This is a genomic window from Actinocorallia aurea, from assembly GCF_054783995.1.
The window spans coordinates 113,387-171,057 of record NZ_BAAGPQ010000024.1; the positions used below are offsets into that span (position 1 = coordinate 113,387).

Consider the following 57,671-nt stretch of genomic DNA (forward strand, 5'->3'; position numbering starts at 1 on the left):
TCGCCGGGAAGGCGGGCGGGGACGAGCCGCCGGAGCTGCGCGGGAGCACGGTCGCCGAGGCCGTCGCGAAGGTCACCGGGCTCGGGCTCGGGGTCTCCTACGCCGCGGGGTGGCTCGCCGACGACGGCACCGGCACGATCGACATCCCTGCCCGCCCGTGGAAGCCGTCCGACACGGCGCGGGTCAGCGGTGCCTACCTCTCGGCGGACGACCGGGTGACGCTCATCGTGGAGGAACCGCTGGACTAGGTACGCGAGGCGCGGGAGGGGCGGCGGGGGCCGCCCCTCCGGTGCGGCGCATCGGCGGCCGCCCTCCGCCGAGCGCCCTCACGCGGGTGCATCCGGCGGCGGAGGCGGGCAAAGATCACGACGTGGTCTGGCGGGCGGCGATCAGCCTGGTGAGGGCCGGGAGGGCCGCGGCGATCGCGGTCCGGTCCTCGGCGGGGGCGTCCGCGATCATCCCGGCGAGCAGGGCGACGCGTTCGGCGCGGCGGCCCTGGGACAGGGCGCGCCCTGTCTCGGTCACCTCGACCAGGACGCCGCGCCCGTCTTCGGCGCTGGCCGTGCGCCGGACGTACCCGTCGCGCTCCAGCCTGCCCACGAGCTGGGTCATGCCGGGCTGGGAGACGCCCTGGGCGCGGGCCAGCTCGGTCAGCCGCTGCGGGCCGATCCGGACGAGGCGGTACAGCACCGAGGACGCCGAGGAGCTCAGCCCGTCGGCGGTCTCGACCTGGCGCAGGAACGGAAGCAGCACTTCGACGAACCCGAACAGCTCGTCTGCCGGCTCCACCTCAAGGACCCCCTTGCGTACGAGTGCGTCCGCTGCACGAGTTGCGTTCGCGCGATCAGCGCAGGTCGGGCAGCTCTTGGGTGGCGAACCACATGAGCTCGTGGCCTTCGGCGCCGTCCACGGTGAACTGGGCGTCGAGGTCGCCCTGGTCGGCGGCGCCCAGGGCGACGGCGGCGGCCTGGACGTCGAGGGCGGCCCCGGGGTCGTCGACATGACCGGAGACGATCTTCTTCATGGGGACGACGTCGCGGAGACGGACCTCGGCGCGGTCGCTCTCCCCGAGGTTCTCGTAGCCGCCCTCGTAGGCGATGGAGCCGTCGGGGACCTCGGCGGCGAGCACGACGCGGCGGCTCGGCGCCGCGAGGTCGCCGGCGAGCATCCGCAGGCTGGCCCGGGCGGCGGCGAGCATCGCGGCGTACTCCAGCTCCTCGGTGTCGCCGTCGGCGTACCACTCGCGCAGCGCGGGCGTCACCGCGTAGGCGCGGTGGACGGTGATCTCCCCGTCGGCCAGGGCCCGGGCGAGTTCCGGCAGGGTGGACGGAAGGTAGACGCGCATCCCCACAGTGTCGCACCTGTTCGTTCGCGGTGCCTTCGGCGGCGCAGGGATCGTGGTCTTCGGACCCGATCAGTTCGGCGGCGCCGCGGTGCGTGGCACGGGGTCCGCGGCCTGCGCGGAGGTCGGCCGGGCCGTGCGGGCCAGGGCGAGGAGGTCGCGGGCGGGGCCCGCGGGCGGCGGCCCGGGACGCCAGACGGCTCGCAGGCGGCGGGTGAGCGAGACGTCGGCGAGGGGGACCTCGACGAGGCGGCGGATGGCGAGTTCCTCGGTGAGGGCGAGTTCGCTGAGGACGCAGGGGCCAGCCCCGCCCGCGGCGGCCGACTTCACCGCGGTGGTGGAGGCGAGTTCGAGGAGCGGCGCGGCGTGCCAGGACAGGGCGGCGTCGAGGACCTGCCGGGTGCCCGAGCCCTCCTCGCGCAGGATGAGCGGGGTCGCGGCGAGTTCCTCGGCGGTCACCGGGGCGTGCCGCCGGGCCCACGGGTGGGCGGGCGCGACCGCGACGACGAGGCGGTCGCCGCCGATGACGGTGCCGGCCAGCCCGGCGGGCATCGAGAGCCCTTCGACGAATCCGAGTTCGGCGTCCCCGGCGAGCAGGCGCTCGGCGACGAACTGGGAGTTCCCGGCCAGCAGCGACACCGCGGTGCCGGGCCGGGCGGCGCGCAGCGCGATGAGCCATCCGGGCAGCAGGTATTCGGCGATGGTCATGCTGGCGGCCACGGTGAGCCGGGAGTCGCGGTGCGAGCGCAGCGCCTGCGCCCCGGCGTCGAAGGCCTCGGCCGCCTCGACGATCCGGCGGGCCCAGTCCGTCACGAGGACGCCCGCGTGGGTGAGGGTGGAGCCGCGGGGGGAGCGATCGACGAGCGGGACGCCGAGGGTCCGTTCCATCGTGCGGATCCGGCCGCTCGCGGCGGGCTGGGAGATGCCGAGTTCGGCGGCCGCGCGGCCGAGGCTGCCGAGCCGGGCGACGGCGAGCAGCAGCTCCAGCGCCGCGAGGTCCGGCACCCGGTGCCCGAGCGGCCCGCGTTCCCCCATCGGACCAGCTTATGGCCTGCGCCGCCGACCTCCGGGCATAAGGCGGCCTTATGGGTCCATAGGGCCAAGGTGCCTGGTGGACCGGTCCCGAAGGCGCGAAGGTGGAGTGAGCAGCGCGCCAGGCTGTGCATCGCGACCGCGTCGATGAGGGATCGGCTCGGCCCCGCCCTTCGGGGCGTTCGCGATGGCGCCGTCCGCGGCCGGGAAACGCCACCCGGCCGCGGGCGCGCCAGGGGCCGCCCGCCCCCTTCTCACGAGTGATCGTCCGTCACGGTGGTTCATGCCCGGTAATGGACGTTCACGGGAAGTCCACGTACCGTTCGCCGACGCGTAGGCAACCCCTTCTACGTTCGCCGGGTGAACTGGCGAAATGTGGTGCAGGACCAACTGGTGAGGCGGACGGGATACGAGGTGCGCAGGGCGGTGCCCGCCCAGGGGCCGCCCCCGGCCGTGGAGCAGGAGGAGGCGCGGCCGCCCGCCTTCCCCGAGGCCGACAGGCTGCTGCGCGCGCCGGTCTTCCTGCTGTCGTCGGTGCGTTCGGGCTCGACCCTGCTGCGGATGATGCTCGACAGCCATCCCCGCATCCACGCCCCGCACGAGATGCATCTGCGCCGGATGGGCGTGGAGTTGAAGTCGCCGCCGGTGCGGATGGCGATGGAGGCGTCCGAGCTGCGCAGGACGGACCTGGAGCATCTGCTGTGGGACCGCGTGCTGCACCGGGAGATGGTGCGGCACGGCAAGGAGATCATGGTGGAGAAGACCCCGAGCAACGCCTTCGGGTGGTGGCGGATCCAGCAGTGCTGGCCCGACGCCCGGTGGATCTTCCTCATCCGGCACCCGATGTCGATCGCGCTGTCGTGGCACGAGGCCGACCCCGAGGAGCGGCCCTGGACGAGGGCGGTGCCGCACACCCTGCGGTACATGGAGCAGGTCGAGCGCTGCCGCGCCAAGCTGTCCGGGCCGACCGTGCGCTACGAGGAACTCGTCTCGGACCCGGAGAAGGTGACGCGCGAGCTCTGCGCCGCGCTGGGCGTGGAGTGGTCGCCGGCGATGCTGGAGTACGGCTCCCGCGACCACGGCCCGATCGTCAAGGGCATCGGCGACTGGCGCGACAAGATCGTGACGGGCCGGGTGCAGCCCGGACGGGAGCTGCCCGACACCGCGCAGATCCCCGAGGAGCTGCTGCCGATGTGCCGGACCTGGGGCTACGTCGCCTGACCGCGCCGGCTACAGGGGCAGCCCGAGCAGCCCGGCGAGTTCCGTCCTGGTGTCGCGCGCGGTGGTGTGCAGCACTCCGGTGAGGCCGAGCGCCTCGGCCGCCGCGATGTTCTCGGCGATGTCGTCGATGAAGACGCACTGGGACGCGGTGAGGCCGAGCGCGTCGAGGGTGTGCGCGAAGATCTCGGGCGCGGGCTTGCGCATGCCGACCTCGCCGGAGATGACGACGGTGTCGAACAGCCCGGCCCACAGCTCGCGCGGGTAGGTGTTGCCCCACGAGTTCGACAGCAGCGCGGTCTGGAACCCGCCCGCCTTGGCGGCGTGCAGCGCCTCGTACATCGGCTCGATGGGGTCGAACGCGGCGAACATCCGGTCGAGCAGGCCTTCGGCGGACACGGCCCCGCCGTCGACGGTGACGAGTTCGGCGGCCAGCAGCCGTTCGAACTCGGCGGGGGGCAGGGAGCCGTCCTCCAACGCGTGGATGAGGTTGCCGCCCGAGTAGGCCGACGCGGCGTGCTCACCCGCGTAGGCGTGCGCGAACCATGTCCGCATGGTCGTCTTGTAGACCTCGGTGTCGATGCGGTCGGCCGCCAGCCAGACCTTGATCGCGTCGTTCAGCGGGGACGTGAGGACACCGCCCCAGTCGGTGATCACCGCACGTATCGTCATACCGGACATGGTAGAGCTGACTCGCGAGTCACTTGTGCCCGCCCCGGTAAGTGCGAGCTGACGGGCGGGTGCGAGACTTCCGGCATGGACTTCGAACTGAGCCCGAAGGCTGCCGAGTACCAGGCCAAGCTGCTGGAGTTCATGGACTCCCACGTCTATCCGGCAGAGAAGGCCTACGCCGAGTGGCGCGCGGTCAACGACCCGCACGCGCTCCCCCCGATCGTCGAGGAACTGAAGGTCGAGGCCCGCAAGCGCGGCCTGTGGAACCTCTTCCTGCCCGAACTCGGCGGCCTGTCGAACCTGGAGTACGCGACCCTCGCCGAGATCACCGGCCGCAGCCCGGACATCGCCCCCGAGGCGCTCAACTGCCAGGCGCCCGACACGGGCAACATGGAGACCCTGCACCTGTTCGGCACCGACGAGCAGAAGAAGCAGTGGCTGGAGCCGCTGCTGAACGGCGAGATCCGCTCCGCCTTCGCGATGACCGAGCCGGACGTCGCCAGCTCCGACGCCACCAACATCCAGATGAGCATCGTCCGCGACGGCGACGAGTACGTCATCAACGGCCGCAAGTGGTGGATCACCGGCGCCGCCGACGAGCGCTGCAAGATCTTCATCGTCATGGGCAAGACCGACCCCGAGGGCCCGGCGCACCGCCAGCAGTCGATGATCCTGGTGCCCCGCGACACCCCCGGCTTCACCGTCGTGCGCGACCTGCCCGTGTTCGGCCGGCACGACCAGCACGGCCACTGCGAGCTGCGCTTCGAGGACGTCCGCGTGCCGGTCTCGAACCTCCTGGCCGAGGAGGGCGACGGCTTCCTGATCTCCCAGGCGCGCCTCGGTCCCGGCCGCATCCACCACGCCATGCGCGCCCTCGGCATGGCCGAGCGGGCCCTTGAGCTGATGTGCCGCCGGGCCGCCGACCGCGTCGCGTTCGGCAAGCCGCTGGCCTCGCAGGGCGTCGTCCAGCAGCAGATTGCCGAGTCGCGGATCGCGATCGAGCAGGCCCGGCTGCTCGTGCTCAAGACCGCCTGGCTGATCGACAGGCACGGCGCCAAGGGCGCGCGCACCGAGATCGCGGCGATCAAGGTCGTGGTCCCGCGGATCGCGCACGAGGTGATCGACAGGGCGATCCAGGTGCACGGCGGGGCGGGGGTCTCCGATGACACGCCGCTCGCGGCGATGTACACGTGGGTCCGCGCGATGCGGCTCTTCGACGGCCCGGACGAGGTCCACATCCGAACGCTGGCCCGGCAGGAGCTCAGGCCGTACCTCTCCTAGGCGGTACCTCGCCTAGGAGGTGTCTCTTCTAAGCGGTGTCTCTTCTGACGTCCCCCAGGACCAGCAGGGCCTCCCTGACCGCGCCGCCCGCGTCCTCCAAGGCGCGGGCCGCGCGTGCGGGGGGCACGTCGGCGAGGAGGGTGACGAGGGCGACGCGGGTGTCGCCGCCGGCCTCGGCGAGGGCGTGCTCGCAGGTGCGCGCGTCCAGGCCGGTGGCCTCGACGAGGATGCGGATGAGCCGCCTGCGCAGCTTGGAGTTGAGCGCGTTCACGCTCACCATGAGGTTCGAGTAGGTGCGGCCCAACCTGATCATGACGGTGGTGGAGAACGCGTTCAGCACCATCTTCGTCGCGGTGCCCGCCTTCATCCTGGTCGAGCCGCTGATCACCTCGGGACCGGTGTCCAGCCCTACGTGCACGTCGACCTCGCGGCCGAACCACGAGGACGGGTTCGCCGAGATGAGCCCGGTGGACGCGCCGATCGCGGCGGCGTGCCGCAGCGCGCCCACGACGTAGGGGGTCGTGCCGCTCGCGGCGATGCCGATCGCGACGTCGCCGCGGCGGAGCGCGCCCGCGTCCGAGGCGCCCAGCGCGACGTCGTCCTCGACGCCCTCGACCGCGCACGACAGGGCTGCGGTGCCGCCCGCGTGGTGCGCGACGACCCACTCGGGGGGCGTGCCGTAGGTCGGGGGGAGTTCGGCGGCGTCGATGAAGCCCAGGCGGCCTGAGGTGCCCGCGCCGAAGTAGTGCACCCGGTTGCCTCGGCGCAGCGCGGCGACGGCGAGGTCGGCGAGGTCGGCGACCTGGGGGAGCACCTCGGCGACGGCCTTGGCCACCCGCTCGTCCTCGGTGTTGATCCGGTGCAGCACTTCGAGGGTGGGCAGCGTGTCGATCTCGGCGGTGCGGGGGTTGCGGCGCTCGGTCGGGAGGTCGATGGGGAGGCTGACGGGGGGCTGGACCTGGAGCTGGGCGGGTGGGGTGGAGGGGAGATGGGCGGGTGGGGTGGAGGGGAGATGGACGGGAGGGTCGACGGGGAACTCGGTGGGCGGGTTGGACGTGAATTCGGTCATCGCCTCTTCCTCTCCGGCCGGATACTGCGGCCGTGAACAGCGGTGTAGGTGGCCGCCAGGGCCTCCTTGGTCGGCTCGTAGGTCTGCCGCGCGACGCCGACGAACACGCAGTCGATGACCGTGAGCTGGGCGAGCCGGCTGGCGGTGGCGCCCGAGCGGAAGGTCGTCTCGCGCGCCGCCGTCGTCAGCACGAGGTCGGCGTGCTCGGCGATGGGGCTCTTGGGGAAGTTGGTGAGGGCTATCGTGGTCGCTCCGCGCCCGGCGGCGACCGCCAGCGCGTCCAACGTTTCGACGGTGGTGCCGCTGTGCGAGATGCCCACTGCGACGTCACCAGGCTGGAGAACTGCCGCACTCGTCAGCATGATGTGTGCGTCGGACCACGCATAGGAGGTGTGGCCGATGCGGTGCAGCTTCTGCTGGAAGTCGAGGGCGACGAAGGCACTGGCGCCTACGCCGTAGACGTCCACGCGCCGGGCCGCCACGACGGTGTCGATGACCCTGGCCAGGGTCGTGAGGTCGAGTTGCGCCGCGGTCTCCTCCACCGCGCGGGCGTCGGCGAAGGTGACCTTCTCCACCAACTCTTCGAGAGAGTCATCCGGTCCGATGTCACTGCCGACCACCTTCCCTCCGGACGCGGACTGGGCGCGGCCGGCCTCGGTGGCGAGCGTCAGCCGCAGCTCCGGGTATCCGCCGAAGCCGATCGCCCGGCAGAACCGGATGACTGTGGTCTCCGAGGTCCCGCACGCCTGGGCCAGCTCCGTGATGGTCGAGCCCGCCACCCCTTCGGGGTCGTCGACCACCCTCTGGGCGACCCGTCGCTCGGCCGGCGGGAGGTTCGGCAGCAGTGACCGGACTCTGACCACCGTGCTCAGTGGAGGTGCCGCGTGTCCCGCTTCGTGTCCCGTGTCTTGACCTTCGGGTTTCCTCATGGAAGAAAGTTTCTTACAAGGGGTTTGTCGCGTCAACGCCTAAGTATTTACGGACGTGATGTGATGAGTGATTTCGCCAGCCCGATCGACGTGCCGCTCAGCGGTCCGCTGTCCGGCTCGGAACCGTACGTCGTGGGGATCGACGCGGGGGGCACCCACACCCGGTGCGCGTTGGCGACCCTCGACGGCACCGTCGTCGGGGAAGGCCGGGGCCCGGGGGCCAATCCGAACTCGGGGGGCGACCCGGAGCGGGCGCTCGGCGAGGCGCTGTCGGAGGCCATGTCCGGGTTCGACCCCTCGGCGGTCCTCGGCGGGGTCTTCGGCATCGCCGGAGCCGGCGCCGCGGGCCGTCCCGTCCTGGTCTCGGCCTCGCAGCGCGCGTGGGAGAAGCTCGGGATCGCCGGGCAGCCCGAGGTCTTCACCGACATCGCCATCAACTTCGCGTCCGGGACGGCCGCCACCTCGGGGATCGTGGTGTTCGCCGGGACCGGGGCGGGGGCCGCGGTCATCCGGGACGGCGAGATCGTCGCCCGCGCCGACGCCTACGGCTACCTCCTCGGCGACGAGGGCTCCGCCGTCTGGATCGGACGCCAGGGGGTGAAAGCCGCACTCGCCGCAATGGATGGCAGAGGGGCCGAAACCCTCCTCGCCCACACGGTGCCCGAGGCGCTCCTGGGACGGGAGGCGACCGCGGGACTCAGGCCCCGTTCCCTGGTCCTGGCCGGATCCGGCCAAGAGCCGCCGGGATTCGGACGCCCCCTGCCCCCACCGCCCATGGGGCTGCCCCAGGCCATCCTCAGGGAGGTCTACGGGGCACCGCCCGCCGCCCTCGGCAAGATCGGCCCGGTCGTCGGCGAGGCCGCCGCGCTCGGCGACGAGGTCGCCTACCGGATCGTCCGCGAGGCCGCCGACTCCCTGCTCCTCGACGTCGACGCGATCACGCCCGCGCTCGGCGACCCCGACGCGCCGATCGTCATGGCCGGGTCGGTGCTGAGCGGGGGCATGGTCGCCGACCTCGTCCGGGCCGGCCTCCGCGAGCGGTTCACCCGGGAGCCCTGCGAGGCGGGCGACGGGGCCGCGGGCGCCGCGCGGATGGCCATCCGGCGGCTCGCCGCGGCCTGAGCCGGGCAGGTTCGGGCAAAGGCGCGCCGTGCGGCGTGTGCGGCGGCGCGAGAGGGTGCGGACGGGTACTACCCTCCCCGTGCATGGGGGGAGTCGTCATGAGGACACGCACCGTGGCGCGGCTCGCGGCCGCCGCCTTGGCCGGATGCACCGCGCTGGCCGCCTGCTCGTCCGGCGCCGGAGGTGAGAACCCACCGGTGGCCGAGACTGCCGCGCCCACGCCCGAACCCGTCCCGCTCGCCGCGACCCTGGTCGAGCAGATGAGCGTCCAGGAGAAGGTGGGCCAGCTCCTGCTGCCGACCGTGCGCGACGCGGCCGACGGCGCGAAGCTGGTGAAGGACTACGAGGTCGGCGGCTTCATCTACTTCCCCGGCAACCTCAAGACCCCCGCCAAGGCCGCGGAGCTGTCCCAGGCGCTCCAGGGGAAGTCCGAGATCCCGCTGTTCCTCGGCGTCGACGAGGAGACCGGGATCGTCTCCCGGACGGACTTCGCCACCGCCTTCCCCGGCGCGATGGCGCTCGGCGCGACCGGCGACCCCGAACTCGCCCGCCAGGCGGCGATGACGACCGGGGCCGAGCTGAAGGCCATCGGCGTGAACCTCAACTTCGCGCCCGTCGCCGACGTCAACGTCGACCCGCGCAACCCCGTCATCGGGGTCCGCTCGTACGGGTCGGACCCCGAGGCCGTCGGCAGGTTCGTCGCCGCGGCGGTGGACGGCTACCGGACGGCAGGGGTGGCGGCCGTGGCCAAGCACTTCCCCGGCCACGGGGACACCGCGGTGGACAGCCACACCGGCCTCCCCGAGATCGGCCACTCGGTGAAGGAGTGGCAGGAGATCGACGAGCCGCCGTTCCGGAGCGCGATCGAGGCGGGCGTCGACGCGATCATGACCGGGCACCTCGTCGTCCCGTCCCTCGACAAGAGCGGGAAGCCCGCCACGATGTCGAAGAAGATCCTCACCGGGCTGCTGCGCGAGCAGATGGGGTACCGGGGCGTCATCGTCACCGACTCGCTCCAGATGGCGGGAGCCCAGGTCGAGGGCGGGGCGCCGGAGGCGGCGGTCCGCGCGGTGCTGGCCGGCGCCGACCTGTTGCTCATGCCGCCGGACCCGGCCGCGACGCACGCGGCCCTCGTGAAGGCGGTGAAGAAGGGGCGGATCTCGCAGAACGTCCTGGACGCCGCGGTCATCCGGATCCTCACGCTGAAGGAGTCGCGCGGCCTGTTCTCCGGGACCGACGTCGACCCTTCGGCCGCCGCGGCGGCCCAGCGCACCCCCGAGCACCGCGCCGTGGCCCTGGACGTGGCGACGCGCGCCGTGACGGTCGTCCGGGACAAGGACGTCCTACCGCTCAAGGGCAAGGTCTACGTCTCCGGCCCCGAGGCGGACAAGGTCGCCGCCGCGCTGCAGGCCGAGGGCGTCAAGATCGGCGGCGCGGACTCGCCCACCCACGTCGTCACCGCGGTCTCCCCCGGTTCGGACACCGCGGCCCAGATCGCCTCCCTCGCCGAACGGCGCAAGGTCGTCGCGGTGGTCCTCGGCAGCCCCTACGGCCTCCGCCAGACCGGGGAGGCGCAGGCCGCCGTCGCCACCTACTCCTCCAGCGCGACCTCCGTGAAGGGCCTCGCGAAGGTCCTGACCGGCAAGGCGGTGCCCCAGGGCAGGCTCCCGGTCGCCGTTCCGGGCGGCCTGAAGATCGGCACGGGCATCACCAGCGCGCGGTGACCCGCGGGACCGCCTGCGCTGCTTCCCGGGCCGAAGGCCCAGGCTCTAGCGCCGAAGGCCCGGTGGGCTCCAGCGCCGAAGGCCGGTGGACTTCGGGGCCGCCGCGGCGATAGGTTCCGGCGCGGAAAGGGGTCTGACGTGCTGGGACGGGCGGTCGCCGCAGGATGCGCGGCGGTTCTGCTGGCGGGGTGCGGCGCGGGCCAGGCCCCGCCGCCGATGCCGCCGCTGACCGCGGAGCCGGAACTCCCGCTCTTCGCCGGAGACGCCACCGCGTCCCAGGCCCCGGCGACCTCGGGAGGAAGCAAGGGGGAGAAGGCGCGCAAGGCCCTCCAGCGCGTCCTGCGCGGCGCGGGAGCGGGCCGCGCGAAGGTGTGCGGCCAGGTGGCCCCGGCCTACGCCCTCACCCGTCTGGGCGCCGCCTGCGCCGCCTGGATCGCCGGCCTCACCGAGGACGACAGGGCGCGGTTGCGCGCGGTGCAGGTGGGCGCGCCCTCCGGGAAGGGTCCGCACGCGTGGGTCTTCGAGGCCGCCGACCTCGCCTGGCCGCTCGGCGCGCCGACCAGCCCGGCCGAAGCCCGGTACGTCATGCGGCACAAGGGCGGGCGTTGGGTTCTGGCGGGCTGAGCCGCACGCGGTTGCCGCGGTCATGACGCGGGGTAGTGACCGGATATGGATGCCGTCACCCACGTCCCGGTTCCGCAGAACGAGCCGGTGAGGTCGTACGCGCCGGGCAGTCCCGAGCGGTCCGCCCTGGAGTCGCAGATCAAGGAGCTCGGCTCGGCGAGCCTGGAGCTGACGATGACGATCGGCGGGAAGCGCAGGCCGGGCGGCGGGCGCGGCATCGACGTCGTCGAACCGCACAACCACGCCCATGTGCTCGGCCGGATGAACAACGCGACCGCGGCCGACGCCGCCGCCGCGATCGAGGCGGCCCGCGCGGCGGCCCCCGCCTGGCGCGCGCTGAGCTTCGACGACAGGGCGGCGATCTTCCTGCGCGCGGCCGACCTGCTGGCCGGGCCGTGGCGGCAGGTGCTCAACGCCGCGACGGTCCTCGGCCAGTCCAAGAGCCCGTTCCAGGCGGAGATCGACGCGGCCTGCGAGCTGATCGACTTCTGGCGCTACAACGTCGCCTACGCGCGGCAGCTCATGGCCGAGCAGCCCGGCAACGCGCCGGGCATCTGGAACCGGATGGAGTACCGCCCGCTGGAGGGCTTCGTCCTGGCGATCACCCCGTTCAACTTCACGTCCATCGCCGGGAACCTCCCGACGGCCCCGGCGCTGATGGGCAACACCGTCGTCTGGAAGCCGTCGCCGACGCAGGCGTTCGCGGCGCACTTCACGATGCGGCTGCTGGAGGAGGCCGGACTGCCCCCCGGCGTCGTCAACCTGCTGACCGGCGACCACGAGGCGGTCGCCGAGGCCGCGGTGCCCCACCCGGACCTCGCCGGCATCCACTTCACCGGCTCGACCGGCACCTTCCAGCGGCTGTGGGCCGAGGTCGGCGCGAACATCGCCCGCTACCGGTCGTATCCGCGCCTGGTGGGGGAGACCGGAGGCAAGGACTTCGTCGTCGCGCATCCCAGCGCCGACCCCGCCGCGCTCGTCACCGCGCTGGTGCGCGGCGCGTTCGAGTACCAGGGGCAGAAGTGCTCGGCGGCCTCGCGCGCCTACGTCCCGCGGGGGCTGTGGGCGCAGATCAAGGACGAGCTCGTCTCGGTCACCGAGTCGCTGACCATGGGCAACGTCGCGGAGGACCTGTCGCTGTTCATGGGCGCGGTCATCGACGAGCGGGCGTTCACCAAGCACCGGGCCGCGATCGAGCGGGCGGGGTCGGACGGGGTCGAGCTCGTCGCGGGAGGCCGCTACGACGGCACCGAGGGCTACTTCGTCCGCCCGACGATCCTGGCGTCGGACGACCCGGCCGACGAGATCTTCCGGACCGAGTACTTCGGCCCCATCCTGGGCGTCCACGTCTACGAGGAGGCCCGCTACGACGACATGCTCACCCAGATGGAGTCCGTCAGCCCGTACGCCCTGACCGGCTCGATCATGTCCCGCGACCGGGCCGCCGCGGCCGACGCCGCGGCCCGCCTCCGCTTCGCCGCCGGGAACTTCTACATCAACGACAAGCCCACCGGCGCCGTCGTCGGCCAGCAGCCGTTCGGCGGCGCCCGCGCCAGCGGCACCAACGACAAGGCGGGCTCGGTCTTCAACCTCCTGCGCTGGGCCAACCCCAGAGCCATCAAGGAGACCTTCGTGCCGCCCACCGACCACAGGTACCCGCACATGAAGTGACGGCCCGTGTAAGGCGGGCCCCGGCCCTGGCATCATGTGCTGGTGCGCCAACATCGGTTGATCTTGTGGAATGTCGACCACACCCTGCTCGACGCGGGGCGGGTGACGCGGGAGGTGTACGCCGAGGCGTTCCAGGAGGTCACGGGCCAGCCGATGGAGCGGATGGCGCCGACCGCAGGGCGGACCGAGTCGGAGATCGTGTTCGAGACCCTGGCGTTCAACGGGGTGGTCACCGAGGACGACCACCTCGACGCGTTCGCGGCGGCGCTGGCGCGGGCGTTCTCCGTCCGGCGCGACAGGGTGCGGGCGCACGCGCGGGCCCTGCCCGGGGCCGCGGAGGCACTGGAGGCCGCCGGGCGGCTGCCGGGCGCGGTGCAGTCGGTCCTGACGGGCTCGCTGGAGGCGACCGCGCGCGTCAAGCTCGCCGAACTCGGCCTCGACCGGCATCTCGACCTCGCGGTCGGCGGCTACTTCTCGCCGGTCTACCCCAAGGGCGCGACGATCGAGACGTCGCGGATCAAGGCTGCGGCCGCCTACAAGACCACGATCGCGGAGTCGGCGACGGTGCTCGTCGCCGACCATCCGCTCGACGTGCGGGCCGCCCAGATCGCGCGCGCCCGGTGCCTCGGGGTCGCGACGGGCACCGCCACCGAGACCGAACTGCGCGCCGCGGGCGCCGACGCGGTGCTGCCGACGCTCGCCGACACCCGCGCGGTCCTCACCGCCGTCGACCGGCTCACCCGGCCCTAGCCGAGGCCCGCCGAGCGCCCTTTCCGGGAGGTCCGCGCGGTGCCGGTCCAGTGTATCCAAAAAGCCACTGATTCGTCGTCTTTTCGTCACCGTTTCCTCATGGAACCGTCATTTATCGGGGTATCCCGAGGTCCAGGCGTCACAGGAGCCCCGTGGCTTTCCGACGGGCGCGCGACGCGGACGGTCAGGGGCTGACATGCCGGTCCCGCCCTGATGGAATGTGAGGCAAGTCACCGAGGCCCCAGGTGTGGATCAGAAAATTCCTGGTCAAGTCCCGCGTGGGAAATCAATTCCCGGTCTCGGGCAACGGCTGGGGGGTCTTGGGGCGTCCTGTTCCAAAAAGGTGCTCTACTGCGTTCCCCGGCTTCCCGCCTGTACAGTCCACTCGGAATACGCGGAGTGGAACGGCAAGGGTGAGCGGCCGGGCCCGGTGCGGCGAAGGGTGCCGTAAGGCGGCGACGACGGGGGAAGACCAACTATGGTGGCGGAGCTTCGGTCCAATGATCCGCTGCGCCTTGGCCAGTACCAGATCGAGGGGCGGCTGGGCGAAGGCGGTCAGGGCGTCGTCTACCTCGGCCGGCACGTCGACGGCGGCGACCCGCGCGCGATCAAGCTGCTGCACCTGGAGGCCGACGACAAGGCCCGCCAGCGCTTCCTGCGCGAGGTCGAGGTGGCCAAGAAGGTGGCGCCGTTCTGCACCGCGCGCCTCTACGACGTGGGCGCCGACGGCGACCAGTTCTACACCGTCAGCGAGTACGTCCCCGGCCCGAGCCTCCAGGCCCGCGTCCAGCAGGACGGCCCGCTCGACGAGGCCGACCTGGAGCGCCTTGCCGTGGGCACCGCGACGGCGCTGGTGTCGATCCACCAGGCGGGGATCATCCACCGCGACTTCAAGCCGCACAACGTCCTGCTGGGCCCCGACGGCCCGCGCGTGATCGACTTCGGCGTCGCCAAGGCCCTCAGCTCCTCGACGACGCTGACCAGCCGGGTCATCGGCACCCCCTCGTACATGTCGCCCGAGCAGGTCGAGGGCGGCGAGGTCAGCACCGCCGCCGACGTGTTCTGCTGGGCGTCCACGATGGTCTACGCCGCCACCGGCGAGCCGCCGTTCGGCCAGGACACGATCATGGCCGTGATCAACCGGATCGCCAACCACGAGCCGGAGCTCGGCAACCTGCAGGGCTCGCTCCGCGCGCTGATCGCCGACTGCCTCGCCAAGAACCCCGCGGACCGCCCGTCGACGCGCGACCTCCTCATGCGGCTCCTCGGCCACGCCGACACGCCCACCCCGGTGATCGCGCCGGGCGACGAGCCCACCGCGATCCTGAACGCGGGCGCGGCCCTCGCCGTCCAGGGCGACCCGACCGCGACCTCGCTCGACCCCTCCCGCACCAGGGTCCAGGGCATGAGCCCGGCCGAGTGGTCGGCGCGCGGCGGCGAGCTGCCGCCCGCGCCCGGCGTCTACCCGCGGCGGGAGGCGCGCCAGCGGCGCGCCGCCAAGGTGCCGTGGTTCATCACCGCGGCCGCGGTCTCCTTCGCGGTGTTCACCGCCGGCGGCGCGGGCTTCGTGATCTACAAGGTCGCCTCCACGGACGACGCCCGTGCCGAGATGCCGCTCCCGTCGTCGTCCACCAGCGTCGACCCGGGCCGCGAGGTCGGGCCGTCCAAGACGATCAAGACGACGGCGCCGGACGGAGGGCCGACGACCATCACCGTCCCGGCCTCCCCCACGGCGGAGGACAGCCAGACCCCGACCACGAAGCCGACCAAGCCGACTCCGAAGCCGTCGCAGACGACCAACGACCCCGACGACGACGATCCCGTCGAGTCGCCGGAGCCCCCGGTCGAGACGAGCCAGCCCCCGACGACGCAGCCGACCCAGCCGGAGGAGACCGTCGAGCCGACGACGAGCGCGACGCCGGACCCCGGCACGGCGGGTGGAACAGGGACCACGGGGCAGCGGGTACGGGCCTGACCGGGGGAGACGAGACCCGGACCCGGTGCCGGGAGGTTTAGGGTGGGCGTGGTACGCATGCGGCATCACAACGGAGTGATGAAGGGAAACGCTGCCGACCATGGGCACACTCGACGAAGCCAAGGACGATCTGCTGCGCCGGGCGGCGCAGACCTGCGCCAAACCGCGCGAGGTCGAGCAGGTCGAGGACTTCCTTAGGCTGTACTACCGGCAGGTCGCCCCGGAGGACCTGCTGCCCCGCGACCCGGCCGACGTGTGCGGGCCCGCCCTCGGGCACCGCCACTTCGGCGAGCGGCGCAAGCCGGGCCAGACCCTGCTGCGGGTCTTTACGCCCGGCGTGGAGGAATACGGCTGGGACCCCGGGCACAGTGTGGTGCAGGCGGTCACCGACGACATGCCCTACCTGATCGATTCGCTCACCATGGAGCTGAACCGGCACGGGCTCGCCGTCCACCTGATCGTCCACCCGCTGATGGGCGTCGACCGCGACGCCGACGGAAGGCTGATCAGCTTCCGGCACAGCCGCGACATCCTCGACGACGTCGACGAGTCGTGGCTGCACATCGAGATCGACCGCACCACCGAGCCGGAGATGCTGGCCGAGCTGAAGGCCGATCTGGAGCGCGTCCTCAAGGACGTCTACATGGCCGACGAGGACGAGCCGATGATGCAGTCGCTCGCCGGCCAGATCGCGCTCGACGTGCGGGAGGACCCGCCGCCGCTGCCGGAGAAGGAGATCGCCGAAGGCGTCGAACTGCTCGACTGGCTCGCCGACGGCCACTTCACGTTCCTCGGCTACCGCGACTACGACCTCTCCGACGACGGCACGATCCTCGTGCCCGTGCCGGGCACCGGCCTCGGCATCCTGCGCGAGGAGAAGAAGGAGTCCGGCAGCTTCGCCGCGATGCCGCCCGAGGTCAGGGCGAAGGCGCGCGAGCCGAAGATGCTCATCCTCACCAAGGCCAACAGCCGCGCGACCGTCCACCGGCCGCACTACCTCGACTACATCGGGGTGAAGCGGTTCGAGAGCGGCGAGGTCGTCGGCGAGCGGCGCTTCCTCGGGCTGTTCACGCACGTCGCCTACTCCGAGTCGATCTCGCACATCCCGGTCCTCAAGCGCAAGCTCGACGAGGTCCTCCAGCGCGCCGAGGTCACCCCGGAGTCCTACGACGGCCAGGACCTCATCGAGATCCTGGAGGACTACCCGCGCGACGAGCTGTTCCAGACGTCGGTCGACGACCTCGTCCGGATCGCCACGGGCGTGCTGCGGCTGCGCGAGCGCCGCCGCGTCAAGCTGTTCCTGCGCAAGGACGACTACGGCCGCTTCATGTCGTGCATGGTCTACCTGCCGCGCGACAGGTACACCACCCAGATCCGGCTGCGCATCCAGGAGATCCTGCGCCGCGCGTTCGAGGGCGTCGCCGTCGACTACAGCGCCCAGGTCACCGAGGGCCAGCTCGCCCGCCTGCACGTGGTGGTGCGCGGCGAGCGCGGCCGGGACCTCCCGAACGTCGACCCCGACGAGCTGGAAACCCGCCTCGCGGCCGCGACCCGCTCGTGGTCGGACGATCTGGCCGAGGCGATCGTCGCGCAGGTCGGCGAGGAGCCGGCCCGCGCGCTGTCCGCCCGGTACGGGGACGCCTTCCCCGAGGCCTACAAGGCCGATTTCCCGGCCCGCACGGCCGTCGCCGACCTCTGCAGGCTCGACGCCCTCGACGAGGCCGCCGAGACCACCATGAGCCTGTACGAGCCGTACGAGGCGGGGCCCGGCGAGATCCGGCTGAAGATCTACCACCGGGGCGAGCCGATCTCCCTGTCGCACGTGCTGCCGCTGCTGCAGAACATGGGCGTCGAAGTCGTCGACGAGCGGCCGTACGAGATCAGCACCGCCGACCGCCACAGGTTCTTCATCTACGACCTCGGCCTGCGCCACTCCGTCACGGACGTGGAGGAGGGCCGCCTGAAGGGCCTGTTCCAGGAGGCGCTGATGGCGCTGTGGCGCGGCGAGGTGGAGAGCGACGGTTTCAACGCCCTCGTCCTGCACGCCGGGCTCACCTGGCAGCAGACCATGGTGCTGCGCGCCTACGCCAAGTACCTGCGCCAGATCGGCACCGCCTTCACCCAGCACTACATCGAGGACGTGCTGCGCGGGAACCCCGCGATCGCGCGGCTGCTGGTCCGGCTGTGGGAGTCGCGGCTCAACCCGTCCCTCACCGAGGGCGCGCAGGAGCGCAGCGACGCCATCGCCGAGGAACTGGCCGGGATGCTCGACGAGGTCGCCAGCCTCGACGAGGACCGCATCCTGCGCAGCTTCTACGACATGGTCCTGGGCACCCTGCGCACCAACTTCTGGCAGGGCCGCCCCTACCTGTCGCTGAAGTTCGACCCGGCCCGCATCCCCGAGGTGCCCGAGCCGCGGCCGAAGTTCGAGATCTTCGTCTACTCGCCCCGCGTCGAGGGCGTCCACCTGCGGTTCGGGACCGTCGCGCGCGGCGGCCTGCGCTGGTCGGACCGGCGCGAGGACTTCCGCACCGAGATCCTCGGCCTGGTCAAGGCGCAGGCGGTCAAGAACACCGTCATCGTCCCGGCCGGCGCCAAGGGCGGGTTCGTCGGCAAGAAGCTGCCCGACCCCGCGATCGACCGCGACCAGTGGCTGGCCGACGGCATCGCCTGCTACAAGGAGTTCATCTCCGGTCTGCTCGACCTCACCGACAACCTCGTCGACGGCAAGGTCGTGCCCGCGCCCGACGTGGTCCGGCACGACGGCGACGACACCTACCTCGTCGTCGCCGCGGACAAGGGCACCGCGGCGTTCTCCGACATCGCCAACGGCGTCGCCGCCGACTACGGCTTCTGGCTCGGCGACGCGTTCGCCTCCGGCGGCTCGGTCGGCTACGACCACAAGGCGATGGGCATCACCGCGCGCGGCGCCTGGGAGTCGGTCAAGTACCACTTCCGCTCGCTGGGCCGCGACACCCAGACCGAGGACTTCACCGTCGTCGGCATCGGCGACATGTCCGGCGACGTGTTCGGCAACGGGATGCTGCTGTCGGAGCACATCAAGCTGGTGTGCGCCTTCGACCACCGGCACATCTTCATCGACCCCGACCCGGATCCGGCCACCTCGTTCGCCGAGCGGCAGCGGATGTTCGCGCTGCCGCGCAGCTCCTGGGCCGACTACGACGCCTCCCTCGTCTCCGAGGGCGGCGGCGTGTTCCCGCGCACGGCCAAGTCGATCAGGATCACCCCGCAGATCCGGGCCGCGCTCGGCATCCCCGAGGGCGTGGCCGCGCTGACCCCGTTCGAGCTGATCCGCGCGGCCCTGCTGGCCCCGGTCGACCTGCTGTGGAACGGCGGCATCGGCACCTACGTCAAGGCCTCCACCGAGAGTAACGCCGACGTCGGCGACAAGGCAGGCGACCCGGTCCGGGTCGACGGCGGGGAACTGCGCTGCAAGGTCGTCGGCGAGGGCGGCAACCTCGGCCTCACCCAGCTCGGCCGGATCGAGTTCGCCCGCCAGGGCGGCCTGGTGAACACCGACTTCATCGACAACTCCGCGGGCGTCGACACCTCCGACCACGAGGTGAACATCAAGATCCTGCTGGACAAGGCGGTCCGCGACGGAGACCTGACGCTCCGCCAGCGCGACGCCCTCCTGGACGAGATGACCGACGAGGTCGGCGAGATGGTCCTGCAGGACAACCACCGCCAGAACGTCGTCCTCGGCGCCGCCCGTGCGCAGGCCGCGAGCATGATGCACGTCCACGCGCGCTACCTGCGCAAGATGGAGCGCGAAGGCAGCATCAACCGGCGGCTCGAGGCGCTGCCCGACGACAAGACGATCGCCGAGCGCCGCCAGGCCGGGCAGGGCCTGTTCTCCCCGGAGATCTCGATCCTGCTGGCCTACACCAAGCTGACGCTCGACGACGAGATCACCGACTCGACCCTGCCCGACGACCCGTACCTGGAGGACTGGCTCGTCCAGTACTTCCCGACGGCGCTGCGCGAGCGGTTCCGCCAGGCGATGGACGAGCACCCGCTACGCCGCGAGATCATCACCACCCAGGTGGTGAACGACGTCGTCAACAACTCGGGCACCACGTTCATCTTCCGGTTGAACGAGGAGACCGGCGCGTCCGCGGCGGACCTCGCGCGGGCCTACCTGGTGGCGCGCGACGTGTTCGACCTCCAGCGGTACTGGTCGGACGTCGAGGCACTGGGCGGGTCGGTCGAGCAGTCCGCGCAGACCAAGCTGCTGCTGGAGGCGCGCAAGCTCACCGAGCGGGCGACCCGCTGGCTGGTCGCCAACCGGCGGCCCCCGTTCGACATCTGGGCCTCCATCGCCCGGTTCCAGGAGGGCGCCCGCACCCTCCAGACGGCGATGCCCGGCCTGCTGTCCGGGCGGGACCTCGAAGGGTTCGCCGAGCGCCGCGACATGTACATCGCGCGGGGCGTCCCGACGGAACTCGCCGAACGCGCCGCGATCATGGTGGCGGCCTACTCCACGCTCGACCTCGTGGAGGTCGCCCACGAGACGGGCAAGCCCGTGGAGGAGGTGGCCGAGGTGTACTTCGACCTCGGCGACCGGCTCCAGCTCGCCCGGCTGCGCGAGCGGATCTTCGCGCTGCCGCGCGACGACCGCTGGAAGGCGACGGCCCGCTCGGCCCTGCGCGACGACCTGTACGCCGCGCACGCGGAACTCGCCAGGGACGTTCTGGCGAACACCCCGACCGGCGACCCCGAGGCCCGGGTGGCCGCGTGGAACCTCCGCAACCAGGCGGCGGTGAACCGGGCGGGGCAGACCCTCTCGGAGATCTGGGAGAGCGACAGCTACGACCTGGCGACCCTCTCGGTCGCCCTGCGCGCGATCCGCACCCTGGTCCGGGCGAGCACCCTGCCCGACTGACCGTCCCCGCACAGCACGAAGGGCGCCCCCCATCCAGGGGCGCCCTTCGCATACATACGCCGACACGGAGCGGGGCAGCGGTCATTGACGCCCCGTGCCGGCGCGCCGGGGGCCGGAAGAAGGTCCGGCACCGGGCCTGCCGCCCTCCCTCGGGAGGGGCCGGCCCGTCAGGAGGAGGTGGCCTCCACCGCCTTGCGGCTCACCGCGGTCACCTGCGCGTCGCCGGACGTCGGCACGGTGGCGAGGTACTGGATCAGCGTGGTCGCGGTCAGGTTCTTGACCTTGCCCTTGGGCGCGAGGCCGACGAGGTCGCCCGCGACGGGGACCTTGTCGCCCTTGTACTTCTCCTCCTGGCGCAGCACGTACCAGACGAAGGCGCCGCCGTCGTCGGTGCGCAGCGCGTAGGCGGAGGTGCCCGCGGGCGCGAACGTGGTCGAGAAGTCGACCTTGGCCTGGCTCAGCCCGGTGTCGATCTTCTGGATCATCGCGTAGGTGTCGGTCGTCTGCGGACCGGCGGCGAGCCCTGCCGCCTCGGCCGCCTGCGGGCCGTTCGTCAGGAGGGCCGCGTGCGCGTCGGCCAGCTCGGTCGGCTGGAGCGCGAGGCCGTCCACGGCGGACTCGGCGAACCCGGCGTCGTCGAGCGTGATGCCCTTGAGCGGGGTCGCCTCCTTGCGCTGCGGGTCGGCGGCGAGCTTCCACGCGCCGTCGCCCTCCTCGACGAACAGGAGCGCGTGGCGGGTGTCGGTGCCGGACTGGGCGTCCACCGCGAACCAGCGCGACTGCCCCTGGGCGATCCGCGGGATGTAGTAGGTCGGGTCGGCGTAGGTCACCGCCTGGGCCTTCTTGTCGTTGGCCTTGAGCAGCTTGTAGGCAGCCGTGTCCATCTCCAGTTGGGCGCCGGTCTCCACCGGGGTGAGCAGCGCCGCGTTCAGGGAGCCCGCGGCCTTCGCCGAGGTCGTCTGGTAGGAGCTGAGGACCGTCTTCGCCTGGTCCAGGGTCAGAGCGGGTGGCGCGTCGGCGTCGGCGGCCTTTTCCGCGCCGCCGCCGCAGGCGGAGCTGAGGATGAGCGGGAGAACGGCCAGTGCCGTGTACGCAGTGCGCATGAAGGGCCTCGCTGGGTGATGGACTGTGCGTCGCCCGGAAGCATCGCACAGTACTTGGCCGATCACACTGCGTTCAGGATGAATTGATCCGGGTGACCGCCCCGCCATGGGCGATCACGGCGGCCTTGGGGCGCTCGTCCCCGCCCTTGTACACGGGCACCACGGCCGCGAACTGGAGGCTGCCGATCTCGTGCAGCCCACCGGTCCCGAACGTCGGCGACACGCCGCCGGCCGGCAGGAGGTAGCGGTACTCCTTCGGCACCGGGACCGGCGAGGTGTCCGAGGCGTTCTCCCGGATCGTCGAGGTGTCGCGGGTCAGCGGGTAAAGGACCAGCACCGAACCGTCCGAGGCGCGCAGCGCGAACACGGGCTGGACCGGCACGGTGAACGTGCTGCTGAGCTCAAGGCCGTCCTTCGCCGCCTTCTGCGCGGCCTTCCTGTGCGCGTTGAACAGGCCCGTCGTGTACGGACCCTCCTTCAGGACCCGGGCCGAGAAGCTCTTCGGGCCCTCGTCGGCCACCGCCGCCTGGAGTGACGCCACCGCGCCAGGGCTGGTGAGCAGGCCCTTCTGGTCCGCCGAGCCCACCTGGGCGGCGTAGCCCTCGTCGTCGACGGGCACCTTGGGCACCTTGACGCCCTTGCCCGGCTCGACCGCGAGGCTCAGCCGGAACCGCGCCTCCGGGCTCTTGCGGATGAAGGCCATGAGGGTCCTGGCCCCGTCCCGCTCCACCGAGGCGACGAACCACTGCGGATACCCCGTCAGCCGCGGCACCCACAGCACCGGCTTGCCGTACGCGTGCCTGGCGGGCGTCTTCCCGGCGGCCGCGGCCGCCCGGAACTCCGCGGCGCCGACCGCGAGCTGGGAGTCCTCCGACCACGCCTGGGCGAGAAGGCCGTCGGCCGAGGCACGGGCGAGGTCGTCGTTGACGGTCCAGGCGTGGAACGCCGCGGCGGCGCTCTCCGGCGTCAGCGGGGTGTCGGCGCTGGTGGCGGCCATCGGCACGGAGGACCGGCGCGGCTCGGCGGGGCCCGCGGAACAGGCGGAGGCCAGCAGCAGGGTGGCGGCGCAGATCACCGGAATCCGCACGGCGCCCCCTTCCGAATCTTGACGGCCACTGGCGTCAGATTGTGCCACCACCCCGGACCGCCCGGCGCGCCGCGGCAGCCGGATAAGCTTGACGCGTGGCAGCCATCGACCCCATGGATCAGATCAAGGAGCTGGGCGCGACGCTCACCGGCATCGAGGCGGTGATGGATCTCGACATCATGCGGCGCGACATCGCCGAACTGCGCGACCAGGCCGCCGACCCGGACCTGTGGAGCGACCAGGAGCACGCCCAGAGCGTCACCCGCAAGCTCTCCAGCCTGGAGAGCGAACTGGGCAAGGTCGAGGCGCTGCGCGGCAGGCTGGAGGACCTCGAAGTCCTCTACCAGATGGCCGCAGAAGAGGACGACCCCGACACCAAGGCCGAGGCCGACACCGAGCTGGAGACCCTCGCGGGAGACCTGCGCTCGCTGGAGGTCCGCACCCTCATGTCCGGCGAGTACGACGCCCGCGAGGCGCTGGTGTCGATCAACGCCCAGGCCGGCGGCGTCGACGCCGCGGCGTTCTCCCAGCAGCTTCAGCGGATGTACCTGCGCTGGGCCGAGCGGCACGGGTACCCGACGGAGATCTACGAGACCTCCTTCGCCGAAGAGGCGGGCATCAAGTCCACCACCTTCGCCGTGAAGGCCCCCTACGCCTACGGCACCCTGCGCGGCGAGCACGGCACGCACCGGATGGTCCGCATCTCCCCGTACGACAACCAGGGCCGCCGGCAGACCTCCTTCTCCGGCGTGGACATCGTGCCCGTCGTCGAGCAGAGCGACCACGTCGAGATCAACGAGGACGACCTGCGCATCGACGTCTACCGGTCCTCCGGGCCCGGCGGGCAGGGCGTCAACACCACCGACTCCGCGGTCCGCATCACGCACCTGCCGACCGGCATCGTCGTCTCCTGCCAGAACGAGCGCTCCCAGCTGCAGAACCGCGCCTCGGCGATGAACGTCCTGCAGGCCAAGCTGCTGGAGCGCAAGCGCCAGGAGGAGGCCGACGAGCTCAACAAGCTCCGCGGCGAGGGCACCAGCTCCTGGGGCACCCAGATCCGCTCCTACGTCGTGCACCCGTACCAGATGGTCAAGGACCTGCGGACGCTGCACGAGGAGGGCAACCCCGAGCGGGTCCTCGACGGCTGGATCGATGAGTTCCTGGAGGCCGAGATCCGCTGGCTCCGCAAGGCCGAGGCCGGCGAGGGCGACAACTAGCCCAAGGCATCTGAAACCGGTCGGCCGCGCGGTGCGGCCGACCGCGCTCCGCTCAGCCCGCCAGGTGCGGCAGGGCGAGTGAGAAGGCCAGGAGCAGCAGCAGCGCGCACAGGATCATGACCTGCTGAGGGCTCGGGCCGTGGTGGTGGAAGCGGGCCCGAGAGGCCCGGCAGACCGGGCAGTTGCCCTCTTCCACGGGGTGCGCGCAGCGGGCGCAGATGAGGTGTTCACAGCTCACGGTGCGCCTCCCTTGCTTCGGTGTCGTCGAGCCGAATCAGATGTCCGGAAGAAGGACTATCCATGCCAGTGTCACCCCTAGACTGCTCCAGAGCCAACTCCGAGGGGGACACCGTGGCCCATCAGCCCCTAGACTGGCGCACCGTGATGCAGCCGTGATCAATTTCGACAACGTCACCAAGGTCTACCCGAACCAGAACCGGCCTGCCCTCCAGCATTGCAACGTCGCCGTCGAAAAGGGCGAGTTCGTCTTCCTGGTGGGCCCGTCGGGGTCGGGCAAGTCGACGTTCCTGCGCATGGTGCTCAAGGAAGAGCGCCCGTCCCAAGGACGCGTCTATGTCGCAGGCAAGGACCTCAACAAGCTCACGAACTGGAAGGTCCCCCATCTTCGCCGCCGCATCGGCTGCGTCTTCCAGGACTTCCGGCTCCTCCCCAACAAGAACGTCTTCGAGAACGTCGCGTTCGCCCTCGAGGTCATCGGCAAGCCCCGCCGTTTCATCAACAAGGTCGTCCCCGAGGTCATCGACCTCGTCGGCCTCGACGGCAAGCAGGGCCGGATGCCCGATGAGCTCTCCGGCGGCGAGCAGCAGCGCGTGGCCATCGCGCGCGCGTTCGTCAACCGCCCGATGATCCTGCTGGCCGACGAGCCGACCGGGAACATCGACCCGGCGACGTCCATCGGCATCATGAAGGTTCTCGACCGGATCAACCGGACCGGCACCACCGTGGTGATGGCCACGCACGACGCCGCCATCGTCGACGCCTTCCGCAAGCGCGTCGTGGAGCTGGAGGACGGCAGGGTCGTCCGGGACCAGTCGCGCGGCGTCTACGGCCAGGCCTACTGAGGAAATTCCCCGATGAGACTCTACTTCGTGTTCCAGGAGATCTGGATCGGCCTGCGCCGCAACCTGACGATGACGATCTCCCTCGTCATCACGGTCGCGATCGCCATGGCGCTGTTCGGCACCGGCATGCTCCTGAAGAAGCAGGTCGACTCCTCCAAGACCTATTGGTACGACCGGGTCAACGTCTCGATCTACCTGTGCGCGAAGACCAGCTCGAACACCGAGTGCGGGAAGAAGGAAGCCACCGAGGCGCAGCGCGAGGAGCTCATCTCGACGCTCGACTCGCTGCCCGAGGTCGCCGAGGTCGAGTACGAGACCAAGACCCAGGCCTTCGAGCGCTTCCAGGAGCTGTTCGCCAACACCCCGGGCATGATCGCCGCCGTCCAGGAGGGCGACATCCCCGACTCCCTGCGGGTGCGGCTCAAGGACCCGTCGGACTTCAGCTCGGTCATCAGCGCCGCCGACCACAGCCCGGGCGTCGACCAGATCGTCAACGAGCGCGAACTGCTGGAGAAGCTGTTCCGCATCCTCGGCGGCCTGCAGTGGGCGGCGCTCTTCATCGCGCTGATCCAGGTGTTCGCGGCGGTCCTGATCGTCGGCAACACGGTCCGGCTGTCGGCGTTCAGCCGACGCCGGGAGACCAACATCATGCGGCTGGTCGGCGCGTCCAACATGTACATCCAGCTGCCCTTCATCCTCGAAGGCGCGATCGCCGGCGTGGTCGGCGGCGTGATCGCGGCGCTGCTGCTGGTCGGCAGCAAGATCCTGCTGATCGACCGGCTCCAGGACTCGCTCCAGTTCGCCACCCAGCTCACCTGGACCCAGGTCGCGGGCGTCATCATCTTCTCGATGGCCGTCGGTGTGCTGCTGTGCGCGGGTGCCTCGTTCCTGACCCTCCGGCGCTACCTGAAGATTTAAGCTGCTGAGGTGTCCAGGCCTCGGCGGTCAGCGCGCGGGGCGGCCGTGGTGGCCGCCCTGCTCGGCGCATACGCGCTCGGAACGATGTCCGTCGAGCCCGCCAGGACGGGCGTCCCGGGTCCGGCGGACGGCGAGGGCAGGGTCCTCGACGACGCGGTCGACGCGCTCGCCGCGGCCGCCGAAGGCCCCGTCAGCCGCACCCGGCTGAGGCAGGCGGCCCTGATGGCGATGGTGCGGGAACTCGGCGACCCCTGGGCGCGTTACTACCCGCCGCAGGAGTTCACCGACTTCACCACCTGGCTGGCCGGCGAGGGCAAGGTCGTCGATCCCGAGCCCGAGAGCGATGACGTGAGCGTCCGGCGGGAAGCCGACCTGACCGTCATCCGGGTCGCGGTGTTCACCCGCGGCGTCGGGCAGCGGGTGCGCGAAGGGGTGGCGGGCAGCTCCGCGGTCATGCTGGACCTGCGCGGCAACCCCGGAGGGCTGCTCACCGAAGCCGTCGAGACCGCCTCGGCCTTCCTTGAGGACGGGCCCGTCGTCGTCTACGACGGCAACACCTCCGGACCCGAGGTGATCACCGTCACATCTCCCGGCGACGCGCGGGTTCCCGTCGTCGTACTGGTGGACCAAGGCACTGCGAGCGCCGCCGAGGTCGTCGCGGGCTCCCTGCGGGACCGGGACCGGGCGGTGCTCGTAGGATCACCGACATTCGGGAAAGGGACGGTGCAGGAGCCGGTGCGGCTGCCGGACGGTTCGGCGGTGGAACTGACCGTGGGTCGCTATGAGACCCCCGACGGCCATAACCTCGAAGGGACCGGTGTCGAACCGGATGTGGCGGCCGAGCAGTCGGACGCAGAAGAGCGCGCCCGGACCGTCCTCGCAGGACTGTCCGGAGCCTAGGTAGGGGAGAGCAGAGCAAGTGCCTCGGGAGCAGGGCCAGAAGTACATCGCCCAGAACAAGAAGGCGCGGTACGACTTCCACATCGTGGACACCTGGGAAGCGGGCATGGTGCTCACCGGGACCGAGGTCAAGTCGCTGCGCCAGGGCCGCGCGTCCCTCGTCGACGGCTACGCCGCGGTCGACGGGCACGGCGAGGTCTACCTCTACAACATCCACATCCCCGAGTACTCGCAGGGCACCTGGACCAACCACACGGCCCGCCGGACCCGCAAGCTCCTGCTGAACCGGCGTGAGATCACCAAGATCCTCAAAGAGACGAACGAACCGGGATTGACGCTCATCCCGCTCGCCCTGTATTTCAAGGACGGCAGGGCCAAGGTCGAGATCGGACTCGCCCGAGGCAAGAAGACGCATGACAAGCGGCAGACCATCGCCCAGCGTGAGGCCGACCGGGAGATGGCCCGGCAGCTCAGGGCGCGGAACCGGGGTCGGTGAAGTGAGCAGGACACGCAGGGTCGTCGGGGCTTCGACGGTCGGGGTGATGCTCGCCGGGCTGCTGTCGGCGTGCGCCCAGGCCTCCCCTTTCACGACGGTCAAGGACTTCCTCGTCGCCTGGCAGGTCAGGAACTACGAGGCGGCCGCCGAGCACACCACCGGCGACCCCGAGAAGGTCGCGAAGGCCCTTGAGGGCGTGAGCACCCAGCTCGACGCGGTCTCCCTGAAGCTGCGGCTGCGGCCCGAGAGCACCCCGGGCGGCCCCGAGGAGGAGGGCCGCATCGAGAAGACCGGCGACGACACCGCGGCGGCCCGCTTCCAGGTCCGGATCGACCTCGGCGAGAACGGCCGGCCCCTGGAGTACCAGGGGCAGATGAACCTCAAACGGATCAGCGGCGTGTGGAAGGTCGTCTGGAGCCCGTCGGTGATCCACCCGGGGCTCCGGGAGGGCGAGCGGCTCGCCGTCATCAGCGAGTCGCCGAACCGGGAAGTGATCCAGGACAACAAGGGCCGCACGATGCTGGAGACGGTCAAGACCGACGTCTTCGGCGTCATCCCCGACCAGCTCACCGACATCGAGGCGACCGTCGACGGCATCGGCGCCATCACCCAGCAGGACAAGGACCGCCTCAAGGGCCGGATCTCCTCCGCCAAGCCGCGCGAGTTCCTCCAGCTCGCCGCGCTCCCCAACGGCGACCCCCGCGCGCGCAAGCTGCGCAGGGTCCCCGGCGTGCAGCTGCGCACGAAGCCCATGGAGACCCAGCCCGTCCAGGCCGAGCAGCTCCTCGGCGTCGTCGGCCCGGCCACCATGGACGTCCTCAGCCAGGTCGGCGCGCCTTACCAGCCGGGGGACACCGTCGGCTCGTCCGGGCTCCAGCTGCTGTTCCAGCGGCGCCTGGCGGGGCTTCCGGCCGTCAAGGTCGTGATCCTCGACGCCAACGGCACCAAGCGCACGGAGATCCGCGACTTCAGCGAGGCCGACGCCGAGGTCGCCACCGCCGGCCAGGACGACCTGACGCCGCGCGAGCCCATGCCCGTCCGCACCACCCTGGACCGCAGGATCCAGGCCAAGGCCGAGAACGCGCTGCGCGCGCTCGGTCAGCCCGCCTCGCTCGTCGTGGTGCGCAGCCAGACCGGCGACGTGCAGGCCGCCGCCAACCACATGACCGGCGGCAAGAACCTCGCCTTCGAAGGGCTGTACTCGCCCGGCACGACCTTCTCGCCCGTCATCGCCGCGGCCCTGATGGCCGAGAACCAGACGTCCGAGACGGCCTCGGAGTGCACTGAGGAGGAGACCGTCGGCGGCGCCCTGTTCTCCGAGTCCAAGCCGCGCACCAAGTCGACCCTCGGCCTGAACATCGCCACCGGCTGCCGGACCGCCCTCGCCCGAGACGGGGCCGCCGCGAGCCCCACCGCGCTCTCGGGCGCGCTCCAGACGTTCGGCCTCGACGCCGGCACCTCCTGGGCCCTGTCGAACGTCAAGCACGCCAAGTCCGAAGGCCTCACCCCCCAGACCGAGGCCGACAAGGCCCGCTTCGCCGTCGGAGAGGGCGCCGTCAAGGTCAGCCCGCTCACCATGGCGCTGTTCGCGGCGGCCCTGCAGAACGGGACCTGGCGCGAGCCCCGGCTCATCCAGGACCCGCCGCCCAGCACCGCCGCGATCACCCCCCGGTTCGTCGAACCGAGCATGCTCAACGAGCTCCAGAAGATCATGAAGCTGGGGGTCGGGAAGGGCAGCGCCAAGGCCGCGGGCAAGTTCCAGGGCGGGCTCGCCGACACCGTCACCGGCGAGGACGGCAAGGTCGTCTCCTGGTTCTTCGGGTACTACCAGAACCAGTACGGGATCGCCCTCGCCGTCGAAGGCGACGTCAACGCCGCCCAGATCGCCTCCGCCTTCATCAACGCCCCGGCCACCATCCCCAGCGACGGCACCGGGATCCCCACCGACGAGGCCTGACCGGACCCCGATCCGGCCGGGCCGACCCCGGACGGACGGGCTCCGGCCGCCTCCGTCCGGGAATGCCGTTGGCACCTGCGGTGTTCACCGGATAGGATCGAGTTGTTGATAACTGAACATGGGGGTGACTGGTTTCGACTGCGGTAGTCGTGCCAGGAGAAGCGGGCCGAGGGTTGCGATCACGACCTCGTAAATCCCGAGATCGCAAACCAATAAGTGCCAACTCTAAGCGCACTGAGTTCGCCCTCGCCGCCTGAGGCGAGTAGCGACTCTGTCGGCCTAGGAGAGTCTCCGACCTAGGATCCGGCATCGTTAGGAGACTCAACCCACCGCCCCGGTCGCGGGGGAGGTGGGGAAACCAAACAGCGACTGAGCCTGTCAGTGACTAGCCTGCAAGAGCACTGGGGCTGAGAAAACGCCAAGCAAGGCTGCGCCCGGAGAAGACCTGTCTCACTGCTGTAGGACCAGGGTTCGATTCCCTGCACCTCCACGAGTGACGAGCCGTGTTCACGCGCCCTGGCCTTCGGCCTAGGGCGCGCTCCCACGGCTCGTTCCGGTCTCATCGGGGGGGCGACCCCCCGAACCCCCCGATGTGGGGGAGACCCCCACGCCCCCGTGACGGTTGCGCCCTTCCACACTCCTGTGGAAGGGCGTTTTCGTTTGCCTGCCGCCTGCCGCCGCCTGCCGCAAACCTGGCCCTGGCCTCGCCCTCACCCGTGGCTCTCCCGGCTCTGGGCGAGACCCGAGGCCTCCGGCGAAGCGGGCACGAACGGGGTCGGCAGCAGCGTCCCCGTCGCGACCCTGCGCCCTCGCCATGAGCACTCAAATGCAGGCTGCTCGGCTCCCGTGCAGGCAGGTCGGCCCCCGCGTCAGTGGACGCCCTTCCGAGGCGATCCCCGCCCCCTTCTGCCCCGGCGACGCCTCCTCGACCCGCTCACCATTTCAAGAGGGCGAGGGGCGATGGGCGAGGTCCCACGACGGAGGCGGGAACCTCGATACACCGTCGGGGCCGTCAAGGACCGCTGCCCGCGCACGACCACAGCCCCTCCCCTCCCAGGGCCCCACCTCTCAGGGCCCCGCCCTCAGCGACCGTCGTCGCGGGGCTAGGGACGCGTCGGCCGCCTTCGCCGCGCTTTCGTGGCCTGCCGGTCCCTGTGGGCTCGGGGCACCGTGGAGTGCCGGGGCTCAGCCTTCGCTGCGCGTTTCGTGGCGGGCCCGCCTTGTGGGCTTGGGTGAGTGTGGTGTTGGGGGTGGGGTTGCTGGGATAGATGGGACGGGAGCGGGGGATGTCTGGGGTGGGTGTGTCGTCGGGTGGTGGGGGGTGTGGGGTGTGTTGTTGGGCACTTGGGGTGAGGGTTATGGGGGGTTTGGGGGGTGTGGGGGAGGGGGGTTCTAAGTTGTTATCGACTCGCGGCGTCCAGAATCTTGATCTTCGCGTAGCCTGTGCCGCATGTCCGATCAGGGGGAGCTTTCGGGGCGTCCGGAAAACGAGGCCGAAAGTGGCGCCGTGCGCAGTGAGGGTGGCGAGGCCGTAGAGCCTCGGACGGGACCGCAGGCGGTGTTCGCCGAGCCTACCCGTTCTGGTGCCGAGAATCCGGTGGTCGGCGCTGACGCCGCCGATCGCGATGAGGTCGTCGCTGGTGGCGCCGGTGGCGCGGGTGCGTCCGGTGAGCGAGCGGTCGTCGCCGCGGAGTCGGCCGGATACTCCGATTCCGGACATCCGCAATCGGATGGCCAGGCTGAGGACCTCGGCGGGCTGGACGACGGTCCCGGGGTGGCCGGGTACGCGGGCGTCGACATGTCCGGGCCGGCCGGTCCCGTCAAGGCGGGCATCCCCTCCAGCGGGAACTGGCGCATGCCCGATTGGATGCGCGAGGAGACCGAGGCCAACAAGCAGGCCGGCGTCCAGAACGCGGGCTTCGACGAGAACGAGATGCGCCGCGACCGCGGCCGCACCTACCTCATCGCCGGGGTGGGCGTCGTGGCCCTCGCCGCGTTCGCCGTGCTCGGCTTCCTGGTGCTGGGCGGCGAGGACTCGGCCGCCGAGGACGACGCCAGGGTCGGACCCTCGGTGACGACCCAGGCCCCCGCGCCGAAGCTGACCAAGGATCCCGCCGCGCAGCAGCCCCTCCAGGAGCTGCGCCGGTTCAAGGGCACCGGGTCCCCGGTCGCCGGCGCGGTCGCGGACGAGGCCTCCGGCCTGACCTACCCGGCGTTCGGCGGCAAGTGGACGGTCCCGACGAAGAAGAACAAGCTCTTCCAGGCGGGCTGGTCCGGGCAGCAGATCATGGTGACGGAGCAGAAGGGCACCCAGCTCTGGTACGGGACGATCCTGTCCAAGCCGCTCGGCCCGGTCGAGAAGCGGCTCGCCGGGTCCGGCACGTCCCTCCAGGACAAGACGGAGCTCGTCGCCGCGGGCCTTGAGGCCCAGCTCTACTCGTTCCCGCACAAGAACAAGCCGATCGCCTCCCAGGAGCTGAACCTGGACGGCGGCAAGGGCTGGCTGGTGGCTTCGCAGTACAGCTTCGACCGGACGCCGATCAGGGCCAAGAGCGAGATCGTGGTGACCGCGCTCGTGGACACCGGCAAGAAGAGCCCGTCGCTGCTGTTCATGTCGATGCCGAACACCGCCAAGAAGCTGTGGCCCGACATCAACGCGGTCGTCGACGGCCTGCGCATCGGCTGATCCGGGATCGGGGACCGGCCCGCCCAGTCCACCGAATCAGATTCTAGTAACCTGCTCCTTATCTTTACTGGTGAGGAGCTGGTTTCATTGGCGATCGGTCTCAACGAGGAGCACGAGGCTCTTGCCGCGTCCGTCCGCGGCTTCGTCGCGCGGCACGTCGAGGACGCCGAGGTGCGGGCCGGGCGCCCGCTCCCGCCCTTCTCCGCCGCGCTCGCCGCGCAGGGCCTCCTGGGCCTCCACGTGGCCGAGGAGCACGGCGGGCAGGGCTTCGGCCTCGTAGAACTCGCGGTGGCGCTGGAGGAACTGGGCCGCGGCCTCGTCCCCGGCCCGTACACCCCCACGGTCCTCGCGGCGGCGCTGCTCGCGGACTCCTCGGTGGCCGCGCAGGTGCTGCCCGGCCTCGCCGACGGGTCCCGCACCGCGGCCGTCGCGCTGACCGCCGACCTCGTCCGCGACGGCGGCACGGTCTCCGGCACCGCCCGCACGGTCCTGGCCGGCGAGGGCGCCGACCTGTTCCTGCTGCCCGTCGACGGCGCCTGGGTCCTCCTGGACGCCGCCGACGTCACCGTCGCCCCGCAGGAGGCGCTCGACCTCACCCGCGGCATCGGGTCCGTGACCGTCGAGAACGTCACCGCCCCGCCCGTCGAAGGAGTCGGCGACGTGCGCGCGCTCGCCGCCGTGATCCTCGGCGCGGAGGCCTGCGGTGTCGCCGGACGCGCCCTCGACGACGCCGTGGCCTACGCGAAGCTGCGGGAGCAGTTCGGCCGTCCCATCGGGCAGTTCCAGGGCGTCAAGCACAAGCTCGCGCGCATGCAGGTCCTCGTCGAGCGGGCCAGGGCGACGGTCTGGGACGCCGCCCGCTCCCTCGACCCCTACGCCGTGGAGGCGGCGGCCGTCCTCGCCGCCGACGCCGCGGTCTCCTGCGCGTCCGACAACATCCAGACCCACGGCGGCATCGGCTACACCTACGAGCACGACGCCCACCTCGTGTACCGCCGCGCGCTCACCCTGCGCGCGCTGGTGAAGGGCGACAAGGCGAACTCCCCGGAAGACCGCCTGGCCGCGCTCGCGCTCGCCGGGGTCCGCCGCGAGATGGCGCTGGAGCTGCCCGCCGAGGCCGAGGCGCTGCGCACCGAGATCCGGGCGCAGGTCGCCGACCTCGCCGCGCTCGACGAGACCGCGCGCAGGAAGGCGATGGCCGAAGGCGGCTGGGTCACCCCGCACCTGCCCAGGCCCTGGGGCCGCGACGCCAAGGCGCTGGAGCAGGTCGTCATCTCCCAGGAGCTGAAGGCCGCCAAGGTGAAGGCGGTGCCGCTCCTCATCGGCGCCTGGGTCGTGCCGTCGCTCGTGCAGTACGGCACCGAGGAGCAGAAGGAGCGCTTCCTCCCGCCGACGTTCCGCGGCGACTTCCTGTGGTGCCAGCTGTTCTCCGAGCCGGGCTCCGGCTCCGACCTCGCGGGCCTGCGCACCCGCGCCGAGCGCACCGAGGGCGGCTGGCTGATCACCGGCCAGAAGATCTGGACGTCCCTGGCCCGCGAGGCGGCCTGGGGCATCTGCCTGGCCCGCACGGACGCCGACGCGCCCAAGCACGAGGGCATCACCTACTTCCTCGTCGACATGGCCGCGCCGGGCGTCGAGATCCGGCCGCTCAGGGAGGCGACGGGCGACGCGGTCTTCAACGAGGTGTTCCTTGAGGAGGTCTTCGTCCCCGACGACCTCGTCGTCGGCCCCGTCGGATCGGGTTGGCAGGTCGCCCGCAACACCCTCGCGAACGAGCGGGTCGGCCTCACCTCGTCGTTCCAGCTCGGCGGCGACCTGCCGAAGCTGGTCCGGCTGATCGACGAGCTGGGCCTCGGTGACGACCCCGTGGTCCGCCGCGGCCTCGGCGCGCTCGCCGCCGACGAGCACGCCTTCCAGCTCCTCGGCCTGCGCGCGACGATGAAGCAGCTCTCGGGCACCGACCCGGGCGCGACGGCCACCGTCCGCAAGCTCGTCGCGATGGAGCACGGCCAGCGGGTGACGGAGTTCGGCTACGAGCTGCTCGGCGACGAAGGCGTCCTGACCGGCGGCTGGAAGAGCCCGCTGCGCACCCGGTGGACCCGTTACCTGCTGGCGTCGCGGGCGATGACGATCGGCGGCGGCACCACCGAGATCAACCTCAACGTGATCGGCGAACGCATCCTCGGCCTGCCGCGGGACGCGTAGGAGGTCCGGACCGGTCCTGCAGCGCCCTCCGGGCAGTCCCGAGCGGCCGCCCGGAGGGCGCTCACCGCCTACTTCATGTTCGTGTGGAGGACGCCGATGCCGACGGCGCCGATGGTGCTCGCGCCGTTGAGGGAGGCGTACACCAGGTGCTCCTTGGCGTCGGAGTAGGCCTCCAGCTTGGCTCCGATGAGCTCGACGCCGTCCGGGATGAGCGCGGCGACGTCCTCGGGCAGGTACTGGATGAAGTTGCCGCCCGCCGTCAGGTCGATGGTGTGCTTGTACATCTTCGACTTCTTGTCGTACTGCGTGTACACGCCGGGGGTCTTCTTGATCTGCCGGGTCAGGAAGCGCGGGTCGGCCTCCCGCTTCAGCTCGTCGAGTTGGGCGGTGGTGAGGTTCTCACGCTCGGCGGGCTGGTCGCCGACCTTCGTGGTCATCGTTCGGCCGTTGACGGTGACGACCGTCGTGCTGACCTTCTTCCACTTCTCGCCGTTGAGCTTGCTGCGCACGCTCGTCGACTTCATCGTGAACTTCGGCTTGAGCGTGAACTCCGCCTGCTCCTGGATCTGCTCGGTGCCCGTCGGCAGGATCCGGAGGGTGCCGATCTGGCGGTCGAAGGACGTGAGCTGCGCGGGCAGCGGGCCGGTCTGGGCCGGGGGCTGCGGCTGCGCCACCGGGACGGCGGGCGCGGCCCCGGGGGCGGCGGGCGCCTCGGTCTTCTGGGTCTTCAGCGGCTTGGGCGCGCCGGGGTAGTCCTCCGAGACGGGGGCGAGCGCCGTCTCGGACGGGGTGCCGCCGTCGAAGACCGCACCGCTGCGCACCAGGCCGAGTGCGGCGGCGGGGATCAACGCCATGGCGACGATCGTGACCAGGCCGACGGTGCGGTCGGTACGACGATCCACGGTGTTCCTCCTGGGGGGTCTGGGCACCGATTCAACACCACATGACCCGTTGGTAACAATGCTTGCCGTGATCGGCCTCTTGCGGACAGCGCGCCCAGGAAATGGTGCCGGAAGAGTACCGAATTCAGATACCTCGTCCCGGGAAACAGTACTCGGCGGACAACCGACGGGGCGGCTGGGCGGCCTGTGCTCTCTGATGCGATGCCAGATCGCAACATGACAGAGGCTGCCACCGGGCGTCGGCGCGTCGCCCGGAAGGTCCGCGGCACTCGCCGTCACAGGGCAGACTGGTCCGAATCCCCGCCAAGGCCGCTCCCGGCCTCGGCGCCCGGCCTTCGAGCGAACGAGGTGACGTGGCCGAAGCGAAACCGTCCCGGGCGTCCACCGGGCACCTCGACGCGCTGGACGGCCTCCGCGGCCTGGGCATCGCCCTGGTCGTCGTCATCCACGTGGCAGGTCCTACCGCCATGCTGACCCTGCCCGACGTCCAGTGGCGGATCCTCAACATGTTCTCGGTGGGCGTGCCTATCTTCTTCACGCTCTCCGGCTACCTGCTGTACCGCCCGTACGCGCGGGCCGCCTTGGCCGGGGCGCCTTCCCCGCGCACTCTCGACTACCTCCGCCGCAGGGCGCTGCGCATCCTGCCCGCCTACTGGGTGATGCTCCCGTTCGGGATCCTCCTGTTCAACGGGGACCACGCCGGGAACCTCTGGTTCTGGGTGAAGATGATCACCTTCGGCCACACCTACGACCTCCACCCGGAATGGGAGCTGGGGGCGTCCGGGCCGGTGGCGCTCGGGCCGATCTGGAGCCTCACCGTCGAGGTGGGCTTCTACCTGCTGCTGCCGCTGCTCGCCGCGGGCCTGCGCCGGTTCGCCCGGGGCGACTCCCGCCGGCTGCTGTTCGGCATCGGCGTCCTGTTCGCGCTGTCGGTGGCCGAGACGTTCGTCGTGCGGCGGCTGGAACTCCTCGGCACGATCTTCGGGCAGGACCCGATGATCTTCCTGTTCTACAACGAGCACCTGCTGCCCAGATCGCTGATGTACTTCGCCGTCGGCATGGCCCTCGCCGTCCTGGCCGAGCGGCCGAACCGGTTCAGCGCCGCGGTGGGGAGCTCCCCGGGCATCGGTTGGGTCGTCGCGATCTGCCTGATGGCGCTCGGCTCGACGCCGCTGGTGACCTCGCTCCACTCGGGGCAGACCGCGAACCAGTACACGCTGTTCGTCGTGATCGCCGTCGTCGTCTCCGCGTCGATCGTCGCGCCCGCCGCGCTCGCCCCCGAGCAGCCGCTCACCCGCCTGCTGCTGGCCAACCCGGTGATGCGGCAGCTCGGCCTCGTCTCCTACGGGCTGCTCCTCTGGCACTCACTGGTGATCGACGGCTGGTACCGCCTCACCGGCCGGGACATGTACGCGTTCGACTTCTGGCTCGTCCTGTCGGTCACCCTGCTGTTCGGGCTGATGCTCGCCGTGCTCAGCCACGTCTTCGTCGAACAGCCCGCGCAGCGGTTCGCGCGGCGGCGGCGCGGGCGTCAGCAGGAGCACCGCGAGCAGGACGCACAGGACGGCCGGGACCTGCTCGGTGAGCGGCCCGTAGAGGACGGCGAGGCCGCGCGGGTAGAGATAGGCGGCCAGGACGGTGGAGCCCGCGGCGAGGCCCGCGAGGACGACCAGGAGCACGTCGGGGAGCCTGCGCGGCCCTAGGCCGCGCCGTCCGGCCCTGGTGAGCCTGGCCGCCCCTAGGGCGGCGAGCGCCGCGGCAAGGCCGAGCGGGCCCGCGGTCCACAGGCCGAAGGCCGCGCCGCCCCAGCGCAGATCGCGGTCCCCCGGTCGCCGGGCGGGCGCGCCGGGCCGTCCGGGCAGGGCCGCGAGCAGCGCGACGAGCAGGACGAGCCCCAGCCCGGCCAGGAGGGACAGCCGGTAGGCGCGGTCGGGGCCGTAGGTGAGCTCGACGGTGCCGGACGATCCGGCGGGCAGCTCCCAGGCCTGCCGCCAGCCTTCCAGGACGACCGGGCGCAGAGTCACGCCGTCAAGGGCCGCCGTCCAGCCCGCGTTGTAGTTCTCCGGGACGGTCAGGTAGCCGCCCGTCGTCGTCTTGACCTCCGCAGTCCGGGAGCTCGCCTCCCACCGGGTGGTCGCGGCGGCGGTCGGCGCGGGGGCGGCAGGGGAGGCTTCGACGGGCCTCAACGCGGCCGACGCGATGAGGAAGGCGCCCTTCTTCAGGGCGAGGGTCTGCTCACCGGCCTTGAGCGGCACCGTGCCGCAGGAGGCGAAGCGGACGGATCGCCCGGCGAGGACATCGGCGTAGGAGGCCTTTAGAAGGCGGGTCCGTACTTCGGAGCCGCCCACGGTGAAGGACGGGCCGGCGCCGCAGGAGTCCGTGACCGTCCCCTCGGTCGGCAGCGCCTCCAAACCCGGGCCGGTCACCTCGGCGATCTGGATGGCGGGCGCGCCGGGGAACTCCAGCTTCAGCGTCCTCGTCCGGATCGGGGCGAACCGGACGACCCCCTTGGCCGAGACGAGCACCTCCTGCGCCTCGCCGTCGTCGCCGGTGATCGTCATGCGGGTGATGCCGCGCTTGGCGGCGAAGTCGAACCGCAGCTCCGAGAGGGTGACGGGCGCGGCGAACTCACGCGTCAGCACCGGATCCCCGTCGGCGAGCTCGGCAGTCCAGATGGTGGCCGGGTCGCCGTCGAACGCCGACCTCGGCTGGGCGGGCGCGTCGTCGACGAGCGCGGAGGAGGCCCGGACGCCGCCCGCGCCGGTGTACTTCGCGACGAGCGCCGGGTCGGAGACGATCGCGCTCCCCGTCAGCCTCGTCCTCCCGCCGGGGTGCGTGAAGGTCCGGACGAACCCGCCGCCCTCCTCGCCCTGGGCGGCCAGGTAACCGGAGCACACCCAGCCTTCTGACCCCTCCATGCAGCCCGGCGTGTACCCGTTCAGGCCGGTGAACACGACGGTCGAAGCGGTGCGGGGCAGCGCGATCGCGCGCTGGGGCGCGACGCCCGGCACGCTCAGCTCGGTGATCGCCGCGCGGGTGCCGAGGGGGAACGGGTTCTTCGTCCGGATCGCCGTGATCTCGATCCGCAGCCGCGTCGTCGGGCCTTCGGGGACCTTGAGGTGCTGGGTCCTGCGGGTGGCGCGGACGTCCTGGACGAGTCCGCCCGCGTCCGTCTCGACCCGCACCCGGGACACCGAGGGGCCGAGCAGGTCGCTGACGGCGAAGGCCGCGTCGACCCCTTCGGGGACGATGGCCCGGTCGAACTCGACCTCCAGCCATTCGCCGACGGCCCCGTCCCATCCTGCGGACGTCCACTGGGTCTTGGGGTCGCCATCGAGGGCGGCGAACGGGTGCTGCGACATCAGGCCCGCGCCGAGCGAGGCCCCGGAGTCTGCGGCGCTGCTGGACGCGGTCACGTCGCGGATGCCGGAGTACCGGGCGACGGACTCGTCGCCCGCCCAGTCGTCCTCGGTGAAGTCCTTGGTCTGGGTGGTCCCCAGGTACTCCTGGTCGGCGGTCATCGTGGGGGAGATGCCGCCGCGCAGGTCCGAGAACGACAGCTCGCGGCGGCGCAGCGTGTCGGAGGCGACGTCGGCGGTCTCGGCGCCGTCGTTGAGGACGATCGGGCGGCCGTCGTCGAGCAGGCCCTCGTCGGCGAGCGCGAGGAGCGCCTCGGGGCCTCCCGAGACGCGCAGCGGCTCCCCGTCGAGGACCGTCGCGCGGGAGCCGGCGGCGGGGATCTCGTAGATCTCGACGGCCGGATAGCGCTGGTCGAAGGAGTCGGTCGCGCTGTCGAACTTCTGGCCCTGCTCCTTGCCGAACGACGCGACCCGCTCGACCCCGGGCATGGCGTCGATCGCGCCGTGCACCCGGGCGGGCCAGGCGCCGCCGAGGACGCCCCTTTCGACGTCGTTGCGGACGAACAGGTACCGCACCCCCATACGGGCGAGGACCTGGGCCATGCCGGCGGAGCCCCGGCCTGTGGCGAACCTGTCGTCGAACGTCTGGAGCAGCCGGGCGAGGCCGACCGAGCCGCTCGGGCTGACCATGCGGGCCGCCCACCGGCCGTCCAGGAGCGACTGGAGGGGGTCGTCCATCATCCGGCCGTAGGTGTACTGGGCGAACTGCTGGCCGGGAACGGACAGGACGGTCCCGTCCCGTTCGTTGAGCCAGTCCGCCGCCTGCCGCATGTAGCCCGGGACGTTCACGGGCGCCTCGCGGATCGCGAGGCCGGGCGTCAGGGCGGGCAGGGCCGAGGCCGCGACGAGCACGGCCGCGGCCCGCCGCCAGGGCACCGACACCGACAGGGAGGCCAGGCCCAGCACGACGGGCAGGCGGATGAGGGCGTCGAACTTGTGGAGGTTGCGCAGCGGGCCGAGCGGACCGTCGAGGAGGTCGCGGACCTCTCCGGAGAAGAGGGTGCCGGTGTGCCCGGCGACGACGACGGCCAGGCCGAGCAGCAGGGTCGTGGCGAGGAACACGCGGTGCCGCGACCGGCGGATCCCGAGGACGCCGAGCGCGGCGACGAGGCCCGTCGCGAGGATGAGCCACCAGGCGCCCGCGAGCTGGTTCCCGGCGGGCCACCACGGGCTGAAGCCGCCCGGCAGGTAGGCCCCCCACTGGGACGCCCCGCGCAGCGCGTTGGGCAGGGAGGTGATCGCCGTGGTCGTGGCGGCGGTCTCGGTGTAGGGCAGGAACGGGAAGACGTACTTGCCCATGAGGAAGGTCGGCGCGAGCCACCAGAAGGAGGCCGCGGCCGTCAGGGGCACCCACCAGAGCAGGAGGCGCCGCCGGTAGAAGAGCAGGTAGAGGCCGGGGACAAGGAGGACCGCGAAGACGGCCGTCGCGTTGATCCCGCCGCACGCGACGACGGCCAGCGCGGAGAAGGCCGCGGCGCGTCGGGGCGACCGTACGGTGACCAGAGGCAGCAGAATCCAAGGCAGGACGGCCGTCGGCCAGAACTCCGCGGAGTTGATCCCGACGAGCGTCTGCGCGCGCGGTGCGAGCGCGTAGGCGAACGCCGCGACGAGTTGGGCATTGGGCCCGCCGAGGCCGAGCGCCCGGGTGAGCCGCAGGACGCCGAAGTAGGCAGTGCACAGGACGAGGGCGAGCCAGAGCCGCTGGGTGATCCACGGGGCCGTCCCGAGGGCGTCGCCGAGCAGGTAGAACGGCCCCATCGGGAAGAAGTAGCCGTAAGCCTGGTTCTGCACCTGGCCGAACGCGCCCGACTGGTCCCACAGGTGCAGTGCGCGGCCCAGGAAGCCGGACGGGTCCAGCGCCATGTCGAGCTTGGTGTCCGGGATGATCCGGCCCGGCGCGGCGACGAACGCGATCGTCGTCAGGACGAGGGCGCCCACCCACGCGTGGACCCTCTCCCGCGCGCCGGGTCCGGCGGGCGATCCGGGCCGGGCGGACACGTCAGAAGGCATCGAGGTCGTCCATGATCAGGCGGTGCATGCGCGCGCCGCTCTCCTCCCAGGTGAACCGGGCCGCCCAGCCCCGGCACGCGGCCTGGAACCGCGGGCCGTGCGCCCGGACCTCCCCGAGGGCCCGGCGGACGGCGTCGGCGAGGTCCTCGCCGGGCCGCGCCAGCCAGCCCGTCTCGCCGTCGCGGATGGCGTCGCGCAGGCCCTCGACGTCGTGGGCGACGGTCGGGACGCCGTGCGCGGCGGCCTCGACGACGGACAGCCCCCAGCCCTCGTAGCGGGACGCCGACAGATGCAGGTCGGCGCCCGCGAGCAGGGCGTCCTTGGCCGCCTCGGGCAGGTATCCGTGCAGCGTCACGTGGGCGGCGAGGCCCAGGGCGTCGATCCGGTCGGCGAGGGCGGGGTGCTCGGGGCCGCGGCCCACGATGTGCAGGTGGACGCCGGGGTGGTCGGCGCGCAGCGCGGCGACGGCGTCGATCAGCAGGCCGATCCTCTTGTGCGCGACGAGCCGGCCGACGGCGACCAGCGAAGGCTCGCCGGTGGAGGCGCCGCGCGGTAGCGGCGTGGGGGAGGGGGCCCCGTTGGGGACGATGTAAAGCGGGCTCTCCCAGCGCAGCCGCCTTCGCAGCGCGTGGGCGGTCGACGCGGAGACCGCGACGGTGTCCCTGCCGCGATAGACCCGCCGTGCCACGGGGCCTTCGATCGTGCGCCCGACGGCGGCCAGGAACCTGCCGAAGTACACCGAGAACTGGCGGTCGTGGACATGGTGCACGAGCAGGATGATCCGGGTGCGCCGGGCGAGGGCCATCGGGGACAGGAACGGGACGCCGTTCATGCAGTCGATCGCGACGTCGAAGGAGTTCCGGTGGCGCGCCAGCCAGCCGAGGACGAGCGGGTAGCGCGAGAAGGTCCCGCCCCGGCGGACGATCCGGACGCCGTCCCTGGTCTCGGCGCGGGGCTGGCCAGGCTCGCGGCCGGTCACGAAGGTGACGGCAGAGCCCCGGTCCCGGAGCTGCTCGGCCATCCGCCAGGCGTAGAGCTCGGCGCCGCCGGCCGCGCGCTGCCACGGGTCACGCCAGTTGACGATCGCGACACGCCGCGGGACGGCCCTTCCATCGAGGGGTCGTTCCGCGTCGTCGACCGTCCCCGATGACAGCGCCAAGGCGGCTAACGCTGGCCGTAGGGGTAGATGTTCAGGGGCCGGGGGTCGGGCTTGGCCGTCGCGGCGTTGACGATGGCCACGGAGGAGCCGGTCGCCAAGAGCACGCCGGCGATGATCGCGACGAGGATGCGCATCGGAGGCCTTTCAGTTGCCCGGGGGAGGCCAAGGTTATGGCCATTTATACCGAATCAGCCAGGGTGCTGGAGCTGGAAGACGAGCAGTGTGCGGCCGTCGAGCACCAGCGTGGCGCCGGTGAGCCTTGCCTGGAGGGCCTCGGTCGAGGCGTCCTTGGTGATCAGCACGTACCGGTAGCCCTCGGCGGCGAGCGGCGCGGCGAGCCCGTCGGACGTCCGCAGGATCTCCGCGGCCCGGACCGCGCGGGGGTCCTCGTTGGCCAGAACGGTGTCGCCCACCTGGAAGCCGTCGTTCCAGACGACGTGGCGCTCCAGCATCCGGGGGAGCGGGTCCATGACGGCCCGGCCGCCGTTCCAGTCCGGCCTGCGGTAGGCGCCCCACGGGAGGGAAAGGGCGGGACCTCCGACGGGGTCGGCGTTGATGAGCTTCTGGGCGGCCCGCCAGTCGTCGGGGTAGTCGACCGAGGACAGGCCGCCGAACGCGCCCCAGGCGAGCCCCGGAAGGAGCAGCACGGGGACGAGGGGCAAGGCGGGGGCCAGAGGGGTCAGCAGACGGGTGGAGGCGAGGCGGCCGAGTCCCAGGGCGGCGGCCAGGGCGAGGGGCCCCAGATAGAGCTGTCCGTCCCGCAGGACGCCGAACGCGGGCTGGATCTCCACGAGGGTGCGCAAGGCGGTCCGGCCAGGCCCGGTGATGCCTATGCAGGCCAGGGCGAGCCCCGTGCAGCCCGCGTAGAGGGCGGCCCGGCTGAGCGGCGTCCGGGCGCGGGCGAGGCAGATCAGGCAGGCGCAGACGGTGACGAGCAGGAGAAGGGACGGCAGGAAGGGGCCGTACCCGGGCGGGACCGTCTCGGCGTTCCAGATGCCGCCCAAGGACAGCAGGCTGCCGAGGGAGCCGAAGGGGGTGTCGGCACGCGCGGCGAAGGCGTCCACCCCTGCCGGGTCCGTACGCGTGCCGGAGGCGACGAACAGAGCCGGGATCAGATACGGGGAGGCGAAGGCGACGTACGTAAGGCAGGCCTTCAAGGCGCCGCGCCCCCGCAGGACGACAAGGCCCGCGACGATGACGAGCAGGGTGAGGTTCATGGCGGCGAACCCGCCTATGGCCGCCGGGATGAGCGCGGCCCACAGGTGTCGGCGTCGGAGGACCGCGTGCAGCACCCAGGGCAGCCCCGCGTAGCCGAGCAGCAGAGCCCAGTGCCCCAGCAGCAGCCGTTCGGCGACGTAGGGGTTCCACACGAAGAAGATCGCCGCCGCGGCCTTTCCCGGCCAGCTCCCGGGAACAAGCAGGGCGGCGCCCCACGCCGCGAGAACGAAGATCGACAGAAGGATCAACTGCTGGCTGTAAGGCACGAACGACAAGGCCGCGGCGAAAGCGTCGCTCGGCACCTGCCGCGGGAAGCCGCCGGTCCCGCCGAACATCGCCTCCGTCAGTGCCGGATCGGGCACGAAGACCATGTCGTAGGACAGCACGAAGCCGGGCGCGAGCGCGGGGCCGAGGGCGAGGAGCCCGGCGCACAGCCCGAGCAGCGGGGGGAAGGGCGCCCTGCGGGATGTCACGGGAAGAGAGTAGGTCGGATAACAACTTGTCTGACCCAGGAGTCGCGGATATCCCCTCCGGTAGGGTTACGGCCCAGTAATGCGGGCCTTTCCCGGGGGCTCCGCACACACCCGGAGGTGCGGTAGATGCGGCGGGGCGGCTTTCTGCTGGTCATGCTCGGAGCTTTCTTCCTGACGCTCGCTCCGCTCTGCCGGTTCTACATCGCGGACAAGGTCGTCGCCGTTCCCCTGGACTTCCAGGAGCGGATCACCCTGGTCGACCCGGCGGGCTCGTTCTACGACCTGTCGACGAACAAGGTCAAGAGCGACCAGGAGGTCAAGGGGCAGATCAGCGTCTCCGGTGACGTCCGCAACGGCAGCGACGAGTTCCTTGCGCTGATCGGCACCTACTACCTGAGCCAGAAGAAGGGCCAGCTCTCCCTCATCGAGTTCCAGTTCTCGCCCGACCGGCGCACCGGCCTCCTGTCCAACGAGGCCGGCGCGATGCTGGACCGCGACACCTCGGTCAAGCAGAGCGGCTACGGCCTGATGCTGCCGATCGGCAAGGTCGAGCAGCGCACCTACCAGGTGTTCGACCTGCCGACGGGACGGACCTGGCCCGCGGTGTTCTCGGGCGTGGAGACGATCGAGGGCGTCGAGGTCTACCGGTACGAGCAGACGGTCGAGCCGACCCTTCTCGGCAAGTCCAAGAAGAAGGTGAACCCGACCGTCGTCGGCCTGAAGGAGGACGACAAGCCCGCCAAGATCGACAGGTACTACGCGTCGGAGAACACCTTCTGGGTGGACCCGCGCACGGGCATGCCGGTCAAGCTGGAGCAGAAGATCGACTCGACGCTGCGCACCGCCGACGGCGACGAGGGCACCTTCGTCAAGGCCGACCTGGTCACCCGGGACGAGGACGTGAAGAAGCTCGCCGGCCGTTCCGAGGCCTACGCGGCCAACATCAGCCGCGTCGAGGTGGTCCTCCCGGCGATCGCCTTCGGCCTCGGGCTCGTCATGCTCATCGTCGGCGGCGTCCTGTCGCTGGTCGGGGGCCCGCGCCCCGCGAAGACGAAGAAGTAGAACGGGTTCCCTGATCCCGGCGGCCCAGACCAAAGCAAAATAGAACCTGTTGCAGTTTCTCCCCCGCGCGCGTTACGGTGCGGGGGTGCGGACACGTGTAACCGAACTCTTCGGTATCGAGTACCCGATCTTCGCTTTCAGTCACTGCCGCGACGTGGTCGCCGCGGTGAGCCGCGCAGGCGGCATGGGCGTGCTGGGTGCGCTCTACTTCACGCCGGAAGAACTTGAGCTGGAGCTCAAGTGGATCGACGAGCACGTCGGCGGCAAGCCGTACGGTGTGGACGTCGTGATGCCGGCGAAGTACGAGGGCGCGGACCTGGGCGACGCCGAGGAACTGCTGGGCAAACTCCAGGCGATGATCCCGCAGGAACATCGGGAGTTCCTGGAGAACCTGCTCACCGAGCACGGGGTGGAGCCGTCCACGGAGACCGCCGGGCGCGCCCTGCTCGGCTGGACCGACCAGACGGCCCGGCCGCAGGTCGAGGTGGCGCTCAAGCACCCGATCGCGCTGCTGGCCAACGCGCTCGGCCCGCCCCCGGCCGACGTCGTCGAACTGGCCCACGAGCACGGTGTGAAGGTCGCGGGCCTGGCCTCCAGCGCGCACCACGCGCGCAAGCAGGTCGAGGTCGGCGTCGACATCATCGTCGCGCAGGGCACCGAGGCGGGCGGCCACACCGGCGAGATCTCCACGATGGTCCTCATCCCGGACGTCGTGGACGAGGTCGGTGACGAGGCCATCGTCCTGGCCGCGGGCGGCATCGGCAGGGGCCGCCAGGTCGCCGCGGGCCTCGCCCTCGGCGCCGAAGGCGTCTGGACCGGCAGCATCTGGCTGACCGTCGACGAGGCCGACACCCCCGAGCAGGCCATGCCGAAGCTCCTGAAGGCCACGAGCCGCGACACGGTCCGCTCCCGCGCCTGGACGGGCAAGCCCGCCCGCTTCCTCAAGACGGCCTGGACCGAGGCCTGGGAGTCCGAGAAGTCCCCCGGCTACCTCCCCATGCCCATGCAGTTCATGCTCATCTCCGACGCCCTCCGCCGCATCTCCCGGAGCGGCGACGGCGAACTCGTCACCTTCCCCGTAGGCCAGATCGTCGGCTCCATGAACCAGGTCAAACCCACGGCCCAGGTCGTCTACGACCTCATGTCCGAGTTCATCGAGGCCACCGACCGCCTCAACACCCTCGTCAACGACGAACCCTGACCCCCCGCTCTTCCCACCCCAAGGCGCCCCCTTCCCCCCGGGGGGCGCCTTTTCGCAGGTCAGGCCACTATTTCCGCCGATCGCCCCACGCGCGGAACTCGCCGAGAGTAGCTTTCCCCTGACCTTCGGTACTCGTCGCGGTGTCGCATGGGGACGCGATTCCTTATGCTGGCCATGAACGGGAGGGATTCGGGATATGAGCGCTGAAGCCATCGAAGATCCGCTCGACGCAGAGCAGGCCCTGCTCGACGGTTTCCTCAACCTGGCCACCCCCGAAGGGTTCCGTGCGGAACTTCTCGAGGGGGAGATCACAGTGGTACCGCCGCCGGCAGGCGTTCATGAGAGGGCGATCTCGTCGGTCGTCACGCAGGTGATCAGGAGCGCCGAGACGCCTATGAGCGTCTCGGGGAACAGGGGCGTCAGACTGGTCAGAGGCGCCTCCTGTCCGAAGAACCATGTCATCCCCGACATCGTCTTCGCCCCCGAGCATCTGGATCTCTTCCTGGACGAGGATTCCTGGGCCGACTCCGAGGGCATCGCCATGGTCGTCGAGGTGACGTCCTCGAATGCGCATCGCGATCGGGTGATCAAGCGGCGGTGCTACGCCAAGGCCGGTGTCCCGCTCTACCTGCTCGTCGACCGTGACGAGAAGGCGACGGTCCTGTTCGCCCTTCCGGATCCCGAGGCGGAGGACTACAAGGAGACGTGCCGGTTCGCCTTCGGCCTTGAAGTGCCTCTTCCCGCCCCCTTCTCCTTCGCGCTCGACACCTCAAGGTTCGTGTGACGCCGGGCTGTGTGGTGCTGGGCCTGTGCGGTGCTGGGTGGGACGCCGAAAGGGCGGCCGCGTGGTGGCGCGGCCGCCCTTTCTCCGGGTGGGAACGGGCTGCCCGCCCGGCGGGTCGGGGGCCCTGGTCCCGGGTCAGCGGCGGGTGAGGTAGGCGAGGAGGCTGCCTACGGCCCAGTAGACGACGGCGGCCAGGGTCCAGTTCTGGTAGATGGCGGCGTCGTGGCCGTCGGGGGTGAAGACGTCGTCGAAGGGCTCGGCCAGCCATTCGCCCAGGTTGAGGATGAAGTTCACCAGCTCGTTGCCCTGGTTGGCGTCGGCCCAGATGAGCAGCATGCCGACGACGAGGATGACGACGACGAGCCAGGTGATCAGGCCGATGGCGCGGCTTACCGGGTTGGCGCGGCGCTCGGCCCATCGGGTGCGTTCGGTAGCGGACATATCGACCTCCTGTGCGGAACCCATACCGCTACCGGTGCGTAACAACCGGATATGGCCTGACCCGGCCGAAAAGCGAACTTCTCGGCCGGTCCAGGAGTCGAAGGGCGGATACGGGCGAGCCATCGGCGAAGGCCGGACGGCTCGTGCGGAGGTCAGCGGCGGATGCGGCCCCGGATCCACTTGAACAGCTTGATGGCATAGGGGATGAGGTCCGCGAGGGCCTTGATGGCCTTGAGCCAGGAGGTGAAGGAGTCGACGTCGGAGGCGACTTCCTTCTGGTCGGAGTGCGACATGCGGTCGAAGTGGCGCAGGACGCGGTCGTGGTCGCTCATCGGGTGTCCTTCCCAGGGCGGTGGAACAGGCGGTGGCCGGCGGGGCGGGAAGCGGGGGCGGGGCGGGCGGCCTCGACGACGCGGCGGGCCTCGTCGGTCATCCAGTCGTCGAACTCGAAGCCCTTGATGCTGGAGAGCAGCCAGCCGCGCTCGCGCTGGGCCCGCTCGACCAGTGCCGTGAAGACGAGTTGGAGGTTGAAGGAGCGGCGCGCGGAGAACGGGATGAACTCCACGGGGGAGCCGGTGACCGCGGCGAACTTCTCCGCGCGGTCCGCGGCGATCTCCGACAGGTGGTGCTCCTGCGTCTCCGACGGCAGGTTGAAGCGCTCGTTCCAGTCGAGCGGGTCGACCAGGTCGGCCTGGCCCAGTCCGAAGACCATCTTCGGGTGGAACTCCTTGAGGACTTCCAGGTACTCCTGCTCCAGGGCCGCCGCGCGGTTCCGGGCCGCGCTCACCCAGATGATCGCGTCGCACTCGGGCAGGCGGGCCCGGTACTGGGCGAGGTAACCGGGATCGGTCTCGCGGCTCTCGCCCAGACCCGGCGCGTCGATGACCCGCAGGGAGACCGCGGCGCCTTCGATGGGCCCCTTGCGGGCGGAGAGCTCGACGTCGGCGGCGGTGAACTCCTTCGTGCAGGCGATCGTCGCGCTCGTGGCGAACTCGGTGCGGAAGAGGCGGTTGATGAGGCTCGACTTGCCCACCCCGGACACGCCGATGACGCCGATCGTCACCGGACGCTCCGTGCGCAGCGCCTCCAGCAGGGCGTTCTTGATCTCCTCCGGGAGATCGCCTTCCTCGTCGATCTCGTGGGCCATGCGTACGTCCTCCCCTGAGTGACTTCGGGGAAGGGCGTGCGGTGTGCGTCTGAGCCCCTCCCCGGAGACGATGATCCGTCTCGCGTCCGGGGAGGTCTCCCTCGGATGAGGGGTTGCGCGGCAGGCCGGGACCGCGGGGTCAGGCGCCCTTGAAGTCGGCCGGGCGCTTCTCGCGGAAGGCGCGGGTGCCTTCCTTGGCGTCTTCGGAGGCCATGACCTTCCAGCCGATCTCGTCCTGGACCTTGAGGGCCTCTTCCTCGGGGAGGTGGGAGGTCTCGCGGTAGACGCGGAGGATGGCCTGGACGGAGAGGGGGGCGCTCGCGGCGACGGCCTCGGCGAACTCCAGGGCGGCCTTCAGGGCTTCGCCCTTGGGGACGACCTTGTTGATGAGGCCGAGGGAGAGCGCCTCCTGCGGCGAGACCTCGCGCGCGGTGATGAGGATGTCCATCGCGGCGGCATAGCCGATCTGGCGGGGGAGGCGGATGGCGCTGCCGCCCATGGGGAAGAGGCCCCGGCGGGCTTCGAAGAGGCCCAGGGTGGCGTCCTCGGCGACCACGCGGAGGTCGGTCCCGAGCAGCAACTCGGTGCCGCCGGCGACGGCGTAGCCCTCGATCGCCGCGATGATCGGCTTCGTCGGGACGGCTTCGCGCAGGAGGCCCTTCCAGTGGTAGTTCGTGATCTCGGACGCCCGCTGCCGCACCCGCTCGTCCTGCGAAGGGGTGCCCATCGCCTTGAGGTCGGCGCCCGCGCAGAAGTCGCCGCCCGCGCCCGTCAGCACTCCGACGCGCACCGAGGGGTCCTCGGAGATGTAGGCGAACGCGTCGGCCATGCCGACGAGCATGTCGCTGCTCAACGCGTTCTTGGCTTCCGGCCGATTCATCGTCACGATGACCACAGGACCGTCCTGCTCCACGGTGCAGTGGGCGGTGCTGATCGGCAGCTTCTCCGGCATCGTCGGTGCTCCTCCTCGGCCGCGGGGTGCGGTAACGAGAACAGATTCTAGGTACGAGATCAGCAGTACAACAAGAGAAAAACATCCCCTTGCCCACTCAAACTAGAACGTGATCTACTCAGGTTCTGGACTTGAGTCTCATCGCACCCCACCCCCGAGTGCAAGGGAGATGGTCATGGGCACGCTGGGCTTCTGGCGGCTCGCCGAGAAGGATCCGGACTGGATCGCGGCCGTCGACCCCGACGGCACCGAGCACACCGCGGGGGATCTGCTCGCCCGCGCGAACCGCCTCGTGCACGCGCTGCGCGGCCTGGGCCTGGAGAAGAACGACGGCATCTGCGGTCTCGTCCCCAACGGGGTCGACGGCCTGGTGCTGTACCTCGCGGCGCTCCAGGCGGGCTGGTACTACACCCCGATCAACTGGCACCTCACCGGCCCCGAGATCGGCTACATCGTCGCCGACAGCGAGGCCAAGGCGTTCTTCGTGCACGAGCGGCACGCCGACGAGGGCGTCCGCGGCGCCGACGAGGCGAAGCTCGACGCCTCCCGCCGCTTCGCCTTCGGCGACGTCCCCGGCTTCACCCCGGTCGAGGCGTTCACCGCAGGAGTCCCGGACACCAAGCCGGAGGACCGCGGCAACGGCGCGACGATGCACTACACGTCGGGCACGACGGGCCGCCCCAAGGGCGTGCGCCGCCCGCTCGCCGGCATCGACCCGGACGACTCCGCCGAGCTGATGACGTTCCTGCTGACGTTCTTCGGCTTCACCCCCGGCCAGGCGGCGGGCGGAAGCCCCGAGGCGCACCTGGTGACGTCGCCGAACTACCACACGGCGGTCACCCAGTTCGGCGGCTCGGCCCTGCACATGGGCCACACGCTCGTCTACATGGACAAGTGGGAGGCCGAGGAGACGCTCCGCCTCATCGAGAAGTACCGGATCACCAACACCCACATGGTGCCGACCCACTTCAAGCGGATGCTGACGCTCCCCAAGGAGGTCCGCGACCGCTACGACGTGTCGTCGATGAAGTGGGCGATCCACGCCGCCGCGCCCTGCCCGGTCCCGCTGAAGAAGCAGATGATCGAGTGGTGGGGCCTGTGCATCTGGGAGTACTACGCGGCCACCGAGGGCGGCGGCACGATCGCCTCGCCGCAGGACTGGCTGGACAACCCGGGCACCGTCGGCACCCGCTGGCCCATCTCCGAGCTGCTCATCGTCGACGAGAACGGCGAGGCGGTTCCGCCGAACACCCCCGGCACGATCTACATGAAGATGGCCGGCGCGACGTTCGAGTACAAGGGCGACCCGGAGAAGACCGCCAAGGAGCGCCTGCGGGAGTACTTCACCGTCGGCGACATCGGCTACCTCACCGAGGACGGCCACCTGTACCTGTCGGACCGCAAGTCCGACATGATCATCTCGGGCGGGGCGAACATCTACCCGGCCGAGATCGAGAACGAGATCATCCTCCACCCGAAGGTCGCCGATGTCGCGGTCTTCGGCATTCCGAACGAGGAGTGGGGCGAGGAGATCAAGGCGGTCATCGAGCCGGCCGAGGGCATCGAGCCCGGTGCCGCGCTCACCGAGGAGATCTTCGAGTACCTGAAGCCCCGCCTCGCGAAGATGAAGTGGCCGCGCACGATCGACTACACCGACGCGCTGCCCCGCGAACCCAACGGCAAGCTGCTGAAGCGCAAGCTCCGCGACCCGTACTGGGCCGACCGCGCCACCTCGATCTGAGCCTGGAGTCCTTCTTGCCCACCAACCACGCACTGGAGTTCCCGGGCGGCTACACCCGGTCGGTCGGCCCGGTCATCGGGCGGTTCCTGTCGGAGCTGCGCGACGGCAGGCTCGTCGGCGTCAAGGCGGCTTCGGGACGGGTCGTGTTCCCCCCGCTGGAGTACGACCCGGCGAACGGCCACAGCGTCACCGACGAGTTCGTCGAGGTAGGCCCCGGCGGCGTCGTCGAGTCGTTCGCCTGGGTGGCCGAGCCGCTCGCCTCGCATCCGATGGACCGGCCGTTCGCCTGGGCGCTCGTCAAGCCCGACGGCGCGGACACCGCGATCCTGCACGCCCTGGACATGGGCGAGCTGGCGCGCGGGGCCGAGGCGCCCAAATGGCTGAAGGTCGGGATGCGGGTGCGTCCCGACTATCTGCCCGCCTCCGAGCGCATCGGCGACATCTCCGACATCAGGGCCTTCCGCCCCGAGGTCACGATGATCACCGCCCCGTCGCGGCTGGAGTACGACCTCAAGCCGGGCCGCGCGCTCGACCGCTTCCTCGAAGGCATCTCCGTGGGGCGGATCCTCGGCCACCGCTGCCCGGTCTGCCAGAAGGTCATCGTCCCGATGAAGGGCCTCTGCCCGAAGGACGGGGTCGCCACGACCGAGGAGGTGGAGGTCTCCCACACCGGCACCGTCACCACCTTCGCCGTCAACAACCTGCCCGACCCGCGCGCGCCCGAGGTGCCGTTCGTCTCGGCCTACGTGCTGCTCGACGGCTCGGACATCGCGATGGTCGCCCTGGTCTCCGGCATCCCCGCCGACCAGGTCCGGATGGGCATGCGGGTCCGCGCGGTGTGGAAGCCGAGCGAGGAGTGGGGCCGCAGCATCACCAACATCCGCTGGTTCGAGCCGATCGACGAGCCGGACGTCCCCTTCGAGTCCATCGCGGAGTACATGTGAAAGACATCGCGATCGTCGCGTTCACCCAGTCGCGGCACAGCGGGCAGAGCAGTCTCCACGAGACCGAGATGCTCCTTCCGCTCATCACCGAGATCAAGGAGCAGGTCGGGATCTCCCGGTTCGACTTCACCTGCTCCGGCTCGAACGACTACCTGATCGGCGCGCCCTTCTCGTTCGTGTCCGCGCTCGACGCGGTCGGCGCGTGGCCGCCGATCTCCGAGAGCCACGTCGAGATGGACGGCGCCTGGGCCCTCTACGAGGCCTGGGTGAAGATGCAGTACTCCGACGAGGTGGAGACCGCCCTCGTCTACGGGTTCGGCAAGCCGTCGCAGGGTTCGCTGCGCGAGATCCTGGCGCGCGGCTACGACCCGTACTACCTGGCCCCGCTGGGCATCGACGCCGTCTCGATGGCAGCTCTCCAGGCCCGCGCCTACCTTGCGCGCTCGGGTGCCAAGGAGGGCGACCTGACCGCTGTCGCGGCCCGCTCCCGGACCGCAGGACGGGACAACCCCTTCGCCCTGCACCTTGACGACCCCGCGGCCGACGCGCCTTACGACGTCGCCCCGCTCCGCGTCCACGACGTCGCGCCCGAGGCCGACGGCGCAGCCGTGCTCGTCCTGGCCACCGGGGACAAGGTCGCCGAGATAAGCGCGCGCACGGGACTCACCCCCGCGTGGATCCGAGGCATCGACCACAGGGCCGACCCGCACTCGCCGGGCGCGCGCGACCTGTCGGTCTCGCCGTCCGCGCGGATCGCCGGCGAGAAGGCCGGGGCCACCGGGATCGAGGTCGCCGAGTTGCACGTCCAGTACAGCCACGAGGAGCTGATCCTCCGCGAGGCCCTCGGACTCGGCGACGACGTGGTCGTGAACCCGTCGGGCGGGCCCCTGTCGGCGAACCCGATGATGGCGGCCGGCCTGATCCGGATCGGCGAGGCCGCCGCCCGCATCCACCGCGGCGAGAACCGCCGCACCCTGGGCCACGCCAGCAGCGGCCCGTGCCTTCAGCAGAACCTCGTCGCCGTCCTGGAGGCCTGACCATGGGCAACCCCTGCGCGATCATCGGAATCGGCCAGACCCGCTACCAGACCAAGCGCCTGGACGTCTCCATCGCGGGCCTCCTACGGGAGGCCGCCCAGCGCGCGCTAGACGACGCCGCCTTGACGTGGGACGACATCGACTGCGTCGTCATCGGCAAGGCCCCCGACATGTTCGAGGGCGTCATGATGCCCGAGGCCTATCTCGCCGACGCGCTCGGCGCCACGGGCAAGCCGATGATGCGCGTGCACACCGCGGGCTCGGTCGGCGGCTCCACCGCGATCGTCGCGGCCAGCATGATCCAGTCGGGCGTGCACCAGCGGGTGCTCACGCTCGCCTGGGAGAAGCAGTCCGAGTCCAACGCGACGTGGGCGCTGACGGTCGGCGGGCCGCACAGCACGTCGCTGGTCGTCGGGGCGGGCGGGTACTTCGCCCCGCACATCCGCGCGTACATGCGCAGGTCGGGCGCACCCGACCACATCGGGACGCTCGTCGCGGTCAAGGACCGCGAGAACGCCCTGCTCAACCCGTACGCGCATCTGCGGATCCCGGGCATCTCGCGCGAGATGGTCGAGATGACGCCGATGCTCTGGGAGCCCATCCGCTACCTGGAGACCTGCCCGTCGTCCGACGGGGCGTGCGCCATGATCCTGGCCGGCGAGGACGCCGCTCGCCAGGCGCCCAACCCGCCGGCCTGGGTCCACGGGACGGCCATGCGGTCCGAGCCGATCTTCTTCGCGGGCCGCGACACGGTGAACCCGCAGGGCGGCAAGGACTGCGCGGCCGACGTCTACCGGCAGGCCGGGATCACCGACCCGCGCGCCGAGATCGACGTCGCCGAGGTCTATGTCCCGTTCTCCTGGTACGAGCCGATGTGGCTGGAGAACCTCGGTTTCTGTGCCGAGGGAGAGGGCTGGAAGCTCACCGAGGCCGGGGCGACGTCGCTGAAGGGCGACATCCCCTGGAACGCCTCGGGCGGCGTCCTGTCGTCCAACCCGATCGGTGCGTCCGGCATGATCCGGTTCGCCGAGGCCGCGCTCCAGGTGCGCGGCATGGCAGGCGACCACCAGGTCGACGGCGCCCGGCGCGCCCTCGGCCACGCCTACGGGGGAGGCGCCCAGTTCTTCGCGATGTGGATCGTCGGAAGCGAGAAGCCATGACCCTCTTCCATCATGCCGACCTGTTCGAAGGCGTCGCCGACGCGCTGCCCGACCGCGTCGCCGTCGTCTGCGACGGCGAGCGCCTCACCTTCGCCGAACTCGACGCGAAGGCCAACCGGCTCGGGCACGCGCTCATCGAACTCGGCGTCAAGCCGGGTGACCACCTCGGGATGCAGCTCTACAACGGACTCGAATACGTCACCGCGCTGGTCGCGGCGATGAAGATCCGGGCCGTGCCGGTGAACGTCAACTACCGGTACGTCGAGGCCGAGCTCCAGTACCTGTACGACGACTCCGAGATCGTTGCGCTGATCTTCGACACCGAGTTCGACGAGCGGGTCGCGGCCGTCGCGCCGCAGGCGGCGAAGCTGGAGCACCTCGTCGCCGTCGGCGGGGCCACCGCAGTGCCCGGCGCGCACGAGTACGAGGCGCTGCTGGCCGGGGCGTCCGACAAGCGCGGGTTCGGCCCGCGTACCGAGGACGACCTGTACGTCATCTACACCGGCGGCACGACCGGCATGCCCAAGGGCGTCATGTGGCGCACCAAGGACATCCTGTTCGCCTTCGCCAACCCGACCTACCCCGCGCCCGAGACGGCGCAGGGCTGGGTCGACCACGCGGCCGGCGGCGGCCAGATGATCATGATGGCGGTCGCCCCGCTCATGCACGGCGCCGCGCAGATGGCGCTGTGGATCGGCTGGTGGATGGGCGCGACGATGGTGTTCGTCCGCAAGTTCGAGGCCGACGCCGTCTGGCGGGCCATCGAGGGCGAGAAGGTCAACTCCCTCACCATCACCGGCGACGCCATGGCCATCCCCATGGCCGACGCGTTGGAGAAGAACACCTACGACCTGTCCAACCTGTTCGCCTATGTCTCGACGGGCGCGATCCTCACCGGCGCGGTCGCCGCCCGGCTCCAGGCGCTCATGCCGAACGTGATGATCATGGACAGGTTCGGCTCGACGGAATCCGGCTCCACCGCGCAGGCCATGCCCGGCTCATCGCCGGAGAAGGGCCTGAAGTTCGCGCCCGACGTGCCCGACATCGCCGTCCTCGACGACGCGCTTCAGCCGGTGAAACCCGGCTCGGGCGACATCGGGCAGGTCGCGCGCACCGGCTACATCCCCGTCGGGTACTACGGCGACGCCGAGAAGACCGCCAAGACCTTCCCCGAGGTCGGCGGGCAGCGATGGCTGCTCACCGGCGACCTCGCGACGGTCGAGGAGGACGGGACCATCGCCGTCTACGGGCGCGGCTCCCAGATGATCAACACCGGCGGCGAGAAGGTTTACCCCGAAGAGGTCGAGGCGGTGCTCAAGGGCCACCCGGGGGTGTTCGACGCGGTCGTCACCGGCATCCCGGACGACAGGTTCGGCAACCGGGTCGCCGCGGTCGTCCAGCTCCGCGACGCGGCGGTCTCCGAAGCCGACCTCGACGCGCACTGCAGGTCGCTCCTGTCGGGGTACAAGGTGCCGCGCAAGTACGCCTTCGTGCCCGAGATGCGGCGTTCGCCGGCGGGGAAGGCGGACTACCGATGGGCCAAGGAGACCGCGCAGAACCTCTGAGGCAGTTCTGTGGAGGCGCACTGAACGGCTGAGGCCTCCGGCGGACGGCCCCGGGACCCTTCGGGGTTCCGGGGGAGACGTGCCGTCCGTCAGGCCTCGGCGACCGCCCCCGCGCGCCGTTCGCGCCGGCGCCGGGGACGGGCCCGCGTCCGTCCGCCCGCTCGTCGGTCGCGGGCGGACGGACGCGGCTTCCTCTCGCGCTCTGTGCCGCCCGTGTGCTCGCGACCGCGCGCTGGTGAGCCGTCAGGTGTAGCGGTGGTCGTGGACGTAGGCGGCGGGGTCGCTCGCGTAGCGGGTGCGCCAGGCCTCGGCGAGGCGGGCGGCCGGGGTGATGCCGGACTCCGCGACGGCCTCGACGGGGGCCAGGTACGCCAGCACCTCCTCGTCCTCCTGTCCTCGGGCGATCCGGCGTTCCAGGCCTTCCCTGGCGATCCGGACGAGATCCGCGCAAAGGCTGCGCAGCGGCATGCCCCCGAACGAGCCGGCCGGCCCGTCCTCGGCGACGGCGGCGGTCAGCGCGTCGAGTTCGGCGAGGCCCGTGCCGCGCATGAGGTCGGCGGCCTCGGCCCGGGACCGCGGGTCGTAGAGCAGGCCCGTCCACAGCGCGGGGACCGCGGGCCAGGCCGTGCGGTCGGGGCCGTCGGCGACGCGCAGCTCAAGGGTGCGGCGCAGCCTGACATACGGCCACAGCGTGGACAGGAGGGCGGTCCAGTCCTCGTCGGTGGGGTAGGAGCCGTCGCCGTACCCGTGCTCAAGGAGGTCGCGGAAGGAACGGCCCGGAGGGACTGCCGCGGCCGTTCCCGTCACCCTGCGGAAGATCGGAGCGAGCCTGGTGATCGCGTCGAGGAACTTGTCGAGGTCGAGCGGATCGCCGAGGGCGTGCGGAAGGTAGCCCGTGCGTCGGCGGTCCACTTCTGACCACACGTGCAGCCGGTGCGACAGCCGCCCCGCCGGCTTTCCCTCCCAGACGGGGGAGTTCACGAACAGCGCCGCGACGAGCGGGGACACCAGGTTGGCCGTGCGGTGCTTGGCGTCGCGGTCGGCGGCGTCGGTGTAGTCGAGCGTCGTCTGCACCGAGAGGATCCGCGACATCGCCGCCCAGCCCGTGGAGCGGCTGCCGAACTCGGCCCGGAAGAACTCCAGCATCAGCGGGATCTGCGGCTTGGGCGCCCAGGTGCGGTGCCCGGACGGGTTGTAGGGCATGAGCGCCCCCGACAGCAGCGCCAGGCCCTGCTCGTGCGCGAGCGCGGCGAGGTCGGCGAGGTCCGCGCGCACCCGCCGGACCAGCGCGGCGAGCCCGACGGCCGGAGGCGAGCCGTACTCCAGCGCGCAGCCCGACTCCAGAGTGATCTCCGCCCCGTCGTTCCGCCGGAACCCCAAAATCGCGTCGCGCTCCACCACCGGCGTGCCGCGCCAACGCCGGGCGATGAGCTCCAGCAGCCCCGCGACGCCCCGTTCCCCCGCATACGGCCGCGACACCCCCGTCCGCGGATCGACGACCCCCACCTCGATCTCGACGCCGACCAGCTCCGTCCGACCGGGCACCCCGCGGAACAACTCCGCGAGCGCTCCCTCCCCGACTCCTCCGCCCATCGCATTCCTTTCTGCCAGCCCTGCCCCGCCTGCCATAATTCGTCGCGGTTTCAGCGGGAGGTGGGGGGATGTTGGTTCCCGGCTACGAGTTGTCCGAAGCGCTGGGCCAGGGAGGCTTCGGCACCGTCTACCGCGCGACCCAACTGGCGGTGGGACGGCAGGTCGCGCTGAAGGTCGACGGCCGGGTCCTGGCCACCGAACGCGACCGGCGGCGGTTCATGCGCGAGGTGCAGACCGCGGGACGGCTCTCCGGCCACGCCCACGTGGTCGCCGTCTACGACGCGGGAGTGCTCGCGGACGGACGGCCGTATCTGGTCATGGAGCTGTGCCCGAACGGCTCCCTGGCCGACCGCCTCGCGAAGGACGGGCCGCTGCCCGTCGGCGAGGTGCGGGCCGTCGGCGTCGCGATCGCCGACGCGCTCGCCGCCGCGCACGGCGCGGGCATCCTGCACCGCGACCTGAAACCGGCCAACATCCTCATCGACCGGTACGGGAACGTCGGGCTCGCCGACTTCGGGCTCGCCGCCGAGCAGGCCCCCGGCCTGGAGAGCTCCGTGACCCGCAACGCCCTCACCCCGGCGTTCGCCTCGCCCGAGGCGTTCCGCCAGGAGGAGCCCTCGGCCGCCGGAGACGTCTACTCGCTCGGCGCCACCCTGTACGCGCTGCTGCGCGGCCGTCCCCCTCACTTCCCCGAGCACGGGACGCCCTCGCTGATCCAGCTCGCTGCGTCGATCACCAGGCCGGTGCCGCCGCTGGCGCACGTGCCGACGGACTTCAACGACCTGCTGGGCGGGGCGCTGTCGTACGACGCCGCCGCCCGCCCCACGGCTGCCGAACTCCGCGACGCCCTCGCCTCCCTTGCCCTGGACGCCCGCCCGGAGGCGTCCCATGCGGCCG

46 protein-coding genes, 1 other RNA gene and 1 pseudogene (2 of these 48 running past the window's edge) are annotated in these 57,671 nt (G+C 71.3%); 29 read left to right on the forward strand and 19 right to left on the reverse strand.

Annotated features, from left to right (window positions below; all coding sequences use genetic code 11):
* A protein-coding gene (locus tag ACYVOM_RS27595) for a hypothetical protein (RefSeq protein WP_460306433.1) crosses the window boundary here: on the forward strand, positions 1-248 show its end. 526 nt of this gene lie to the left of the window's left edge; 248 of the gene's 774 nt are visible here — the last part of the coding sequence; its start codon lies off the left edge, out of view; the stop codon is at positions 246-248.
* Positions 249-363: 115 nt separating this feature from the next.
* On the opposite strand, the gene ACYVOM_RS27600 is transcribed toward ACYVOM_RS27595, so the two are convergent.
* From ACYVOM_RS27600 to ACYVOM_RS27610, 3 genes are all read right to left on the reverse strand, one after another.
* Positions 364-789, reverse strand: a complete 426-nt coding sequence (locus ACYVOM_RS27600; RefSeq protein ID WP_460306434.1) for a MarR family winged helix-turn-helix transcriptional regulator — start codon at positions 787-789, stop codon at positions 364-366.
* Between the two features lie 55 nt (positions 790-844).
* Positions 845-1,345, reverse strand: a complete 501-nt coding sequence (locus ACYVOM_RS27605; protein WP_460306435.1) for a DUF6912 family protein — start codon at positions 1,343-1,345, stop codon at positions 845-847.
* Positions 1,346-1,414: 69 nt separating this feature from the next.
* Positions 1,415-2,377 carry a LysR family transcriptional regulator gene (locus ACYVOM_RS27610; protein WP_460306436.1) on the reverse strand — a complete coding sequence of 321 codons (963 nt, stop codon included), beginning with the start codon at positions 2,375-2,377 and terminating at the stop codon, positions 1,415-1,417.
* 390 nt (positions 2,378-2,767) lie between these two features.
* On the opposite strand from ACYVOM_RS27610, the gene ACYVOM_RS27615 reads away from it, so the two are divergent.
* Entirely contained in the window at positions 2,768-3,595 is an 828-nt protein-coding gene (locus ACYVOM_RS27615) for a sulfotransferase family protein (protein WP_460306437.1), read from the forward strand.
* A gap of 9 nt (positions 3,596-3,604) precedes the next feature.
* On the opposite strand, the gene ACYVOM_RS27620 is transcribed toward ACYVOM_RS27615, so the two are convergent.
* Positions 3,605-4,264: an HAD family hydrolase gene (locus tag ACYVOM_RS27620; protein ID WP_460306438.1), complete on the reverse strand. Its 660-nt coding sequence runs from the start codon at positions 4,262-4,264 to the stop codon at positions 3,605-3,607.
* A gap of 84 nt (positions 4,265-4,348) precedes the next feature.
* Between ACYVOM_RS27620 and ACYVOM_RS27625 the strand changes: the two genes are divergently transcribed.
* Complete coding sequence (locus ACYVOM_RS27625; protein ID WP_460306439.1) at positions 4,349-5,545, forward strand: acyl-CoA dehydrogenase family protein; 1,197 nt, start codon at positions 4,349-4,351, stop codon at positions 5,543-5,545.
* Positions 5,546-5,573: 28 nt separating this feature from the next.
* On the opposite strand, the gene ACYVOM_RS27630 is transcribed toward ACYVOM_RS27625, so the two are convergent.
* Together ACYVOM_RS27630 and ACYVOM_RS27635 are read right to left on the reverse strand one after the other, a co-directional pair.
* Positions 5,574-6,614 carry an N-acetylmuramic acid 6-phosphate etherase gene (locus tag ACYVOM_RS27630; RefSeq protein ID WP_460306440.1) on the reverse strand — a complete coding sequence of 347 codons (1,041 nt, stop codon included), beginning with the start codon at positions 6,612-6,614 and terminating at the stop codon, positions 5,574-5,576.
* Positions 6,611-7,543, reverse strand: a complete 933-nt coding sequence (locus tag ACYVOM_RS27635) for a MurR/RpiR family transcriptional regulator (RefSeq protein ID WP_460306441.1) — start codon at positions 7,541-7,543, stop codon at positions 6,611-6,613. The genes ACYVOM_RS27630 and ACYVOM_RS27635 overlap by 4 nt, the downstream gene beginning before the upstream one ends.
* Positions 7,544-7,606: 63 nt before the next feature.
* Between ACYVOM_RS27635 and ACYVOM_RS27640 the strand changes: the two genes are divergently transcribed.
* The 7 genes from ACYVOM_RS27640 (at position 7,607) to ACYVOM_RS27670 (ending at position 20,315) form a co-directional block, all read left to right on the forward strand.
* Entirely contained in the window at positions 7,607-8,665 is a 1,059-nt protein-coding gene (locus ACYVOM_RS27640; RefSeq protein ID WP_460306442.1) for an N-acetylglucosamine kinase, read from the forward strand.
* Between the two features lie 98 nt (positions 8,666-8,763).
* Positions 8,764-10,389: a glycoside hydrolase family 3 protein gene (locus ACYVOM_RS27645; RefSeq protein WP_460306443.1), complete on the forward strand. Its 1,626-nt coding sequence runs from the start codon at positions 8,764-8,766 to the stop codon at positions 10,387-10,389.
* Between the two features lie 138 nt (positions 10,390-10,527).
* The gene (locus ACYVOM_RS27650) at positions 10,528-11,013 is read left to right on the forward strand and encodes a hypothetical protein (RefSeq protein ID WP_460306444.1); all 486 of its coding nucleotides are present in this window, start codon (positions 10,528-10,530) and stop codon (positions 11,011-11,013) included.
* 45 nt (positions 11,014-11,058) lie between these two features.
* On the forward strand, positions 11,059-12,684 hold the full coding sequence (pruA, locus tag ACYVOM_RS27655) for an L-glutamate gamma-semialdehyde dehydrogenase (RefSeq protein WP_460306445.1): 1,626 nt from the start codon (positions 11,059-11,061) through the stop codon (positions 12,682-12,684).
* A 57-nt stretch (positions 12,685-12,741) separates the two neighbouring features.
* Positions 12,742-13,434: an HAD family hydrolase gene (locus tag ACYVOM_RS27660; protein WP_460306446.1), complete on the forward strand. Its 693-nt coding sequence runs from the start codon at positions 12,742-12,744 to the stop codon at positions 13,432-13,434.
* A gap of 478 nt (positions 13,435-13,912) precedes the next feature.
* Positions 13,913-15,409: a serine/threonine protein kinase gene (locus ACYVOM_RS27665; protein WP_460306447.1), complete on the forward strand. Its 1,497-nt coding sequence runs from the start codon at positions 13,913-13,915 to the stop codon at positions 15,407-15,409.
* Positions 15,410-15,509: 100 nt separating this feature from the next.
* Complete coding sequence (locus ACYVOM_RS27670; protein ID WP_460306448.1) at positions 15,510-20,315, forward strand: NAD-glutamate dehydrogenase; 4,806 nt, start codon at positions 15,510-15,512, stop codon at positions 20,313-20,315.
* A 167-nt stretch (positions 20,316-20,482) separates the two neighbouring features.
* Here ACYVOM_RS27670 and ACYVOM_RS27675 read toward each other — a convergent pair whose 3' ends face one another.
* The gene (locus tag ACYVOM_RS27675; RefSeq protein WP_460306449.1) at positions 20,483-21,418 is read right to left on the reverse strand and encodes a hypothetical protein; all 936 of its coding nucleotides are present in this window, start codon (positions 21,416-21,418) and stop codon (positions 20,483-20,485) included.
* 73 nt (positions 21,419-21,491) lie between these two features.
* Entirely contained in the window at positions 21,492-22,505 is a 1,014-nt protein-coding gene (locus ACYVOM_RS27680) for a hypothetical protein (protein WP_460306450.1), read from the reverse strand.
* Between the two features lie 95 nt (positions 22,506-22,600).
* Between ACYVOM_RS27680 and prfB the strand changes: the two genes are divergently transcribed.
* Positions 22,601-23,722 carry a peptide chain release factor 2 gene (gene prfB, locus ACYVOM_RS27685; RefSeq protein WP_460306451.1) on the forward strand — a complete coding sequence of 374 codons (1,122 nt, stop codon included), beginning with the start codon at positions 22,601-22,603 and terminating at the stop codon, positions 23,720-23,722.
* A 52-nt stretch (positions 23,723-23,774) separates the two neighbouring features.
* Here the strand turns inward: prfB and ACYVOM_RS27690 are convergent, their stop codons facing one another.
* Positions 23,775-23,960 carry a hypothetical protein gene (locus ACYVOM_RS27690; RefSeq protein ID WP_460306452.1) on the reverse strand — a complete coding sequence of 62 codons (186 nt, stop codon included), beginning with the start codon at positions 23,958-23,960 and terminating at the stop codon, positions 23,775-23,777.
* 154 nt (positions 23,961-24,114) lie between these two features.
* Here ACYVOM_RS27690 and ftsE point away from each other — a divergent pair, with 154 nt between their 5' ends.
* The 8 genes from ftsE (at position 24,115) to ACYVOM_RS27730 (ending at position 33,966) form a co-directional block, all read left to right on the forward strand.
* On the forward strand, positions 24,115-24,804 hold the full coding sequence (gene ftsE, locus ACYVOM_RS27695; protein ID WP_460306453.1) for a cell division ATP-binding protein FtsE: 690 nt from the start codon (positions 24,115-24,117) through the stop codon (positions 24,802-24,804).
* 12 nt (positions 24,805-24,816) lie between these two features.
* Entirely contained in the window at positions 24,817-25,722 is a 906-nt protein-coding gene (gene ftsX / locus ACYVOM_RS27700; RefSeq protein ID WP_460306454.1) for a permease-like cell division protein FtsX, read from the forward strand.
* A 9-nt stretch (positions 25,723-25,731) separates the two neighbouring features.
* On the forward strand, positions 25,732-26,622 hold the full coding sequence (locus tag ACYVOM_RS27705) for a S41 family peptidase (protein ID WP_460306455.1): 891 nt from the start codon (positions 25,732-25,734) through the stop codon (positions 26,620-26,622).
* Positions 26,623-26,641: 19 nt separating this feature from the next.
* Positions 26,642-27,118: an SsrA-binding protein SmpB gene (gene smpB / locus ACYVOM_RS27710; protein WP_460306456.1), complete on the forward strand. Its 477-nt coding sequence runs from the start codon at positions 26,642-26,644 to the stop codon at positions 27,116-27,118.
* A gap of 1 nt (position 27,119) precedes the next feature.
* Positions 27,120-29,075 (forward strand): penicillin-binding transpeptidase domain-containing protein, encoded by a 1,956-nt coding sequence (locus tag ACYVOM_RS27715; protein ID WP_460306457.1) that lies wholly within the window; start codon positions 27,120-27,122, stop codon positions 29,073-29,075.
* Positions 29,076-29,195: 120 nt separating this feature from the next.
* Positions 29,196-29,568: a transfer-messenger RNA gene (gene ssrA, locus ACYVOM_RS27720) on the forward strand.
* A 1,281-nt stretch (positions 29,569-30,849) separates the two neighbouring features.
* Complete coding sequence (locus ACYVOM_RS27725; protein WP_460306458.1) at positions 30,850-31,761, forward strand: hypothetical protein; 912 nt, start codon at positions 30,850-30,852, stop codon at positions 31,759-31,761.
* 87 nt (positions 31,762-31,848) lie between these two features.
* The gene (locus ACYVOM_RS27730) at positions 31,849-33,966 is read left to right on the forward strand and encodes an acyl-CoA dehydrogenase (RefSeq protein ID WP_460306459.1); all 2,118 of its coding nucleotides are present in this window, start codon (positions 31,849-31,851) and stop codon (positions 33,964-33,966) included.
* Positions 33,967-34,034: 68 nt separating this feature from the next.
* Here the strand turns inward: ACYVOM_RS27730 and ACYVOM_RS27735 are convergent, their stop codons facing one another.
* Positions 34,035-34,868 carry a hypothetical protein gene (locus ACYVOM_RS27735; protein WP_460306460.1) on the reverse strand — a complete coding sequence of 278 codons (834 nt, stop codon included), beginning with the start codon at positions 34,866-34,868 and terminating at the stop codon, positions 34,035-34,037.
* A 353-nt stretch (positions 34,869-35,221) separates the two neighbouring features.
* On the opposite strand from ACYVOM_RS27735, the gene ACYVOM_RS27740 reads away from it, so the two are divergent.
* Complete coding sequence (locus ACYVOM_RS27740) at positions 35,222-36,571, forward strand: acyltransferase family protein (protein ID WP_460306461.1); 1,350 nt, start codon at positions 35,222-35,224, stop codon at positions 36,569-36,571.
* A 1,812-nt stretch (positions 36,572-38,383) separates the two neighbouring features.
* Here the strand turns inward: ACYVOM_RS27740 and ACYVOM_RS27745 are convergent.
* The 4 genes and pseudogenes from ACYVOM_RS27745 to ACYVOM_RS27760 form a co-directional block, all read right to left on the reverse strand.
* Positions 38,384-40,297, reverse strand: a pseudogene (locus tag ACYVOM_RS27745) (alpha-(1->3)-arabinofuranosyltransferase domain-containing protein); the annotation flags it as partial.
* On the reverse strand, positions 40,287-41,456 hold the full coding sequence (locus ACYVOM_RS27750) for a glycosyltransferase family 4 protein (RefSeq protein WP_460306462.1): 1,170 nt from the start codon (positions 41,454-41,456) through the stop codon (positions 40,287-40,289). The gene ACYVOM_RS27750 and the pseudogene ACYVOM_RS27745, both read right to left, overlap by 11 nt.
* A gap of 5 nt (positions 41,457-41,461) precedes the next feature.
* Positions 41,462-41,590, reverse strand: coding sequence for a hypothetical protein (locus ACYVOM_RS27755; RefSeq protein WP_281280981.1), 129 nt, complete (start codon positions 41,588-41,590; stop codon positions 41,462-41,464).
* Positions 41,591-41,644: 54 nt separating this feature from the next.
* The gene (locus ACYVOM_RS27760) at positions 41,645-43,147 is read right to left on the reverse strand and encodes a hypothetical protein (RefSeq protein ID WP_460306463.1); all 1,503 of its coding nucleotides are present in this window, start codon (positions 43,145-43,147) and stop codon (positions 41,645-41,647) included.
* A 126-nt stretch (positions 43,148-43,273) separates the two neighbouring features.
* Here ACYVOM_RS27760 and ACYVOM_RS27765 point away from each other — a divergent pair, with 126 nt between their 5' ends.
* The 3 genes from ACYVOM_RS27765 to ACYVOM_RS27775 all read left to right on the forward strand — a co-directional run bounded on the left by ACYVOM_RS27765 (position 43,274) and on the right by ACYVOM_RS27775 (position 46,194).
* On the forward strand, positions 43,274-44,209 hold the full coding sequence (locus tag ACYVOM_RS27765) for a PorA family protein (RefSeq protein ID WP_460306464.1): 936 nt from the start codon (positions 43,274-43,276) through the stop codon (positions 44,207-44,209).
* A gap of 85 nt (positions 44,210-44,294) precedes the next feature.
* Complete coding sequence (locus ACYVOM_RS27770) at positions 44,295-45,410, forward strand: NAD(P)H-dependent flavin oxidoreductase (protein WP_460306465.1); 1,116 nt, start codon at positions 44,295-44,297, stop codon at positions 45,408-45,410.
* A gap of 196 nt (positions 45,411-45,606) precedes the next feature.
* On the forward strand, positions 45,607-46,194 hold the full coding sequence (locus ACYVOM_RS27775) for a Uma2 family endonuclease (RefSeq protein ID WP_460306466.1): 588 nt from the start codon (positions 45,607-45,609) through the stop codon (positions 46,192-46,194).
* Between the two features lie 135 nt (positions 46,195-46,329).
* Here ACYVOM_RS27775 and ACYVOM_RS27780 read toward each other — a convergent pair whose 3' ends face one another.
* The 4 genes from ACYVOM_RS27780 to ACYVOM_RS27795 form a co-directional block, all read right to left on the reverse strand.
* Positions 46,330-46,635: a hypothetical protein gene (locus tag ACYVOM_RS27780; protein WP_460306467.1), complete on the reverse strand. Its 306-nt coding sequence runs from the start codon at positions 46,633-46,635 to the stop codon at positions 46,330-46,332.
* A 152-nt stretch (positions 46,636-46,787) separates the two neighbouring features.
* Positions 46,788-46,967, reverse strand: coding sequence for a hypothetical protein (locus tag ACYVOM_RS27785; RefSeq protein ID WP_460306468.1), 180 nt, complete (start codon positions 46,965-46,967; stop codon positions 46,788-46,790).
* Positions 46,964-47,782 carry a GTPase family protein gene (locus tag ACYVOM_RS27790; protein ID WP_460306469.1) on the reverse strand — a complete coding sequence of 273 codons (819 nt, stop codon included), beginning with the start codon at positions 47,780-47,782 and terminating at the stop codon, positions 46,964-46,966. The genes ACYVOM_RS27785 and ACYVOM_RS27790 overlap by 4 nt, the downstream gene beginning before the upstream one ends.
* Positions 47,783-47,921: 139 nt before the next feature.
* Positions 47,922-48,734 carry a crotonase/enoyl-CoA hydratase family protein gene (locus ACYVOM_RS27795; protein WP_460306470.1) on the reverse strand — a complete coding sequence of 271 codons (813 nt, stop codon included), beginning with the start codon at positions 48,732-48,734 and terminating at the stop codon, positions 47,922-47,924.
* 175 nt (positions 48,735-48,909) lie between these two features.
* Here ACYVOM_RS27795 and ACYVOM_RS27800 point away from each other — a divergent pair, with 175 nt between their 5' ends.
* Genes ACYVOM_RS27800 through ACYVOM_RS27820 form a run of 5 tightly spaced genes read left to right on the forward strand, consistent with a single transcriptional unit; the run spans position 48,910 to position 55,181 of the window.
* Positions 48,910-50,475 (forward strand): acyl-CoA synthetase, encoded by a 1,566-nt coding sequence (locus ACYVOM_RS27800; RefSeq protein ID WP_460306471.1) that lies wholly within the window; start codon positions 48,910-48,912, stop codon positions 50,473-50,475.
* A 14-nt stretch (positions 50,476-50,489) separates the two neighbouring features.
* Positions 50,490-51,419: a Zn-ribbon domain-containing OB-fold protein gene (locus ACYVOM_RS27805; RefSeq protein ID WP_460306472.1), complete on the forward strand. Its 930-nt coding sequence runs from the start codon at positions 50,490-50,492 to the stop codon at positions 51,417-51,419.
* On the forward strand, positions 51,416-52,456 hold the full coding sequence (locus tag ACYVOM_RS27810; protein WP_460306473.1) for a thiolase domain-containing protein: 1,041 nt from the start codon (positions 51,416-51,418) through the stop codon (positions 52,454-52,456). Before ACYVOM_RS27805 ends, ACYVOM_RS27810 begins: the two co-directional genes overlap by 4 nt.
* 2 nt (positions 52,457-52,458) lie before the next feature.
* Positions 52,459-53,616 (forward strand): thiolase domain-containing protein, encoded by a 1,158-nt coding sequence (locus ACYVOM_RS27815; protein ID WP_460306474.1) that lies wholly within the window; start codon positions 52,459-52,461, stop codon positions 53,614-53,616.
* Complete coding sequence (locus tag ACYVOM_RS27820) at positions 53,613-55,181, forward strand: acyl-CoA synthetase (protein WP_460306475.1); 1,569 nt, start codon at positions 53,613-53,615, stop codon at positions 55,179-55,181. Before ACYVOM_RS27815 ends, ACYVOM_RS27820 begins: the two co-directional genes overlap by 4 nt.
* Before the next feature lie 243 nt (positions 55,182-55,424).
* On the opposite strand, the gene ACYVOM_RS27825 is transcribed toward ACYVOM_RS27820, so the two are convergent.
* Positions 55,425-56,774, reverse strand: a complete 1,350-nt coding sequence (locus ACYVOM_RS27825) for a glutamate-cysteine ligase family protein (RefSeq protein WP_460306476.1) — start codon at positions 56,772-56,774, stop codon at positions 55,425-55,427.
* A 68-nt stretch (positions 56,775-56,842) separates the two neighbouring features.
* Between ACYVOM_RS27825 and ACYVOM_RS27830 the strand changes: the two genes are divergently transcribed.
* Positions 56,843-57,671 carry the 5' portion of a serine/threonine-protein kinase gene (locus tag ACYVOM_RS27830; RefSeq protein WP_460306477.1) on the forward strand. Its footprint extends 776 nt past the window's final position, so 829 of the gene's 1,605 nt are visible here — the first part of the coding sequence; the start codon lies at positions 56,843-56,845; its stop codon lies off the right edge, out of view.

Coding starts and splice junctions, on each gene's coding strand:
- ACYVOM_RS27605 (WP_460306435.1), bottom strand. CDS start 1,345: ATGCGCGTCTACCTTCCGTCCACCCTGCCGGAACTCGCCCGGGCCCTG.
- ACYVOM_RS27610 (WP_460306436.1), bottom strand. CDS start 2,377: ATGGGGGAACGCGGGCCGCTCGGGCACCGGGTGCCGGACCTCGCGGCG.
- ACYVOM_RS27620 (WP_460306438.1), bottom strand. CDS start 4,264: ATGACGATACGTGCGGTGATCACCGACTGGGGCGGTGTCCTCACGTCC.
- ACYVOM_RS27625 (WP_460306439.1), top strand. CDS start 4,349: ATGGACTTCGAACTGAGCCCGAAGGCTGCCGAGTACCAGGCCAAGCTG.
- ACYVOM_RS27630 (WP_460306440.1), bottom strand. CDS start 6,614: ATGACCGAATTCACGTCCAACCCGCCCACCGAGTTCCCCGTCGACCCT.
- ACYVOM_RS27635 (WP_460306441.1), bottom strand. CDS start 7,543: ATGAGGAAACCCGAAGGTCAAGACACGGGACACGAAGCGGGACACGCG.
- ACYVOM_RS27640 (WP_460306442.1), top strand. CDS start 7,607: ATGAGTGATTTCGCCAGCCCGATCGACGTGCCGCTCAGCGGTCCGCTG.
- ACYVOM_RS27645 (WP_460306443.1), top strand. CDS start 8,764: ATGAGGACACGCACCGTGGCGCGGCTCGCGGCCGCCGCCTTGGCCGGA.
- pruA (WP_460306445.1), top strand. CDS start 11,059: ATGGATGCCGTCACCCACGTCCCGGTTCCGCAGAACGAGCCGGTGAGG.
- ACYVOM_RS27665 (WP_460306447.1), top strand. CDS start 13,913: ATGGTGGCGGAGCTTCGGTCCAATGATCCGCTGCGCCTTGGCCAGTAC.
- ACYVOM_RS27670 (WP_460306448.1), top strand. CDS start 15,510: ATGGGCACACTCGACGAAGCCAAGGACGATCTGCTGCGCCGGGCGGCG.
- ACYVOM_RS27675 (WP_460306449.1), bottom strand. CDS start 21,418: ATGCGCACTGCGTACACGGCACTGGCCGTTCTCCCGCTCATCCTCAGC.
- ftsX (WP_460306454.1), top strand. CDS start 24,817: ATGAGACTCTACTTCGTGTTCCAGGAGATCTGGATCGGCCTGCGCCGC.
- ACYVOM_RS27755 (WP_281280981.1), bottom strand. CDS start 41,590: ATGCGCATCCTCGTCGCGATCATCGCCGGCGTGCTCTTGGCGACCGGC.
- ACYVOM_RS27765 (WP_460306464.1), top strand. CDS start 43,274: ATGCGGCGGGGCGGCTTTCTGCTGGTCATGCTCGGAGCTTTCTTCCTG.
- ACYVOM_RS27775 (WP_460306466.1), top strand. CDS start 45,607: ATGAGCGCTGAAGCCATCGAAGATCCGCTCGACGCAGAGCAGGCCCTG.
- ACYVOM_RS27780 (WP_460306467.1), bottom strand. CDS start 46,635: ATGTCCGCTACCGAACGCACCCGATGGGCCGAGCGCCGCGCCAACCCG.
- ACYVOM_RS27785 (WP_460306468.1), bottom strand. CDS start 46,967: ATGAGCGACCACGACCGCGTCCTGCGCCACTTCGACCGCATGTCGCAC.
- ACYVOM_RS27790 (WP_460306469.1), bottom strand. CDS start 47,782: ATGGCCCACGAGATCGACGAGGAAGGCGATCTCCCGGAGGAGATCAAG.
- ACYVOM_RS27795 (WP_460306470.1), bottom strand. CDS start 48,734: ATGCCGGAGAAGCTGCCGATCAGCACCGCCCACTGCACCGTGGAGCAG.
- ACYVOM_RS27800 (WP_460306471.1), top strand. CDS start 48,910: ATGGGCACGCTGGGCTTCTGGCGGCTCGCCGAGAAGGATCCGGACTGG.
- ACYVOM_RS27815 (WP_460306474.1), top strand. CDS start 52,459: ATGGGCAACCCCTGCGCGATCATCGGAATCGGCCAGACCCGCTACCAG.
- ACYVOM_RS27820 (WP_460306475.1), top strand. CDS start 53,613: ATGACCCTCTTCCATCATGCCGACCTGTTCGAAGGCGTCGCCGACGCG.
- ACYVOM_RS27825 (WP_460306476.1), bottom strand. CDS start 56,774: ATGGGCGGAGGAGTCGGGGAGGGAGCGCTCGCGGAGTTGTTCCGCGGG.